At 40.5% G+C, this 55,501-nt stretch carries 56 protein-coding genes, 1 tRNA gene and 1 pseudogene; 10 read left to right on the forward strand and 48 right to left on the reverse strand.

The genetic code is table 11. The features are described from left to right. Positions 1-162 precede the first annotated feature (162 nt). The 6 genes from PAN07_RS13990 to pbp2a all read right to left on the reverse strand — a co-directional run bounded on the left by PAN07_RS13990 (position 163) and on the right by pbp2a (position 4,100). Positions 163-234, reverse strand: a tRNA-Glu gene (locus PAN07_RS13990). Between the two features lie 89 nt (positions 235-323). After that, on the reverse strand, positions 324-803 hold the full coding sequence (locus PAN07_RS13995) for a sigma-70 family RNA polymerase sigma factor (RefSeq protein WP_269798155.1): 480 nt from the start codon (positions 801-803) through the stop codon (positions 324-326). A 120-nt stretch (positions 804-923) separates the two neighbouring features. After that, positions 924-1,460: a transcription termination/antitermination protein NusG gene (nusG, locus tag PAN07_RS14000; RefSeq protein ID WP_269798156.1), complete on the reverse strand. Its 537-nt coding sequence runs from the start codon at positions 1,458-1,460 to the stop codon at positions 924-926. Between the two features lie 53 nt (positions 1,461-1,513). Continuing rightward, entirely contained in the window at positions 1,514-1,690 is a 177-nt protein-coding gene (gene secE / locus PAN07_RS14005) for a preprotein translocase subunit SecE (protein ID WP_001210991.1), read from the reverse strand. A 9-nt stretch (positions 1,691-1,699) separates the two neighbouring features. Next, a complete protein-coding gene (rpmG, locus tag PAN07_RS14010; protein WP_001809375.1) occupies positions 1,700-1,852 on the reverse strand; it encodes a 50S ribosomal protein L33 in 153 nt (50 codons plus the stop codon). A 52-nt stretch (positions 1,853-1,904) separates the two neighbouring features. After that, on the reverse strand, positions 1,905-4,100 hold the full coding sequence (pbp2a, locus tag PAN07_RS14015; protein ID WP_269798157.1) for a penicillin-binding protein PBP2A: 2,196 nt from the start codon (positions 4,098-4,100) through the stop codon (positions 1,905-1,907). Positions 4,101-4,186: 86 nt separating this feature from the next. Here pbp2a and PAN07_RS14020 point away from each other — a divergent pair, with 86 nt between their 5' ends. Further along, entirely contained in the window at positions 4,187-5,062 is an 876-nt protein-coding gene (locus PAN07_RS14020; RefSeq protein WP_346658465.1) for an RluA family pseudouridine synthase, read from the forward strand. Positions 5,063-5,130: 68 nt separating this feature from the next. Here the strand turns inward: PAN07_RS14020 and gap are convergent, their stop codons facing one another. The 23 genes from gap to pbp1b all read right to left on the reverse strand — a co-directional run bounded on the left by gap (position 5,131) and on the right by pbp1b (position 27,048). After that, complete coding sequence (gene gap, locus PAN07_RS14025; protein ID WP_000260662.1) at positions 5,131-6,141, reverse strand: type I glyceraldehyde-3-phosphate dehydrogenase; 1,011 nt, start codon at positions 6,139-6,141, stop codon at positions 5,131-5,133. A 318-nt stretch (positions 6,142-6,459) separates the two neighbouring features. Continuing rightward, positions 6,460-9,111, reverse strand: coding sequence for a bifunctional acetaldehyde-CoA/alcohol dehydrogenase (adhE, locus tag PAN07_RS14030; protein WP_084950460.1), 2,652 nt, complete (start codon positions 9,109-9,111; stop codon positions 6,460-6,462). A gap of 299 nt (positions 9,112-9,410) precedes the next feature. Then, a complete protein-coding gene (locus PAN07_RS14035) occupies positions 9,411-9,821 on the reverse strand; it encodes an MORN repeat-containing protein (protein WP_261446945.1) in 411 nt (136 codons plus the stop codon). After that, positions 9,808-10,251 carry a low molecular weight protein-tyrosine-phosphatase gene (locus tag PAN07_RS14040; protein WP_269798158.1) on the reverse strand — a complete coding sequence of 148 codons (444 nt, stop codon included), beginning with the start codon at positions 10,249-10,251 and terminating at the stop codon, positions 9,808-9,810. The genes PAN07_RS14035 and PAN07_RS14040 overlap by 14 nt, the downstream gene beginning before the upstream one ends. A 46-nt stretch (positions 10,252-10,297) precedes the next feature. Further along, positions 10,298-10,597 carry a preprotein translocase subunit YajC gene (yajC, locus tag PAN07_RS14045; protein ID WP_001069289.1) on the reverse strand — a complete coding sequence of 100 codons (300 nt, stop codon included), beginning with the start codon at positions 10,595-10,597 and terminating at the stop codon, positions 10,298-10,300. A 117-nt stretch (positions 10,598-10,714) separates the two neighbouring features. Beyond that, entirely contained in the window at positions 10,715-12,691 is a 1,977-nt protein-coding gene (gene tkt / locus PAN07_RS14050) for a transketolase (protein ID WP_269798159.1), read from the reverse strand. 116 nt (positions 12,692-12,807) lie between these two features. Then, positions 12,808-13,431, reverse strand: a complete 624-nt coding sequence (locus tag PAN07_RS14055; RefSeq protein ID WP_269798160.1) for an HI_0552 family protein — start codon at positions 13,429-13,431, stop codon at positions 12,808-12,810. Between the two features lie 50 nt (positions 13,432-13,481). Continuing rightward, the gene (gene jag / locus PAN07_RS14060) at positions 13,482-14,471 is read right to left on the reverse strand and encodes an RNA-binding cell elongation regulator Jag/EloR (protein ID WP_269798161.1); all 990 of its coding nucleotides are present in this window, start codon (positions 14,469-14,471) and stop codon (positions 13,482-13,484) included. A 17-nt stretch (positions 14,472-14,488) separates the two neighbouring features. Continuing rightward, the gene (locus tag PAN07_RS14065) at positions 14,489-15,313 is read right to left on the reverse strand and encodes a membrane protein insertase YidC (RefSeq protein ID WP_346658466.1); all 825 of its coding nucleotides are present in this window, start codon (positions 15,311-15,313) and stop codon (positions 14,489-14,491) included. Continuing rightward, positions 15,288-15,659, reverse strand: coding sequence for a ribonuclease P protein component (rnpA, locus tag PAN07_RS14070; protein ID WP_201058651.1), 372 nt, complete (start codon positions 15,657-15,659; stop codon positions 15,288-15,290). Before rnpA ends, PAN07_RS14065 begins: the two co-directional genes overlap by 26 nt. 149 nt (positions 15,660-15,808) lie before the next feature. Further along, positions 15,809-16,999, reverse strand: coding sequence for an acetate kinase (locus PAN07_RS14075; RefSeq protein ID WP_084862298.1), 1,191 nt, complete (start codon positions 16,997-16,999; stop codon positions 15,809-15,811). A gap of 49 nt (positions 17,000-17,048) precedes the next feature. Then, on the reverse strand, positions 17,049-18,002 hold the full coding sequence (locus PAN07_RS14080) for a class I SAM-dependent methyltransferase (protein WP_269798163.1): 954 nt from the start codon (positions 18,000-18,002) through the stop codon (positions 17,049-17,051). A 60-nt stretch (positions 18,003-18,062) separates the two neighbouring features. Continuing rightward, positions 18,063-18,650: a class I SAM-dependent methyltransferase gene (locus PAN07_RS14085; protein ID WP_269798164.1), complete on the reverse strand. Its 588-nt coding sequence runs from the start codon at positions 18,648-18,650 to the stop codon at positions 18,063-18,065. A gap of 32 nt (positions 18,651-18,682) precedes the next feature. Then, complete coding sequence (gene comGG, locus PAN07_RS14090) at positions 18,683-19,096, reverse strand: competence type IV pilus minor pilin ComGG (RefSeq protein ID WP_261048850.1); 414 nt, start codon at positions 19,094-19,096, stop codon at positions 18,683-18,685. Next, complete coding sequence (comGF, locus tag PAN07_RS14095) at positions 19,074-19,535, reverse strand: competence type IV pilus minor pilin ComGF (RefSeq protein ID WP_269798165.1); 462 nt, start codon at positions 19,533-19,535, stop codon at positions 19,074-19,076. Before comGF ends, comGG begins: the two co-directional genes overlap by 23 nt. After that, positions 19,498-19,800 carry a competence type IV pilus minor pilin ComGE gene (gene comGE, locus PAN07_RS14100; protein ID WP_049486616.1) on the reverse strand — a complete coding sequence of 101 codons (303 nt, stop codon included), beginning with the start codon at positions 19,798-19,800 and terminating at the stop codon, positions 19,498-19,500. The genes comGF and comGE overlap by 38 nt, the downstream gene beginning before the upstream one ends. Beyond that, positions 19,763-20,167, reverse strand: a complete 405-nt coding sequence (comGD, locus tag PAN07_RS14105; RefSeq protein ID WP_265465551.1) for a competence type IV pilus minor pilin ComGD — start codon at positions 20,165-20,167, stop codon at positions 19,763-19,765. The genes comGE and comGD overlap by 38 nt, the downstream gene beginning before the upstream one ends. Further along, positions 20,160-20,486, reverse strand: a complete 327-nt coding sequence (gene comGC, locus PAN07_RS14110) for a comG operon protein ComGC (protein ID WP_201058645.1) — start codon at positions 20,484-20,486, stop codon at positions 20,160-20,162. Before comGC ends, comGD begins: the two co-directional genes overlap by 8 nt. 1 nt (position 20,487) lies before the next feature. Then, positions 20,488-21,504, reverse strand: coding sequence for a competence type IV pilus assembly protein ComGB (comGB, locus tag PAN07_RS14115; protein ID WP_084862213.1), 1,017 nt, complete (start codon positions 21,502-21,504; stop codon positions 20,488-20,490). Then, entirely contained in the window at positions 21,452-22,393 is a 942-nt protein-coding gene (gene comGA / locus PAN07_RS14120; RefSeq protein WP_084862211.1) for a competence type IV pilus ATPase ComGA, read from the reverse strand. Before comGA ends, comGB begins: the two co-directional genes overlap by 53 nt. 77 nt (positions 22,394-22,470) lie before the next feature. After that, positions 22,471-22,836 carry a DUF1033 family protein gene (locus PAN07_RS14125; protein ID WP_000286413.1) on the reverse strand — a complete coding sequence of 122 codons (366 nt, stop codon included), beginning with the start codon at positions 22,834-22,836 and terminating at the stop codon, positions 22,471-22,473. Positions 22,837-22,985: 149 nt separating this feature from the next. After that, entirely contained in the window at positions 22,986-24,044 is a 1,059-nt protein-coding gene (locus PAN07_RS14130; protein WP_084862209.1) for a zinc-dependent alcohol dehydrogenase family protein, read from the reverse strand. A gap of 505 nt (positions 24,045-24,549) precedes the next feature. Next, a complete protein-coding gene (gene pbp1b / locus PAN07_RS14135) occupies positions 24,550-27,048 on the reverse strand; it encodes a penicillin-binding protein PBP1B (RefSeq protein WP_269798166.1) in 2,499 nt (832 codons plus the stop codon). 141 nt (positions 27,049-27,189) lie between these two features. Here pbp1b and tyrS point away from each other — a divergent pair, with 141 nt between their 5' ends. Continuing rightward, complete coding sequence (gene tyrS, locus PAN07_RS14140) at positions 27,190-28,446, forward strand: tyrosine--tRNA ligase (RefSeq protein WP_033685316.1); 1,257 nt, start codon at positions 27,190-27,192, stop codon at positions 28,444-28,446. A gap of 75 nt (positions 28,447-28,521) precedes the next feature. On the opposite strand, the gene PAN07_RS14145 is transcribed toward tyrS, so the two are convergent. Both PAN07_RS14145 and PAN07_RS14150 read right to left on the reverse strand, forming a co-directional pair. Then, the gene (locus PAN07_RS14145) at positions 28,522-30,585 is read right to left on the reverse strand and encodes a heavy metal translocating P-type ATPase (protein WP_084950473.1); all 2,064 of its coding nucleotides are present in this window, start codon (positions 30,583-30,585) and stop codon (positions 28,522-28,524) included. Between the two features lies 1 nt (position 30,586). Then, positions 30,587-30,865, reverse strand: coding sequence for a DUF6110 family protein (locus PAN07_RS14150; RefSeq protein WP_000910909.1), 279 nt, complete (start codon positions 30,863-30,865; stop codon positions 30,587-30,589). Between the two features lie 257 nt (positions 30,866-31,122). Between PAN07_RS14150 and PAN07_RS14155 the strand changes: the two are divergent. Next, a pseudogene (locus PAN07_RS14155) lies at positions 31,123-31,970 on the forward strand (putative RNA methyltransferase). Between the two features lie 105 nt (positions 31,971-32,075). Here the strand turns inward: PAN07_RS14155 and PAN07_RS14160 are convergent. The 3 genes from PAN07_RS14160 to malQ all read right to left on the reverse strand — a co-directional run bounded on the left by PAN07_RS14160 (position 32,076) and on the right by malQ (position 36,329). After that, entirely contained in the window at positions 32,076-32,282 is a 207-nt protein-coding gene (locus PAN07_RS14160) for a hypothetical protein (protein ID WP_000265676.1), read from the reverse strand. 245 nt (positions 32,283-32,527) lie between these two features. Further along, a complete protein-coding gene (gene glgP, locus PAN07_RS14165; RefSeq protein WP_084950475.1) occupies positions 32,528-34,786 on the reverse strand; it encodes a glycogen/starch/alpha-glucan family phosphorylase in 2,259 nt (752 codons plus the stop codon). Between the two features lie 25 nt (positions 34,787-34,811). Continuing rightward, positions 34,812-36,329: a 4-alpha-glucanotransferase gene (gene malQ, locus PAN07_RS14170; RefSeq protein ID WP_000747274.1), complete on the reverse strand. Its 1,518-nt coding sequence runs from the start codon at positions 36,327-36,329 to the stop codon at positions 34,812-34,814. 478 nt (positions 36,330-36,807) lie between these two features. On the opposite strand from malQ, the gene PAN07_RS14175 reads away from it, so the two are divergent. The 5 genes from PAN07_RS14175 to PAN07_RS14195 all read left to right on the forward strand — a co-directional run bounded on the left by PAN07_RS14175 (position 36,808) and on the right by PAN07_RS14195 (position 42,265). Beyond that, on the forward strand, positions 36,808-38,079 hold the full coding sequence (locus PAN07_RS14175; RefSeq protein WP_004259122.1) for an extracellular solute-binding protein: 1,272 nt from the start codon (positions 36,808-36,810) through the stop codon (positions 38,077-38,079). A gap of 110 nt (positions 38,080-38,189) precedes the next feature. Further along, positions 38,190-39,482 (forward strand): sugar ABC transporter permease, encoded by a 1,293-nt coding sequence (locus PAN07_RS14180; protein WP_185757741.1) that lies wholly within the window; start codon positions 38,190-38,192, stop codon positions 39,480-39,482. Position 39,483: 1 nt separating this feature from the next. Then, a complete protein-coding gene (locus PAN07_RS14185) occupies positions 39,484-40,326 on the forward strand; it encodes a sugar ABC transporter permease (RefSeq protein ID WP_033675775.1) in 843 nt (280 codons plus the stop codon). A gap of 142 nt (positions 40,327-40,468) precedes the next feature. Continuing rightward, positions 40,469-41,269, forward strand: a complete 801-nt coding sequence (locus PAN07_RS14190) for a DUF1189 domain-containing protein (protein WP_261077695.1) — start codon at positions 40,469-40,471, stop codon at positions 41,267-41,269. Positions 41,270-41,278: 9 nt separating this feature from the next. Beyond that, a complete protein-coding gene (locus tag PAN07_RS14195) occupies positions 41,279-42,265 on the forward strand; it encodes a LacI family DNA-binding transcriptional regulator (RefSeq protein ID WP_261077696.1) in 987 nt (328 codons plus the stop codon). A gap of 28 nt (positions 42,266-42,293) precedes the next feature. On the opposite strand, the gene PAN07_RS14200 is transcribed toward PAN07_RS14195, so the two are convergent. From PAN07_RS14200 to PAN07_RS14260, 13 genes are all read right to left on the reverse strand, one after another. After that, the gene (locus tag PAN07_RS14200) at positions 42,294-43,235 is read right to left on the reverse strand and encodes a YitT family protein (protein WP_000806276.1); all 942 of its coding nucleotides are present in this window, start codon (positions 43,233-43,235) and stop codon (positions 42,294-42,296) included. Continuing rightward, positions 43,213-44,976, reverse strand: a complete 1,764-nt coding sequence (gene aspS, locus PAN07_RS14205) for an aspartate--tRNA ligase (protein ID WP_269798167.1) — start codon at positions 44,974-44,976, stop codon at positions 43,213-43,215. The genes PAN07_RS14200 and aspS overlap by 23 nt, the downstream gene beginning before the upstream one ends. Positions 44,977-45,130: 154 nt before the next feature. After that, positions 45,131-45,361, reverse strand: coding sequence for a hypothetical protein (locus tag PAN07_RS14210; RefSeq protein WP_000832185.1), 231 nt, complete (start codon positions 45,359-45,361; stop codon positions 45,131-45,133). Positions 45,362-45,378: 17 nt separating this feature from the next. Further along, the gene (locus tag PAN07_RS14215) at positions 45,379-46,017 is read right to left on the reverse strand and encodes a type II CAAX endopeptidase family protein (protein WP_023947603.1); all 639 of its coding nucleotides are present in this window, start codon (positions 46,015-46,017) and stop codon (positions 45,379-45,381) included. Between the two features lie 9 nt (positions 46,018-46,026). Then, positions 46,027-46,725 (reverse strand): ABC transporter permease, encoded by a 699-nt coding sequence (locus tag PAN07_RS14220; protein WP_023947601.1) that lies wholly within the window; start codon positions 46,723-46,725, stop codon positions 46,027-46,029. Beyond that, on the reverse strand, positions 46,718-47,542 hold the full coding sequence (locus tag PAN07_RS14225; RefSeq protein WP_023947599.1) for an ABC transporter ATP-binding protein: 825 nt from the start codon (positions 47,540-47,542) through the stop codon (positions 46,718-46,720). Before PAN07_RS14225 ends, PAN07_RS14220 begins: the two co-directional genes overlap by 8 nt. Positions 47,543-47,552: 10 nt before the next feature. Beyond that, positions 47,553-48,293, reverse strand: coding sequence for a DUF3169 family protein (locus PAN07_RS14230; RefSeq protein WP_070526255.1), 741 nt, complete (start codon positions 48,291-48,293; stop codon positions 47,553-47,555). Positions 48,294-48,295: 2 nt separating this feature from the next. Continuing rightward, a complete protein-coding gene (locus PAN07_RS14235) occupies positions 48,296-48,493 on the reverse strand; it encodes a hypothetical protein (protein WP_033682914.1) in 198 nt (65 codons plus the stop codon). Beyond that, on the reverse strand, positions 48,480-48,668 hold the full coding sequence (locus PAN07_RS14240) for a hypothetical protein (RefSeq protein ID WP_070526253.1): 189 nt from the start codon (positions 48,666-48,668) through the stop codon (positions 48,480-48,482). Before PAN07_RS14240 ends, PAN07_RS14235 begins: the two co-directional genes overlap by 14 nt. Then, a complete protein-coding gene (locus PAN07_RS14245) occupies positions 48,668-48,871 on the reverse strand; it encodes a helix-turn-helix transcriptional regulator (protein WP_031237122.1) in 204 nt (67 codons plus the stop codon). The genes PAN07_RS14240 and PAN07_RS14245 overlap by 1 nt, the downstream gene beginning before the upstream one ends. A gap of 143 nt (positions 48,872-49,014) precedes the next feature. Then, positions 49,015-50,295 carry a histidine--tRNA ligase gene (gene hisS, locus PAN07_RS14250; protein ID WP_172924717.1) on the reverse strand — a complete coding sequence of 427 codons (1,281 nt, stop codon included), beginning with the start codon at positions 50,293-50,295 and terminating at the stop codon, positions 49,015-49,017. Positions 50,296-50,372: 77 nt separating this feature from the next. Continuing rightward, on the reverse strand, positions 50,373-51,620 hold the full coding sequence (locus PAN07_RS14255) for a transporter (protein ID WP_084862186.1): 1,248 nt from the start codon (positions 51,618-51,620) through the stop codon (positions 50,373-50,375). A 306-nt stretch (positions 51,621-51,926) separates the two neighbouring features. Then, complete coding sequence (locus PAN07_RS14260; protein WP_247933625.1) at positions 51,927-52,778, reverse strand: Rgg/GadR/MutR family transcriptional regulator; 852 nt, start codon at positions 52,776-52,778, stop codon at positions 51,927-51,929. 124 nt (positions 52,779-52,902) lie between these two features. Between PAN07_RS14260 and PAN07_RS14265 the strand changes: the two genes are divergently transcribed. Further along, entirely contained in the window at positions 52,903-53,244 is a 342-nt protein-coding gene (locus PAN07_RS14265) for a metal-sulfur cluster assembly factor (protein ID WP_261116996.1), read from the forward strand. 211 nt (positions 53,245-53,455) lie between these two features. On the opposite strand, the gene ilvD is transcribed toward PAN07_RS14265, so the two are convergent. Next, the gene (gene ilvD / locus PAN07_RS14270; RefSeq protein WP_247933160.1) at positions 53,456-55,159 is read right to left on the reverse strand and encodes a dihydroxy-acid dehydratase; all 1,704 of its coding nucleotides are present in this window, start codon (positions 55,157-55,159) and stop codon (positions 53,456-53,458) included. A gap of 230 nt (positions 55,160-55,389) precedes the next feature. On the opposite strand from ilvD, the gene rpmF reads away from it, so the two are divergent. Then, positions 55,390-55,501 (forward strand): 50S ribosomal protein L32 (rpmF, locus tag PAN07_RS14275; protein ID WP_269798169.1); only part of this gene is annotated, 112 nt, incomplete at its 3' end.

The raw sequence follows: 55,501 nt of genomic DNA on the forward strand, positions 1-55,501 counted from the left end.
TGCCCTGCACATTGGTTCGTCTTGTTCAGTTTTCAAAGGTCTTTGTCACTTGCTTCTCTCAAGTGACAACTATATTAGTATATCACAGCCGCTTTCGCTTGTCAACACTTTTTTGAAACTTTTTTAACTTTTTTCATCAAGTGCTTCAACCACAATATACCATAGTCCGTACGGGATTCGAACCCGTGTTACCGCCGTGAAAAGGCGGTGTCTTAACCCCTTGACCAACGGACCTGAGTTATTTTCAACTCTTACTATTATACTGGCTTTTCAAACTTTGTCAACACTTTTTTAAAACTTTTTTCATTTTTTTACATAGCTTCTTACCGAGTACGGATATCAAACTCCTTAAACACAATACGTAAGTCTCTTAGGACTCTTTGACGACCTTGGAAGCGTTCATTTCTTAAGACGAGTTCTAACTCTTCTTGTTTCTCTTTGCTTTGTTTGTTTCTATAATTTTTTAGTGTTTCATGAAAGAGATAATAATCATCTAGCCACAGACCGCCCTCACTGATACGATGACTGATCTCACCCACTTCTTCATAGGGTTCTTTATCATATCTTCGTTTTTGACTTTCCTGCTTACGGATATAGTCTAGGATCCGATTCCGAAACTTTGTCTTAAAATATTTCCTTAAACGAGGAATATCTTCTGCCAGCTCTTCTTCTCTACTGATCAGTTCATGTAAGCAAATCATTCCCTCTTGGTCCCAATCCGATAACTCCCATAAATGCAAGTAATATTCTTTTCTACTCTTATATACAATTCCCTGGACTTCTTTATACAATTCTTTAAACATAACGTCCCCCTTTCTAGATACAGTTTAACAGATTCAGAAACACTTTTGTCCCATTTCCCCCATTCTGTTCCCTACACCGTCTAAACTGCACAAAAAAGAGAGGACATGCCTCTCTTTGGGTTATAATTCTGCAATTTGGTTTAGGTTTACTTCTGCAACTGTGTCATTACCAAACATAGAGATAATCATCTTCACTTTATTGTTATCAATCTCTGTAATTTTACCAGTATAATCTGCAAAAGCACCATCAATGATACGTACAGTTTGACCAACTTCAACATCGATATCAAACTCTTGTACAGTTTGTCCCATTGATACTAAGATATCACGGATTTCTTGTTCTAATAAAGGTGTTGGTTTTGATCTATTTCCGTGTGATCCAACAAATCCTGTAACGTTAGGAGTATTACGAACGACAAACCATGCTTCATCTGTCATAACCATTTCTACAAGTACATACCCTGGAAAGCGATTCTCTTCTACTTCTTTTCTCTTTCCATTTTTTTCGACATGCACTGTTTGTGTTGGTATCTCAACACGTAGAATATTGTCCAACATATTATATGTTTGGGCACGCTGCAATAGATTTTCTTTTACTTTATTTTCATAACCAGAATAAGTTTGAAGCACAAACCATCCTTTATCAAAACTATCCATGATATTTCCTTTCATAATAGAAGATCTCTAGTGTAAATAACTCCACTAGCCTTCTAAAAAATGTTAATAAATCGAATCAAACCTGAAACAATCAACTGGTCAAAAATATAAATAATCACAACAAAGAAAGCAGTGTATTCCATGATAGAACGAAAATCTCTCCAGCTTTCCTTGCGAGTTGGCCATGTTGTGTCTTTAAGAAGTCTAAAAATATCTCCAATAAAACGCATCGCTCTCTCCTATCTCGTTTCTCTGTGTGTAGTGTACTTACCACAATGTTTACAAAATTTATTTACTTCTAGTCGTGTTGGCTTGGGGTTTCCGCTGATCTTGATTGAATAGTTTCTCGAACCACAAACCGCACAAGCTAGGCTTGCTTTTTTTAGTGCCATAACGCCTCCATCTTATCTATTATAACAAGAAAGCCAGGCTTTGACAAGCATCTTAACGAAATAGATTGACTACCGAATCCCATATCGTTTGAGCTTTTTCCTTAATTTTAGCATCCGAGATGGCACGGCTAGCCTCATCTACCAGATTTTGTGCACGACTTCTAATATCAGAAAGGCTATTATCCGCCTGATTTTCTTCATTACTCTGTACTTGATTTCTTGTATTGGCTGGTGCAATTCCATTTTGCTTATAAGCATTTTCAACTGTAAAGGTACTTCCTGGCGTATAAGGTAAAATGGTATTTGCAATGTTTCTAAAGACATGGGCTGCACCGTTTGAAGTAGATCCTGCTAGATAGTGGCTCTCATCAGTGGTAGGGAAACCAAGCCAGTGACTAATCACTACATCCGGAGTATAACCAATCACCCACTGGTCACTTGTGTATTCCGGATTAAAAACAGCTTCAGTTGTACCAGTTTTTCCTGCCATGACATAATCTGCAGGAGATGAACTAATACCTGTTCCGTTTGTAAATGTTCCCAACATCATACTGGTCATCTTGTCAGCTACAGACTTATCAATCACCCGTTTTTGTGAATTTTTATGGCTCGCAATAACCTGACCACTAGCATTTTCAATTCTACTAATAAAATGAGCTTCCGGCATTAATCCTTCATTTGCAAAGGCAGCATATGCTTGAGCCATTTGAAGAGGGTTGGTTTCAACACCGCTTCCCAAGGCGACACCAAGAACACGATCGACTTTTTCCATGTTGAGTCCGAATTTCTCGCCCGCCTCAAAAGCCTTATCAACGCCCAAATCATTAACAGTGGCAACAGCAGGTAGATTAAGCGATTCTGCCAGGGCTTGATACATAGGAACTTCTGGACTCGTTTTGATCCCTGCATAGTTATCAACCTTATAGCTGTCATACTGCATGGTATGGTTATCCAACTGCTTATTCAAAGCCCAGCCAGCTTCAACTGCAGGCGTATAAACAACTAAAGGCTTAATTGTAGAACCAGGGCTACGTTTTGATTGAGTTGCATAGTTGAAATTCCGGAATCCAGTTTTATCATTGCCAGCAACCTGACCGACAACTCCACGAACTCCACCTGTTTTCGGTTCGAGAGCTACACTTCCTGATTGAGCAAATGTTCCATCCTCTGCCCTCGGAAATAGCGATGTATTTTCATAGACAACCTGCATATTTGCTTGATAGTTTTGGTCCAGCTCTGTATAAATACGGTAGCCATTATTGACAATTTCTTCCTCTGTTAGATTATACTTGGAAACGGCTTCGTTAACCACCGCATCAAAGTAAGAAGGATAGCGGTAATCTGAGATTTTTCCTTCATATTTATCGTGCAATTGCGAAGTCATATCAACTTCTGCAGCTTCGGTTTCTTGATTTTTATCAATGTAACCCGCTGCAAGCATATTTTGCAAGACAGTATCACGACGATTGGTAGAATCTTCTACAGATTTCAAGGGGTTATACAGTTCCGGTCCTTTGAGCATCCCTGCCAGAGTCGCAGCTTGATCCAGACTCACTTCTGATGCAGAAACTCCAAAGTATTTCTTACTGGCATCTTCTACACCCCACACACCATTTCCAAAATAAGCGTTGTTAAGGTACATGGTTAGAATTTGATCCTTACTATATTTTTTTGTTAATTCTAAGGCAAGGAAAAATTCTTTCGCTTTTCTCTCAACAGTTTGATCCTGTGACAAATAGGCATTCTTAGCCAGCTGTTGGGTAATAGTAGAGCCACCACCTGAACGTCCAGCAGTGACAATAGCCAAGAAGAAACGACCATAGTTAATCCCGTCATTTTTATAGAAAGAACGGTCTTCTGTCGCAATAACAGCATTCTGCAAGTTTTTACTGATGTCAGTCAATTCAACGTAGGTTCCTTTTTGGCCAGACAAGGCACCAGCCTCCTTTTCTTCACGGTCAAAAATGAGAGTTCGAGTTTTCAAGGCATTTTGCAAATCATTGACATTGGTTGACTTGGCTACAGCAAACAAATAGGTTCCAACTAGCAAGCTTGCACTCAAACCTAGTATAAGGACAATCTTTGTTAGATGATAGCGACGCCAGAATTTTCGAATTGGACCTACTTGGGCTAATTTTTTTCGATCACTACGAGAGCGACGTAAGCTAGTAGAATCAGAGTCCTCTAGTTCACTTGTTTCTTTTTTAAAAAGAGAAAGAAATTTCTCGAATAATTTATCTAATTTCATGCGTTTATTTTATCATCTTCATCATAGGAAGACAAGAATTTAGCTATTTCCTATCAAAATAGGTCTTTTTTTGTTACAATATCTGTATGAAATTCACATTTACATTACCAGACTCTCTACCTCAAATGACGGTAAAGCAATTACTTGAGGAACAACTCCTCATCCCTAGAAAAATCCGTCATTTTTTGAGAATCAAGAAACACATTTTGATTAATCAGCGAGAAGTCCACTGGAACGAAATCGTAAATCCTGGAGATATTTGCCAGTTAACGTTTGACAAGGAAGATTATCCCGAAAAAGAAATTCCTTGGGGCAATCCTAACCTCGTTCAGAAAGTTTATCAAGATCAACACTTGATTATTGTAAACAAACCCGAGGGGATGAAAACGCATGGTAATCAGCCAAACGAAATCGCCCTTCTTAACCATGTCAGTGCCTATGTTGGCCAAACCTGCTATGTCGTTCATCGTCTGGACATGGAAACCAGTGGCTTGGTTCTCTTTGCCAAAAATCCTTTTATCCTGCCCATTCTCAATCGCTTACTGGAGAAAAAAGAGATTTCTAGGGAATATTGGGCACAGGTCGACGGACATATCAACAGCAAAGAACTTGTTTTCAAAGACAAAATTGGACGTGATCGCCATGATCGCAGAAAGCGAATAGTTGATACAAAAAATGGACAATATGCTGAAACACATGTAAGCAGATTAAAGCAATTTCCAAACAAAACTTCCTTGGTTCGTTGCAAACTAAAGACAGGGCGAACACATCAAATTCGTGTGCACCTTTCGCATCATAATTTCCCTATTTTAGGTGACCCTCTCTATAATAGCAAATCAAAGACGAGTCGGCTTATGCTCCACGCCTTTCGACTGTCCTTTACCCATCCGCTTACATTAGAGAAATTAAGCTTCACTGCCCTTTCAGATACTTTTGAAAAAGAATTAAAAAAGAATGGATGATTCCGTCATCCATTTTTCCATATAAGAAAAGCAAGACCAAGAGGCCTTGCTTTTTATCGACTCATGAATTATTTAGCGATTTTTGCGAAGTATTCAAGAGTACGAACAAGTTGTGCAGTGTATGACATTTCGTTGTCGTACCATGATACAACTTTAACCAATTGTTTACCGTCAACGTCAAGAACTTTAGTTTGAGTTGCGTCAAACAATGAACCGTAAGACATACCTAGGATATCTGAAGATACGATTGGATCTTCAGTGTATCCGTATGATTCGTTTGAAGCTGCTTTCATAGCTGCGTTCACTTCGTCAACAGTAACGTTCTTTTCAAGAACTGCTACCAACTCAGTTACAGAACCTGCTGGAACAGGAACACGTTGAGCAGCTCCGTCCAATTTACCGTTCAATTCTGGGATTACAAGACCGATAGCTTTTGCAGCACCAGTTGAGTTAGGAACGATGTTTACAGCACCAGCGCGAGCACGGCGAAGGTCACCACCACGGTGTGGTCCGTCAAGAATCATTTGGTCACCAGTGTAAGCGTGGATAGTAGTCATCAATCCTTCTACAACACCAAAGTTGTCTTGAAGAGCTTTAGCCATTGGAGCCAAGCAGTTTGTAGTACATGAAGCACCTGAGATAACTGTTTCAGTACCGTCAAGAACGTCGTGGTTAGTGTTGAATACAACTGTTTTAACGTCGTTTCCACCAGGAGCAGTGATAACAACTTTTTTAGCTCCACCAGCGTGCAAGTGTTTTTCAGCAGCTGCTTTCTTAGCAAAGAAACCAGTAGCTTCAAGAACGATTTCTACACCGTCGTTAGCCCAGTCGATTTGTTCTGGATCACGTTCAGCAGAAACTTTGATGAATTTACCGTTAACTTCAAATCCACCTTCTTTAACTTCAACAGTACCATCGAAACGACCTTGAGTTGTGTCGTATTTCAACAAGTGTGCAAGCATAACTGGATCTGTAAGGTCGTTGATACGAGTAACTTCAACACCTTCTACGTTTTGGATACGACGGAAAGCAAGACGACCGATACGTCCGAAACCGTTAATACCAACTTTAACTACCATTAGTGATTTCCTCCTTATGAAAATCATGAAATTTTTATTGTGAAAAGAGTAACTTGAATCACTACAAATCACCTTTCAACAAACCTATTATATAACTATTTAAGTTTAATTGCAAGTACGGGCGTTGTTTTTTGTCTACACATCACTTATTTTTCTTTCCCCTTTGAAAGCCTATACTGCTGTCTTTCTTTGTCTACCTAGTCATTTACCGGTTTCCTTTTAAAAAGAAAAGTGAAAATAGAAAAGCTAAAAATTATTTTCAATCTTCCAATTTTACAAAAAAGAGACAGGAAATTCCTGCCTCTAGGCTGATAACGATTATTTACGGCGTCCTGGTCTTTCTTTGTAGCCATAGTAAGAATCTTCGATGATTTCTTGCATATGGTCAACCATTGGAAGACGTGGGTTGGCAGGTGAACATTGGTCTTCATAAGCAAGGAAGGCCAATTCACGAGAATGTTCTTTCCATTCTTTTTCATCGATTCCTTGTGCTTTGAAGTTCATTTGGATACCTACGCGCTCACCAAGTTCGTAAACAGCTTTTGCGTAAGATTCAACCCCTTCCTCTGGTGTAGAAGCTGGAAGCCCAAGCATACGAGCAATATCTTGGTATTTTTCATCTGCACGGTAGTAGTTGTACTTAGGCCATGTTGCTGTCTTAGCTGGACGTGTACCGTTGTAGCGGATGACATATGGAAGCAAGATAGCATTAGTACGTCCGTGGATTGTGTGGAATTGCGCACCAATCTTATGGGCCATTGAGTGAGAAATACCTAGGAAGGCATTGGCAAAGGCCATACCAGCGATTGTTGAAGCGTTATGCATTTTCTCACGTGAGTGGAAGTCTGCATTCTTAACTGAGCTTTCAAGGTTTTCGAATACAAGTTTGATGGCTTGAAGTGCAAGACCATCAGTGTAGTCGCTAGCCATTTGTGATACGTAAGCTTCAGTCGCGTGAGTCAATACGTCCATACCAGTGTCCGCAGCAACAAATCCAGGAACTGTCAATACCAAAGCAGGGTCTACGATTGCCACAGTTGGTGTCAATGAGTAGTCAGCGATTGGGTATTTACGGTTGTTTGCTTTATCAGAGATAACGGCAAATGGTGTTACTTCAGATCCTGTACCAGATGTAGTTGGAATCGCGATGAATTTAGTCTTCTTACCAAGCAATGGGAATTTGAAGGCACGTTTACGGATATCCATGAATTTTTGAACAAGGTCACGGAAGTCCACTTCTGGTTGTTCGTAGAAGAGCCACATTACTTTAGCGGCATCCATTGGAGATCCACCACCGAGAGCGATGATTGTATCTGGTTTGAAGGCACGCATAATCTCAGTACCACGTTCAACCGTAGTGATATCTGGGTCTGGTTCTACATCAGCAAAGATTTGGTAAACCACCTTATTGCGACGAAGGTCAAGTTGTTCGATGATACGATCAAGGAAACCAAGCTCTACCATGGCATGGTCAGTAACGATCATGACACGTTCAACGTCACGACATTTTTGAAGGTATTGAATTGAATCACGTTCAAAGTATGTTTTTGAAGGAAGTTTCATCCATTGCATGTTATTTCTCCGTCTTCCGACTTTTTTGATATTCAAAAGGTTAATGGCACTAACGTTATCACCAACTGAGTTGCGTCCGTAAGAACCACATCCGAGTGTCAATGATGGTAAGAAGGCATTGTAAACGTCCCCGATACCACCGAAAGTAGAAGGTGAGTTACAGATAACACGAATAGCTTTAACAGCTTTACCAAATTCTTTAGTCAATTCTTCATCAGCTGTATGGATGGCTGCTGAGTGTCCAAGACCGTTAAATTCAACCATTTGACGAGCTTTGGCAATACCATCTTCACGGCTTTCAGATTTCAAAACTGCGATAACTGGTGACAATTTTTCACGAGTCAATGGCTCATTTTCACCAACTTCTTTACATTCTGCAGCCAAAATGTTTGTTCCTTCTGGAACTGTAAATCCTGCTTGTTCTGCAATCCAAGTTGCTGGTTTACCAACGATATCAGCGTTCAATTTCGCACCAGCACAGTTTTTGCTGTTTGCTTTCACACCAAAGCAGAATTCTTCAAGAAGTGCTTTTTCTTTTTTGTTTACAAAGTAAGTGTGATAAGATTTGAACTCTGCTACAAATTCATCGTAAATTTCTTTATCAATGATAACCGCTTGTTCAGATGCACAGACCATACCGTTATCAAATGATTTAGACATAACGATATCGTGTGCTGCTTGACGGATGTTTGCTGATTTTTCAACATAAGCTGGAACGTTTCCGGCACCTACCCCAAGAGCTGGTTTACCACATGAGTATGCGGCTTTAACCATGGCATTACCACCTGTTGCAAGGATTGTCGCAACACCTTCGTGGTTCATAAGGGCACTAGTTGCTTCCATAGATGGTTCAGTGATCCACTGTACGCAGTTTTCAGGAGCTCCTGCTTTAATCGCAGCATCACGAACGATTTGAGCTGCGTGAGCTGATGATTCTTGAGCTGATGGGTGGAAGGCAAAAACGATTGGATTACGTGTCTTCAATGAAATCAATGATTTGAAGATTGCTGTTGATGTTGGGTTTGTTGTTGGAGTGATACCACAGACAACACCAACTGGTTCAGCAATAAGAGTCAAACCTGTTACATCGTCTTCTTCGATAACGCCAACTGTCTTAGTGTGGCGCATGTTGTTTACTACGTGTTCACAAGCAAACAAGTTCTTAGTTGCTTTATCTTCAAATACACCACGTCCTGTTTCTTCAAAGGCATGTAAAGCCAATTCTCCGTGGGCATCCAAAGCTGCCACTGACGCTTTAGCTACGATGTAGTCGACCTGTTCTTGGTCGAGTTTACGCATTTCCTCAAGAGCAACTAAAGCTTTTTGCACCAAGCCATCGACATGCTTTTCAGCAGCGAGTTTCTTTTCTTCTGGTGTCACAGTTTTTTTATCAGCCATATTTTCCTCCATAGCTTTCAAGGATTGATATCCTTTGTTAATTTTTTCACAAGTTTATTATAACGCATTATTTCAACTTTGTAAACAGTTTCATAAACATTTCACAAAGAATTTTTTATTGTTTGTGAATTTTTTATCATTTTCTTTACTTATCAAGTTTTTTTGTTAGAGTTTGTGAAATCAATTTCAAATATTTTTTATTTCACAAGCTTGATTGGAAGAGGAGCTTGGAAAGAGATAGATTTTCTAGTAAGCGCTTACTTTTAGATGCTAACAATACCTCCTTTGATAAGGAGGCTTTATTTTTGTTGAAAAACGCCTTGTTTAAAAGTCCCTTCATAAACGACTCCTTGTTCTGTTGTTAGCTTTCCTTTTCCTTCAGCCTGACCATTTATAAAATCACCTTCGTAGGTCCAGCCTTCTTTAGATTGAAAGGTACCTTTTCCGTTGAAGGCTCCATTGTTGAAGCCACCTGTATATTGATCTCCATTTTGGAAGGTGATGGTACCTTGTCCATTCATTTTACCACGGACAAGACTGCCATCGTAAACAATCGTTCCATTATCAAGCTTTAGAACACCTTTTCCGGGAATATTTAGAAAAAAAACGAGTACGGCACAGAAAACAATCATAACTACTGCCAAAAGCTCTAAACGTGGACGAGTCAGATAGACACGATACTTTTCGTAAACATTCTTAAGATTTTCCACCTTCACTCTCCTTTTCTAAACGTTCTAACCAAGCTTGACAACCTTCTTGAACACGCTGATAGGTTTCCTCAAAATCTCCTGTATACCAAGGATCTGGAACACTTTCAGATGCGAATGAGTAAATCTTATCTTGACAATCTACTGGACACATCTGACGTAAGTCAGAAACATTTGAAGCATCCATGCCGATAATATAATCAAAGACTTCAAAATCTTCCTTACTAATCTGAAGCGATGTTTTGGCTTTGTCGTAAGGAATCTCATACTGTTGAAAAATCCCTTGAGTTCCCTTATGAATCGGATTGCCATGTTCCCAAGAGGAAGTCGCTCGACTTTGGATTTCGTAGTTATCTGTCATTGATTTCATAACAAACTCGGCCATAGGACTGCGGCAAATATTCCCTAGACAGACAAAGACTAGTTTTTTCATCCCATTTCCTTTCTTTTATAGAAAAACGGGAGTTCGTGATCCCGTCTTATTTTTCAATTGCGCCTTCTAGTGAAGCAGTTTCTTTCAGCGGTAATACGGTCTTGATAGCAGCTAGTTCAAAAGTCAAGTAAACTCCATCTACATCAAGAACAATCGTTCTCTTCTCAGTATCTACTTCATCGACTGTTCCGTAAAGTCCACCGATTGTAATCACTTCATAACCTTTTTGTAGTTTATTTAAGCTTTCCATACGTTTTTGTGCTTGTTTCTTTTGAGAGCGTTGCATAAAGAACATCAAGCCCAACATCGCTACAAGCATAATTAAAAATGTATAATTTGGATTCATTTTCTTCTCCTTTGTCTTTTACATAGGACTACTATATCAAATTTCAGCTACTTTTACAAGATTGTACCTTGCTTTTCTAGTAAGAAAAAACCAGAGCTCGCGCTCTGATTCTTATGATTATTTCAAGTCTTGAACGACTTTTACAAGATTTTCTACAGTAAAGCCATATTCTGCCAATACTTTTGGTGCCGGGGCAGAGGCTCCGAAGGTATCAATACCTAGAACGGCACCATCGAGACCAACATATTTGTACCAGTTTTGAGTTGCACCCATTTCGACTGCAACACGTCGGCGAACTGCATTTGGGAGAATTTCTTCCTTGTAAGCTGCATCTTGTTTATCAAAGACATCTGTAGATGGCATGCTGACTACGCGGACTTTTGCGCCTTGACTAGCCAATTCTTTGGCAGCTGAGACAGCAAGATTGACCTCTGAACCTGTCGCAATCAAGATCGTATCAAAGTCTGCTGCATTTTCATAGACAACATAGGCACCTTTTGCAACCTTGCCAAAGTCTGTTCCCTCTTCGACAGTCAAGTTTTGACGTGTCAAGACAAGGGCAGTTGGTGTTTTCTCACTTGTCACTGCAAGGTACCAAGCTGCTTGAGTTTCACGCGCATCTGCTGGGCGGAAAACATTTAGATTTGGCATAGCACGAAGACCTGCTAAGTGCTCAACTGGTTCATGCGTTGGACCATCTTCCCCGACTGCAATAGAATCGTGGGTAAAGACATAAGTCACAGGAAGCCCTTGCAAGGCTGACAAGCGGACAGCTGCCTTCACATAATCAGAGAAGACGAAGAAGGTTCCACCGTATACACGAAGTCCACCGTGAAGAGCCATCCCGTTCAAGATCGTTCCCATTGCAAATTCACGAACACCAAACTGAATGTTACGGTTCAAGCGATTGGCATCGTCTTGAAGTCCATCAGTCTTGATATAAGTCATGTTTGAGTGAGCAAGGTCAGCTGATCCACCTAGGAAGGTTGGCAATTTAGCAGCTACAACGTTCAAGGCATCCTGGCTTGAATTACGAGTTGCTTGAGAGAAGCCATTTTCTAAGGCTGGGAAGTCTGCTGGAGTCACTTCAACTGGATCACGCCCATCGATGATGGCTTCGACTTCTGCAGCCAGTTCTGGATGAGCCTCTTTATAGTCAGCAACTAATTTAGTCCAAGCTTGATAAGCTGATGCGCCACGATCTGCAACATTTTCTTTGAAATCAGCATAAACTTGTTCTGGAATTTCAAATGGTTCGTAGTCCCAACCAAGGGCTTGACGAGTTGCTACAGTTTCATCTGCTCCAAGAGGAGCACCGTGTACGGCATTAGTTCCCTGTTTATTTGGAGAACCGTATCCAATAACAGTCTTCACTTCAATCAAAGATGGTTTACCTGAAGCTTTTGCTGTTTCGATAGCTGCATGGATTGCTTCCAAGTCTGTTCCATCTTCAACCAAGGCAGTATGCCAACCGTAGGCATTGTAACGGTCACGAACACTTTCTGTAAAGGAATCTTTTGTCTCACCATCCAAGTTGATGTCATTTGAATCATAAAGAACAACCAACTTGTCTAGTTTTTGCAAACCTGCGTATGAAGCTGCCTCGCTTGAGACACCTTCCATCAAGTCTCCATCTCCACAGATAACGTAAGTATAGTGGTCAAAGATATTGTAGCCTTCACGGTTATACTTAGCTGCCAAGAAACGTTCTGCCTGGGCAAAACCAGTGGCAGTTGAAATACCTTGCCCTAGAGGACCTGTTGTAGCATCAATCCCTGCTGTATGACCAAATTCTGGGTGACCTGGTGTTTTTGAACCCCACTGACGGAAGCTCTTAATCTCATCCATGCTGACATCTTCAAAACCAGAAAGGTGAAGAAGGGCATAAAGAAGCATTGAACCATGACCTGCTGAAAGAATAAAGCGGTCGCGGTTGATCCAGTTTGGTTTAGCTGGATTGATACGAAGTTGTTTTGTAAAGAGGCTGTAAGCCATCGGAGCCGCTCCCATAACCACACCTGGGTGACCTGAGTTGGCTTTATTAATGGCGTCAATACCTAGGAAACGAATTGCATTAACAGATAGATTTGACATAGAATTTCCTTTCTATTTGAGGTGATTATTGTATCACACATTCTATTTTACTATTATATGAAAAAATACATAGAATAGCAATTAAACAATTCGACGCGATATAAGTCTCCTATTTTCTACTCTCTTGTCGCCTGATAATAGGGAAGTAAGCGTTCGTAAGCTTCTTCTAATTTTTCTAAAATCACTTCTAATGATTGATTTTCAATAAAAGAAACATCTGCTTTAACTAAAACTTTTCGGACTTCCTGATTGCATAGTTTATTTCTTAAAATTTGACGGTTCTCCTCACTAGCCTCCCACCTTTGACTTTGACCATCACAGTAGGATAGATAATAAGTTCCTGCTACCACCGGAACTTCTAATACCTTGGCTTGCTTGCCTAGAGTTTGCTCATCTTTCTTGCGTTCGATGAAACTGACTTCTAGTGAGACTCCAAAATCAGAAGGATTCCCGTACAAACGTAAGGCTAGCATAGGCTCTGTCACTTTCCCCTCACGCTGTATATAAGCCCAGAAGTGTGGTCGCAAGCGCTGCGCTTGGTTCATCCACTGGCTAGTCTGTTGGAGTTGCCATTCCGGATGACTTGCTTGAAAGGTTTTGGCCAGTTCTGTGAAAGCCTTTCGAGCCTCTTGACCTTTATGGCGTAATTCCAGCATCTTCTCTCGTTCTTCCCCAGCTTTATCTGGATTACGATACTGCAAACCTGCAAAGTCTAGATAGTCTCTTATCTTATTCAACATCCGTTTAACCTCCTCTAGTTAGCAAAAAATCAGGATAAACCTGATTTTACTTATTCTGTATCTACAACGACATAGCGATTTGGCTCATCACCTTCAGAGTAACTAGTCACGCCATCCATACGTGAAATAATACGGTGGATAATCTTGCGTTCACTATTTGACATCGGATCTGTTTGATGACTACGTCCTTCTTCTAAAACACGAGTCGCCAATTTTTGAGCATAGGTCTGCAAGACTTCTGCACGGTGTTCAACATAATCATTGACATTAATAGTAATGTAGAAGGTTCTTGAATAGCGGTTATAAAGATAATTTTGAGCCAATAGTTGCAAGGCCTTCAAAACTTTACCATGGTAACCGATAATACGACCTGGCTCATTGGTATCAATTTGTAGATTGATGCTACGACGGTTATAATCATTTGAAATCGTCGCCTCAACGTCCATATCATCAATAATCGTTTGAACATAAGTCGTTACTTCCGTAGCTACTTGTTCAATATCAAAGCTTGGTTCCACCTTTAAGCCCAAATCTTCTAATTCTTGACTTTCAGTTTGTTCAGCTTGATTCTCGACAATAGGAGTTTCTACTTCTTCTCCGAAACCAGCTTCTTCAAGCTGTAATTCATTTAAAATCTCAATATGCCCAGTTTCTTCTAAAATGGTGTTAGCATGTTTTTCATTTTTCAAGATTTCAGCCTTGACTTCATCAGAAACCCCTTGGCCTTCTTCTTCAATCTTTTTAATTGCTTCTACAACATGTCCCAAATCAACGGTTGCTTCACTGACTGTTTTGACCGGTTCATTTTGTTCATTAATTTCTTTGGGAACACCCTTGACAGCCTGCTGATTAGCTTTAATGACCGTTGTTTCACTAATAGCCTCAATATCAACTTGAGCTGGTTTTTTACCAAACAAACCAAGAAATCCATTTTTTTCACGAGAAATGACTTTGATATGAGCCTTCAGTCTTGGGATATCTAATTCTTTCAATCCTTTCTGGATTGCTTCTTCAACAGTTGAACCTGTAAATACTACCATTACCAGATTCCTCCTTATTATTTCGTTTTCTGAGCCTTTTTCTTGGCTTTTCTTTTTCTATTTTCCAAATCTTTCTGTGCCTGTACTACAGCCTCGCGCTCTGCGATAATCTTGAATGGATTATTCAAGAAATAGGTTTGCAAGACTTGATAAGCATTGGACACTGCCCAGTAGAGAGCGACTCCGCTCGGAGCATAAACCCCAAAGACAAAGATTAAGACTGGAATCCCGTACATCATCGCAGTCGTAGCCCCATTTCGCTCAGACAAGGCTTTATTAGATAACCAAGTACTTAAAAAAGTGAATACAGCTGCTAAAATCGGAAGCACAAGTGTTGTATCCACACCACCAAGGTTAATCCATAAGAAATGACCTGTCTTCAAAAAGTCAACCCTTGATAGGGCTTGGAACAAGGCCAAGATGAGCGGCATCTGAATCAAAATCGGCCAAAGAGAATCTGATTGTCTGACACCCATTTCTTTAAAGACTTTACGCATTTCCTGTTCTAGCTTGGTTCTGCTTTCCATATCTCGACCAGGATACTGTTCTCGCAGCGCCTTAATGCGTGGTTGAGCTTCCTGCATTTTTCTGGATGCCACCATTTGCACTTGAAAGACTGGCAAGAGCACTGTACGAATCAAGATTGTAAAGAGAATAATCCCCACTCCGATACTGATATCAAACGATAAAAAGCGAATGATTTCCGCAAAGAAGTAAACAAATTTACTCCAAAAATCAGTCGAATCTGCTGTAATATCACTAGTTGTCCCATTTGTCGCACAGGCTGTCATGATAAATAGAGATAAACCTAGCAAACTAGTCAACTGTAGTTTCTTTTTCACTCCCATTTCCTTCCTGGTAAATCTTTGATAATTTTAATACGTGGAGTAGATTTTTCTCCATCTCTGCGTATTCCAAGGTTTCGACCCCTTTTCGAGCAATGACAACAAAGTCGACATCTTCTACCAGACTCCCTTTTGCATTCTGGATAATATGTCGGATTCGTCGCTTAATCTGATTTCTAGTGACGGCATTCCCCAGCTTTTTGCTAACTGATAGACCTACTCGAAAATGGTTTTTCTGGTTTTCTAGTTGGTAGACAACAAATTTGCGATTGGCAAAGCTTGTCCCCTTCTTGAAAATCGCCTTAAAATCTTTCTCTCTTTTTACACGAAAGTTTTTCTTCAAAACTCAACTCCATCTATTAAATTACTACTATTATACCATATTTTTCAAAAAAGCCAATCATAGCAAGGTTTTGGACAATCTCATCAGAAAAAGAAGCTGGAAAAATCACTTTTCCAACTCCTTGTACGGAATATTTTTTCTGATTTTAGTTATTTTTTCAAGCGTTCAACATCACGAGCAATGACTAATTCTTCATCTGTTGGAATAACCAAAACACGAATTTTCGCTGCCTCTGTTGAGATGTCTCCTGTCACACCGAAGACGTTCTTTTCATCATCAACATCACAACCAAACCAAGAAATTCCTGAGATAACATCCTTACGTACAGCAGCTGCATTTTCTCCGATACCTGCTGTGAAGATAATGGCATCTGCTCCATTTAGGACTGCAAGGTATTGACCGATATGTTTTTGAATGCGATCAACATACATTTCATAGGCCAAAGTGGCATCGTGGTCCCCTTCTTCCATAGCAGCAATTACATCACGCATATCACTAGATTTACCTGAAACACCCATAAGCCCTGATTCACGATTAAGGACGCGGCTAATGTCTTCAGGTGTGTTAAAGTCCTCTGTATATTGCATTAAGTAAGGAATGATAGCTGGGTCAACATCCCCTGTACGAGTTCCCATCATCACACCACCAAGTGGAGTGAAGCCCATTGAAGTATCGACAGATTGGCCACCTTTAACAGCTGTAATAGATGCACCATTACCGATGTGGCAAGTAATCAATTTCAAGTCTTCTAATGGACGTCCCAAGAGTTTTGCAGCTTCTCCTGCTACAAACTGGTGGCTTGTACCGTGGGCACCGTATTTACGAACCTTGTTTTCTGTGTAATATTTTGTTGGTAGAGGGTAGCGATAAGCTTTCTCTGGCATACTTGTGTGGAATGAAGTATCAAAAACAACTACACTGGTAATGTCTGGCAACAATTCCTTGAAGGCACGAACACCTGCTGCATTGGCTGGATTGTGGAGAGGAGCCAACAAGCTCAACTCTTCAACTTTTTCTAATACATCACCTTCAACAACTGTTGATTCTTTGAAATATTCTCCACCTGCCACAACACGATGTCCAACACCTGTAATCTCATCATAAGCCTTGATAATATCGAAACGAATCAAGTCATCCAATAAAATTTTAACGGCTTGTGTATGGTTTTCGATATCCAAAATTTGTTGTTCAGAACGGCCGTCAAATTTTACAGTTGAAATTGAATCTTTCAAACCGATACGTTCAATCAAACCTTTCGCCAATACTTTTTCTTCTGGCATTAAATATAATTGCCATTTTAAACTTGAACTTCCTGCATTGATTGCAATTGTTTTTGTCATAACATGATACCCCTTTTAAGCGTTTTCATCTATTATAACAAAATCTATTTTATATTTCAGTACCTTGAGTCCATTTTTGAAAATTTTCTTTAAATTTCATTAAAACACTTGCATCTTGCAAGCTAGCAAGTGGATAAACAAAAGGCTCTACTGCTATTTCACTTTTCTTCTGTAGGATAAAAATAGTCTTAGATTGTTTAGCACTAGCAAAGAGATTTTCAGGCAGACTAATCATGGCAACCAGACTGGCCTCTTCTTTCAACCAGCCTTTCAACAAATCACTTTGAGGACTGGTCAACAGATCACTCGGAGCTAGAAAAATAGCATATCCATCTGACTTGAGATACTTAAGTCCTTGTTCCATGAGCAAGTGATGGGCGTAAGTATGTTCTTGACTAGAAGCAACTTGATGGCGCGACGCAACGGCATCATCAGGATAATATCCGACAGGTAAGTCGCTGATGACCACGTCACTTTCTTTGAGCATTTGTGGACGAACGGCATCTCCTTGGACAAAACCAGCCTGCAAACCAATTACATCTGCCATGCTAGCTGCCAAATCAATCAGCAAATCATCCACTTCCATTCCCAAGTAATCCACCTTTTTATCAAGCGAGGTCAAGAAAGTAGCGCCTAGAATTCCCATCCCAGAACCCATTTCGAGGATAGTAATTTCCTCCTCTTTAAACAACTCTTCCACAATAAACACCAAAAGTAAAGCAATGGCATCTGGTGTAAACTGGTGATTGGCCTGTAGGGGCTCTGTCTGCCCAGCCTTCATCAAGAGAAACTGGTAGGTCTTGAGCCATTCTTCTTTGCGAAGCGCTAAGCGTTTAAGGGCCTGATTGTTTTCCTTGACCTGGTTTAGCTCCGTCTCACCATCCAGATAAATGCTGTTTTGCTCCACCAGGGCGTCATAAAAGTTGGTCGCCAAATCACTTTGAATGACTTGGACATTCTCTAGTAAATAGGTATAAGCTTGTTCAATTTTTTCAAAATCCATATTCCTATCTTATCAAATTTCCCTTCTTTTTTCCATCCTTATAGAAAAATCACTCCCTGACTAGGCGAGTGATTTTTGGGCTACTGTTAAAAAGAGTTCTGAGTAATTTCCTTGAAACAGGTCTTCAGCGCTATAGAGGATCTGACTATGCACAGATGAAAAACCAAACTGGGCTAGCCTGTTTTCCAGTTCAACCAATTCAAATCCATGGTGGTTAGCTTCTGTCTTGGTAAAATCAGCAATGAGGAGTTGTCCATCTTCCTTCAAATGTTGATGAAACAGTGAGAGAGCCGCATCCAAATCAGGCATATGATGAAGAACACGACAAACAACAATGAGATCAAACTCTTGCTCTAAGGGATTTTTCAGTAAATCTTGCTCCAAAAACTGGATATTCTTGATGTCTTGCTGCTCCGCTTTCAAACGAGCTTGCTCCAGCATTTTCTCCGAAATATCCACCAATGTTACAGACTTGGCCTGCTTGGATAGGGGCAAGGTTAACAGACCCGTCCCTCCACCGAAATCCAAAATTTCTTTGTCTGATAGAAGATCAATCTGTTTCTCGACCGCTTGACAAACCAAGTTTGCAAGGAAAATATTTTTAGGGGAATCGAAAGTTTCTGCTTTGTGGTTAAAATCATGTTTCATATTTTTAGTTTAGCACAAAGTAGCTTGATTGGCTAGGAATTCTCTTTCTTTTCAACCTTCTCTTCTAATTTTTTCTTCTCTGCTTGATTACTTGAATCAGTCACTACTTTTTCCTTTTTATCCGTTTTCTCTTCTTTGATTTTGACTGAAGGAAACAGAAACTCATATTGGCTCTTAGGCGTACGAACCCTTGTCACCAAGCTTGTTTTCTTATTTTGATAACTCACCTGACCCAGATTAAAGGCCTGTTCCCCACTTTCTTGCTCAACCTTATCTTTCGTTCGTTTGGCCATAGCAAAAGCAACCAACTTTTCTTTATTTAAAGCATAGTCTTGATAGTGGGCGACTTGTCGATTCAAGTAAAATTGTAACAAAAGACTAAAGAAAGCAGCCACGGTGACTGCATAGAGGAGAACACCAGCCTTAACTTTTTTCTTTTTCCACACGATAGATGAACTCCCTTTCTAAGCCTTTTTGGAACTGGAAACGAAAACGAACCACTTGATTTTCCTCTGTAATCTGAGCTGATTTGAGTCCATAAACCATAGGCTGATAACCTCGTCCACTGGCATCGGTTTTTCGAAAATCGTCCGATTTAGACTTTCCAATAGAGATATCCTTACCATCCTGCTTCATATAGATACGATTGCCTTCTACTTTTTCAAACTGCGAACGGTCTAATTCTGCCTCTAGCTGATCCACAAACAAGAGCCACTCTTTTTGCTCGCTTTGTTGCTGGTAGCGAACTTCTGAAATGAGGAGCTGACTCATGGCTTGAAAGAGGAGCAAACTTCCACTGATGACAATGAGGGCAATCAGGGATTCTAACAAGGTGAAAGCCTTGATTTTATGGCTCTTTGATAGCCAACAACTGTTCTGAACCATGGTAGACCTCCAATCCTTTTTCACTAGAAAACACCTGAATCTCAACTCCGTTGATCTTTACCTGATTTTGACCTGTCTGCAAGGCCATCTTAGCTACACGCACAACTTCTTCTTTCTGCAAGATTTTTGCTTCTTCTTGCCTATTTTTCTGAATTTGGCCCAAAAGGAGGGTCGCAATGCTGGCAAAGATAGCTAGAGCGACTACGGCTTCCAGTAAAATCACTGCCCTAATTTTTTGTTTCCTTAATGCGTTTAATTTTTCCATTTCCTAGATATAATTGATAACGAATCGCTCCTTTACTGGTCTGAAATTCAACCTTAGCTAGGGACGAATTGCCCCCAGCTCGGTCAAATGTAATACTTTGGCCTGATGGTGCCTGAATTCCTTTAGGAACTGTCAACTTTTGACTGCCATTACTGATCGTCTGCCCATCTAAGTTTAGACTAGTCTTTTGCTGACTGGCTACACTGCGTTTTTGGGTTTCCCGGTAGAGTTCTTCAAACTCCATAAAGAAAATCTGCTCCTCTACCGCCGCAAAAGTGGACTGAACAGAGCCGGACAAGCCCAAGGCAAGGATACTCACAAGTCCCAAAACTAAGAGACTTTCAAACATGGTAAAGGCCTTAATCATTGACTTTACGATTGGCTCCTCCGTTTTTATCATGGTATTCTTTATAAGCCTTAGCCTGTTCTTCTGTGATTCGCCCATCTGCTTGTAACTTACTTAGGCTAGCATCTTCATTCTTATCTAAGCTATAAAGCTCTGCCTGGCTTTCCACTACCTTAACAACAGCAGCTTTTCCTTTGTCGTTTACTGCTTCTTTTTGCTTGGTCAGATTAGGTACAAAGAGCAAGAGAAGAACGCTGATGATGAGCAAGACCACCAACATCTCCACAAGTGTAAAAGCTTTAACCTTAGCTTTTTTCAAGAATGTCATCATTTTTTTCATTTTAAAAATTCACCTCCATATTTTGATACATGGGCATGAGCATTGCCGCATAAAGTAAAACGATAAGCAGAGCCACAAAGATAAAAACCAGTGGCTGCACCAGATTCATGGTGCGGTTGACTCGGGTAAAAAAAGCTTCCCAAGTTTTTTCAGAATAGATTTCCAACTCACTACCCAGCTTGGACTTGACTTCCCCGTACTCGATAATGAGACTCAACTCCTTCTTAAAGAAAGGATAGGTTGCTATGGTTTGAGAAAATTCGCGGCCATTTTGCAGGGCTTGAGCCAGATCTTGACCGATTTCTTTAAAGAGCCGAGAACCTTGTTCCTGCATGATCTGAAAAATCTGCGTCAGCTCCATTCCCTGCGAAATCATATTCCCCCACTCACGCGCATAATAAGCTGTCAAATAGGTCTGCACAAAGATTCCAAGAAAGGGAAGGCATGCTAAGATAGAAAAGACGCGCATCTTAGAACTTCTTTTATAAAAAGTTAGCGCTAAAAGAGTAAGTAGAAAAACAAACACTACCATGCCTAGAAAGATTTGTGGCAGATTGCCGATAATTTGCGTGGCAATATTGCTACTATCCAGTTGTGGTAGTAGGTAGTTCCGTAGCCCCAGCATGATTAAGAGAAGAAAACCCAGCAAAATCAAAGGATAGTTTGCTACTTCAATTAATTTTTTCTTGACCTTGGCTAGATTGTCTAGATACTCTTCTATCTTTCCCAAACTCAGGTGGAGATTTCCATGGACTTCCGCTAGGGATAACTGAGTGACAATGGCACTTGAAAATCCCAAACTTTCCATCATTTCTGAGAATGATTTCCCCTGAGACAAGCCCGTGCGCATCTGAGTCACACACTGCTTGTCTAACAAAGCACTCCTATCTAAAAAGGAGATGGTCTCCACCAAATGAAAACCGCTGGAAAAGAGATTGTTAAACAGGGTGATGATATTTTTTTGCTTAGCTGTAGCTAATTTTTTCCGTTTCAGCCTGAAGACTTGTGATATGTCCATCTTTAAGAAGCTGGTCAATCTGTTCATTCCAGCTAGTTGACTGGTGTTCTTGATAGTCTTTGTTTGCAAAGTCAACGATTCCTCCTCCCCCGATTAATCTCTGGTAGCAGACTCCTTGCAGAACGACTGCTAATTCCTCCTCACTCACACCCAACTCCAGCAAGCGCTCATAAACACCTCGGATACTCTTGGCATGAATGGTTGAAAAGACTGTCGCCCCTGTCAAACTGGCTCTGACCACTGCACGCGCCGTTTCGCTGTCTCGAATTTCTCCGATAATCAAGAGATCTGGTCGATGACGTAGGGAAAGTTTGATGAGATTTTCATAGGTTAGTCCGATCGCTTCATTCAACTGTAATTGGAGCATGTCGTCCTGCTTGATTTCTACAGGATCTTCGATGGACATGACTTGCTGTCCTTTAAAGAGAGACTTGGCCAATTCATGCATCAGGGTCGTCTTGCCACTTCCGACTGGACCAGCAAAAAGATAGAGTCCCCGTTGCCTGTACTGCTTGCCCAATTCATCAATATCCTGAAACCAAAAATGCAAGTCCTGCTTCTCATCATGCAGCAAGCGAATGACTAAACTCTCATGCCCTCTATAATCGCCTACTGTAGATAAACGTAGGGACGCCATCTTCTGGTCATATTCATAATCACAGGAACCAAGTTGACTACGTCGCTTTTCTCCCACATTCATACCCGCCACAAACTTAAAGTGACTAATAACGGCCGCAAACTTTTCAAAATCATAGCTACCAATTTTACAGCGCTCGTCTCCTACCCTCATATGAAGCTCATAAACGTCTAACTTAGGAACAAAATAAATATCCTGCGCCCCTTTTTTCCGAGCCGAACGAATGATTTCTTGTGCAATTTCTTGAACCATACTTACCTCCTCACCTATACTATTCGCAAAGATTTGGGAAAAATAAAAAAAGCAACTCCAAAAAAGTTACTTTTTCTCTATTTTAATTTCATACGGCAAGAACGGTGCCTTTCCTTACCTGTTTGTTTTTCATAGCCTGGGCGTAGTTTTTCATCTGGAATAACCTGCTCATCCTGCAAAAGAGCCAAAGAATGGTATTGTTGTAAATACTCGTCACATTCATCACACCAGCGTTGGTCTTCTGGATCCCAAAAAATGGTCATCAAGTCACTTCTACTTTTATAAAGAGGAGATTCTTGTTCCAATCTAAACCAGCAAGTTTTGTAGTATTTGAGAGCATCATAATACTGGTCAAATTTTCTACTTGCTACAATATCTTCTTCCCAACCTTCTAAGAACCACCACGGTTCAAAATCTCCGTACATTTCTATAACACGATACATATTCATTCATTCCTTTGTACCGTATATTATAACCAATTCCGCCAGACAAGAAAAGAAATATGCTCATTTCTTAATTTCCAGATAAAAAATCCAGCCATCTTATGATGACTGAATTTCTATTTGCTTATGTTCCAAAATCTTTTTACTACCTAGGCTTCAGAAATATCGTTTTCAATAATGACTTTGATTGCATGGTGGTCTGCTGCCTTACTGAAGACTTCATAGGCTTTTTCAATTTCACTTAATTTGAAATAGTGAGTTACCAATTTTTCTGGTTCAATCTTATGACTTTCAAGAGCTTTCAACAATTGTGGAGTTGTATTTGTAGATACCAAACCAGTTGTTACATTGATGTTGCGAATCCAAAGTTTGTCCAAATCGAATTCAACTGGTTTACCATGTACACCACAGTTAGCAACTGTTCCGTCTATACCGATAATTTTTTGACAGAAATCAAATGTTGCAGGAATACCAACAGCTTCGATAGCAACATCTACACCACGACCATCTGTCAAATCATAAATTTCTTTAATCGCTTTTTCAGGGTCTGAAGAATTAACCTTATGAGTCGCACCAAATGATAAAGCAGTTTCCAAGCGGTTATCGTCTAAGTCCACCATAATCAATTTGGCTGGTGAGTAGAATTGGGCTGTCAAAAGAGCAGCCAATCCAACTGGACCTGAACCAATAATGGCTACGCTGCAACCAGGTTCTACTTTCCCTTTCAAGACACCAATTTCATATCCAGTAGGTAGAATGTCTGATAGCATAACCAAGGCTTCATCTGACAAGTTTTCTGGAGTGTGGTAAAGAGTGTTATCTGCATGAGGGACACGTAAATATTCAGCCTGCATACCATCAATCAAGTGACCGAAAATCCAACCCCCTTCGTCTTCACAATGGGCATAAATTCCTTTTTTACAGTAGTAGCATTTACCACAGGCACAGACACAAGAAATCAAGACCTTGTCGCCTTTTTTGAAGTTCGAAACTCCTTCTCCAACTTCTTCAACAATCCCAATCCCTTCGTGACCAAGAATGGTACCACTTTGGCAAGCGGGAACATCCCCTTTGATAATATGGAGGTCTGTTCCACAAATAGTGGTTTTTACGATACGCACAATAGCGTCTGTTGGCTTGCGAACAACTGGTTTGTCTACATCAACAAAAGAAGCAAGTCCTGGTTTAACATAAGTATAGGCTTTCATAAAGCATTCCTCCGTTTTTTTATTTGTACTATTTACAATATAATTGTAAGCCTTTTCATTTGTTTCTTCAAGTATTTTTGTGATTTTTTTAACTTTTTTATTTACCAGTAAAGTAATATAGATAAAAAAGCAGAAGCTAGTCTGCTTTCATCCTTAACAAAGAGAAATTTCACTACTCCAGAAGAACTTTCGATTAACATAAAACGACTAAACAGAGACGATATTACTGATAGATGGAGAATATTCTTCTGTATCATTGAAACACTAGGACATCCAAAACAATTGCACTTTCAGTAAATTTCTATACTAAAATTACAAATAATCTCTGCAATATTATCTAGGCTGCAAAACTCACTTGATAATTTACATTTTACCAACAATTTTGACAATAGCTTTTGTCTTTAAGAGCATAAAAACGGCCTTGCTTCTCACTTAACGAGATTCAAGACCGTTATTTAAGATTTTTATTTTACACTTGAAAAAGAGAGGTTTCCATTTTATAGTTCTATCTTCTGCTATTTGATTGTGTAGATGATGAACTTGATGTACTGTTAGAACTACTACTTGAGCTTGGTGTAGATGATGAACTTGATGTACTGTTAGAACTACTACTTGAGCTTGGTGTAGATGAGAAGCTACCAATAATACTTGACCAAGCGTTTTGGTAATCTGCTTCACTTCCTCCAATAGCAAAGTGATAGCTTGTCGTTGGAGCTCCTGCCTTGTTAGCCCAATAGCTCGTTACAGTAGGACCTGAAAGATCAACTGTTTTTCCATTAACGGATACTTTCCCTGGCTTCTGTCCTGTAGATCTGAGGACCTGAGATTGGGTCACACTAGAATCAAGATTAAAGCGTTCATTACCCCAAACACCAGGCTCAGCCTGTTGGATAGCATTGACCAAGTAAGCCATATATTTGGCATTTCGATAATGCCCAGCCCCCTTAGCCATCGGGCGGTTATCATCATGCCCTAGCCAACCACCTAGAGTCAATCTTGGTGTCGAAAGCATGAGCCACATATTTTCATCTTCATTGGTTGTACCAGTCTTACCAATCCAGTCTGCACGAGCTAAACTTGAATTGATAGAAGCCAAATCCGTTTGGAAACTTGAAGTGATCCGAGATGAAATCACCTCACGAAGCAAACTCTGCATAATCGTTGCTGTTGCCTTCGAATACACTTGAACTGGTTTGTCTTGGAATTCATAGATTACTCTACCATCAGATGATTCAATCTTAGAAATCACATGTTTCTGATGGTAGACACCGTTATTGGCAATTGTTTGATAACCATTGGTATGCTGGGCAACTGTGACTTCAATCCCACCACCCATAGGCAGGCTCTCGATACCGTACTCTGGAATCTCGTAACCCATTTTTTCCATATAGCTCTTAACATCGACACCTTTTTCACGAAGCATGCGATAAGTCCAATAGGCTGGAATATTCCATGAATAGTTTAAAGCATCACCCAAATTGACCATATCTGTGCCTTTACTACTACCATGCACAATCGGACTACCATTTGCAAAATTTGTAGGATAATTTGACAATATGCTAGCACTTCCCATCAAACCTTGGTCAATGGCAATTCCGTAGGCCAATAAAGGCTTGGTTGTAGAGGCTGGCGAACGCTTGGTGTCGAAGGCGTGATTGTTTTGGTTAGTCTGGTAATTACGACCACCAACAAAACCTAGAACAGCCCCCGTTTTATTGTCCATCAAAACATTCCCTACTTCAGGCTGCCCAGTCGAATCATCTACCAAACGACCGTAGTTAGAAACTGCATTTTGCATGGCAGTATGGATTTTTTTATTGATTGTTGTCGTGATTTTATAGCCACCGTTACTTAGTTCCTGCTCAGCTCGCTCATGATAGGCCTTTTGAATCGCTTCCTTTTTCAACTCTTGGCTAGAAACATTGTCCTGCTGAACTAAATAATCATACATACGGTCTGTCGCTTCAGACATAGCTGTAAAGTAGAGATAATCTCTCGAAACAGCATTGACAGTTCCTGATGGCAAGAAATCTTGTTTGAGATTATAATCCTTGTACTGGTCGTATTCTTCCTGAGTCAAGGCACCCGTACGGTACATATTATAGAGAACATCCTTAGCTCGTTTCAAACCAAGCTCTAAGTCTTCATCACTCTTTAACTCTCCAGTATTTTCATAAGGTGAATAAGTAATCGGACTCTGTGGCAAACCTGCTAGGAAGGCAGCTTGGGGAATACTCAACTTGTTGGCATCGATACCGAAAATCCCTTCAGCAGCTTGCTGGGCACCTGCAATATTCTGCCCTTTATGATTTCGACCAAAGGGAGCAACGTTGAGATAGGTGGTCAATATTTCATCCTTACTCATGTTGCGTTCCAAGGCAAGGGCATCAACAATTTCTGTAGCCTTACGAGCCAAAGTCGGAGCATCTCCAACCACTTGTTGTTTGATTAACTGTTGGGTCAAGGTCGAGCCCCCGCTAGATGAGCCCAAACCTGCAAAGGTTCCCAAAGTCGCCCGAATCACAGCTTTTGGCACAACCCCATTATGTTCAAGAAAATGTTCGTCCTCAGTTGCAACGATAGCCTTTTTGAGATTGTCCGATATTTCCTCAGATGAGACAGAAGTTCTCAGTAAATCACTCTCGATAGAAGCAATGACACTCCCATCTGCGTAAACAATTTCTGAGATGGAAGAAATATTTTTAACCTGCTTGACCAAGTCCTCCGATTGGGGAACCTTGGCCTTGTCAAACAAAGCAACTCCATAACCAAGAGCTACACCAGCACCAAAAAGCCCACCGATAAAGCCTAGAATAAAGAGAGTATTCAAAATTCCCTTGATAACAACTAAAATGCTACCTAGGATAGCCAGAACTTTCCCACCTGTCCCATCCGACTGCTTCTCTTCTGAGACTTTCTCTGATTTTTTATGATTTATTTTTGATTTTACTAGCTGGAAAAATTCCAGCATTTTTTGTTTTAATTCATTTAATTGATTTTGCATGGATTTCCTCACTGTAACTATTATACCATAAAAGGTAAACTTTCAATAAAATAGCCACTTTCTTCCCTATTCTACTAGGCTATTGCCCAAGTTTGTGATACAATAGGTAGAAACAATATTTTTAAAAAGGAGAAAAGACACATGCACATTTTTGATGAGCTAAAAGAGCGTGGTTTGATTTTTCAAACGACTGATGAAGAAGCTTTGCGTAGAGCCCTAGAAGAAGGTCAAGTTTCTTATTATACTGGCTACGATCCAACTGCTGACAGCCTTCACCTAGGCCATCTTGTCGCAATCTTGACAAGTCGTCGCTTGCAACTAGCAGGTCACAAACCTTATGCGCTCGTTGGCGGTGCTACAGGTCTCATTGGAGATCCGTCCTTCAAAGATGCTGAACGTAGTCTCCAAACAAAAGACACAGTAGATGGCTGGGTCAAGTCTATCCAAGGACAACTTTCTCGTTTTCTTGACTTTGAAAATGGCGAAAACAAGGCTGTCATGGTCAACAACTACGACTGGTTTGGCAGCATCAGCTTCATTGACTTCCTCCGTGATATCGGAAAATACTTCACTGTCAACTACATGATGAGCAAGGAGTCTGTGAAAAAACGGATTGAAACAGGGATTTCTTACACTGAGTTTGCCTACCAAATCATGCAAGGTTACGATTTCTTCGTCCTTAACCAAGACTACAACGTTACCCTTCAAATCGGTGGTTCTGACCAGTGGGGAAATATGACAGCTGGTACCGAATTGCTTCGTCGTAAGGCTGACAAGACTGGCCACGTTATCACTGTTCCATTGATCACAGATGCAACTGGTAAGAAATTTGGTAAATCAGAAGGAAACGCAGTCTGGCTCAATCCTGAAAAGACTTCCCCATACGAAATGTACCAATTCTGGATGAACGTTATGGACGCTGACGCTGTTCGCTTCTTGAAAATCTTTACTTTCTTGTCACTTGATGAGATTGAAGATATCCGCAAGCAGTTTGAAGCAGCTCCACACGAACGCTTGGCTCAAAAAGTCTTGGCTCGTGAAGTCGTAACACTTGTTCACGGCGAAGAAGCTTACAAAGAAGCCCTCAACATCACTGAGCAACTCTTTGCAGGAAACATCAAAAACCTTTCTGTCAAAGAGCTCAAACAAGGACTTCGTGGAGTACCAAACTACCAAGTACAAGCAGACGAAAACCACAATATCGTGGAACTCCTCGTGGCATCTGGTGTGGTCAACTCAAAACGCCAAGCCCGTGAAGACGTCCAAAACGGAGCTATCTACGTCAACGGTGACCGCATCCAAGACCTTGACTATGTCTTGAGTGACGCTGATAAGTTAGAGAACGAACTGACTGTTATCCGTCGCGGCAAGAAGAAATATTTTGTATTGACTTACTAAACTGTTCAACATTTACCTATAAAAAAGGAGTTAACCTCGAGAAAGGTAACTCCTTTTTGTTGTTGATAACCACATCTATCTAGCCTTAATAGACAGGCTACGCAGGACTATGCGCAAGGTTGTTAGATTATGTAAGATAGAGAGATTTGAAGGACTGAGCCAATTAAATAAGCCAAAGCCAATCAAACTACTATTTACTACAACGGTATCTTGAATATTCTTCTTGATGAGTGTTTGCAAAGATGATGATAGCCAATCCAACTCTTGGAAGAAATCCAAACGATTATCTAACAATAAGATATCGCTCATCTGCTTAGAAATATCTGCACTCTCATTCATCACCACACCGATATCTGATAGGGTTAGAGCAGCTGAGTCATTCAAGCCATCTCCAACCATCAAAATAGTGTGACCTGCTTTCTGCAGTTCCTCTACTAGCTCAAATTTCCCATCAGGTTTCAAGTCTGTATAGACCTGATCAAAGGGCAAATCTTTGACTAATTCCTCTGTTCTAACCAAGGTGTCCCCTGTTGCCAGAATCAATTTTTTCCCTTGTGCCTTAAGTTTCTCCAAGGCTGCTTTTGCTTCTTTTCTCAACGGAGTATGAATACAGAACATTCCAATCAATTCATTCTGATAAGCCAAGAATAAGAGATTATAGTGACTCTTGTACTCTTCAATTAAAGCATTTTGTTCTGAACTGATATGAATTTGCTCATCCTGCATCAAAACATAATTCCCAATAAGAACTGGTTGCCCATCTATATGAGATTTGATCCCCTTGCTTGCGATATATTGGAGTTTCCCATGCATTTCCTCATGTTCAATTCCCTCTATCTCAGCTTGCTTGACGATAGCATTAGCAATAGGATGATAAATGTGTTCCTCAAGACAGGCACTGATTCTGAGAATATCTTCCTCACTATAGTCCCCAAAAGGTAACACCTTTTCAACTATAGGATAGCTAGTTGTGATTGTTCCCGTCTTATCAAACAAGAAAGTATCAACTTCCAGATATTTCTCCAGAACATCCCCATCCTTAATCACCATTTCACGGTTCAACCCCTCCTTGATAGCTGTCAAATAAGCTACAGGAGTAGAGATTTTCAAAGCGCAGGAGAAATCGACCAATAGGAAAGAAATAGCCTTAGAAAAAGAACCTGTTAATAGGTAAGTCAGACCAGCCCCCAAGAAATTATATTTGACGACCTTATCCGCCATCTTGATGAAATAGCGTTGTTTCGTTTTCTTGTTTTCTTCAGATTTCTTCATCAACTCAATCAGCTGTAAAATCCGGCTGTTCATCTGATTATCGGTTACACGAATGCGTAACTCTCCAGTTTCCAATACTGTATTTGCACAAACCAAATCAGACTCTCTTTTTTCAACTGGAAAACTCTCTCCTGTCAAGGAACTTTCGTTGACCATACCTAAACCTGAAACTACTTGTCCATCAAACAGAATTTCATTTCCTTGAGATAGGACCAAGACATCTCCTATTTGAACATCGGAACTCTTGATACTAACAACCGTATCCCCCTGTACTAGAAATACATCGCTCTCTTTTGCAAGAAGGCTTTGTTCTAAATCTGTTGCAGTTTTTTTCAAGGACCACTGATCTAAATGATTCCCCAAATCAAGCATAAACATGATATTGCTAGCTGTCTTGGATTGGTTCATAAACAAGGACAATAAAATCGCCGAACAGTCCAAGACCTCCATCGTTAGTTCCTTACGCGCTAGTGTTTGATAGGCTTCTCTAATATAGCCAAAAGCCTGATAACAAGTCCATATATAGCGAATAGGAGACGGTACAAAACTACGAAAAAGTATACGCTTAATCGCTGCACCTGAAACAATAGAATAAGCACTCTCTTCTCTACGAATGGGAAGAGTCATCAACTCAGAAACTTTCCCTTTATCAATTCTTTTTAAAAAGGCTTCTGCATTATCTAATACAGAAAAGCCTTCTTTTATGCGTAGAGTAAAGTGCTGTTGATCCATGTAAAACTGGATAGACTCAATCCCCTTTTCATCTCTCGCCAAGGAACGAAGATAGTCTTGAATATCCAAGGTGAGTGAAAAAGAAGATGATAGTCGGATATGTTGGTATCCTCTATGTAGCACTTTAAAAGACATATTATTCCCCTATAAGGCTATCTAATTGCTCTTCTTTTTTCTCTTGCTCGTACAAATATTTGGCATCTTGCAAGACATCGTCTCCATGTTGCTTCACAACAGAAACAGATGCATCTAGCTCGTCTTTTAACTTATAAGCCTTAGCCAAAGCTTTAGAATAACCTTTTTTAGCTTCCTTACTTGCCAAGATTTTCAAACCAAGGGTACCAAATGCGACACCACCCAAAAAGAGTGATGATTTTTTCGCAACTTTTGCGACGGTTAATACTTCTTTTAACATACTTATTTCCTCCTTATCATTATTATATAGCAATTTAGATATAAAAGCAATGTCATTTCATAAATTGGAGAATTATACTCAATGAAAATCAAAGAGCAAACTAGGAAACTAGCCGCAGGCTGTACTTGAGTACGGCAAGGCGACGTTGACGTGGTTTGAATTTGATTTTCGAAGAGTATTAGTTTTATTTCTACTGAATCTCCCATCTACTTATTCCTAAAGTTGCTTTCATTTGCCTCTTTTGATACACTTAAACTATGAATACAAATCTCAAACCCAAACTTCAGCGTTTTGCTTCTGCGACTACCTTTGCCTGTCCTATCTGTCAAGAAAATCTGACTCTGGTAGAGAGTAGTCTCAAATGTAGCAATCGCCATTCTTTTGACTTGGCGAAATTCGGCTATGTCAATCTAGCCCCTCAAATCAAGCAATCTGCTAACTATGACAAGGAAAATTTTCAAAACCGTCAACAAATCCTAGAAGCCGGCTTTTATCAAGCTATTCTAGAGGCCGTCTCTGATTTACTTTCAAACTCAAAAAATGCCAAAACAATTTTAGATATCGCTGTGGTGAAGGATTCTATTCTCGCAAACTCCAAGAAAGGCATCCTGACAAAACCTTCTATGCCTTTGATATTTCCAAAGATTCCGTCCAAATCGCTGCCAAGAGCGAACCCAACTGGGCAGTCAATTGGTTCGTTGGCGACCTAGCTCGTCTTCCTATAAAAGACGCCAGCATGGATATCTTACTTGATATCTTTTCCCCTGCCAATTACGGAGAATTTCGTCGCGTTTTATCCAAAGACGGTATCTTGATAAAGGTCATTCCAACTAAAAATCACCTCAAGGAAATCCGTCAGAAGGTACAAGACCAGCTGACAAACAAGGACTATTCCAACCAAGATATCAAAAATCATTTCCAAGAACACTTTACCATCCTATCTAGTCAAACTGCCTCTCTGACTAAAACTATCACAGCAGAGCAGCTCCAAGCCCTACTCAGTATGACTCCTCTCCTCTTTCACATTGACCAGAGCAAGATTGACTGGAGCCAACTGACAGAGATTACCATTGAGGCTAAGATTCTGGTTGGGAAAGTACTCTAATTGACACAAAAAACCGCATTTCAAGAAAATCTGCGGTTTTAAATTTCAATTTTTAAACTATCTATCCCAAAAGTCTAAAACATTTAAAGCTTTTAGCTTCTCCATTTATTTTCGATTCGAAATAAAAAACTTATCAATAAATAGCAAGTGAAATAAGGCAAGTGTAATTCCCGATAAGCACCCATGATAAGAGATTTCTTGATGGGTAAGGGGGTAAAGATTACTATTACCCGCCAAGAGGCATGTTAAAATAACAAATAGAATCCAAAATAAATCCGTCCATTTATATTTTGAAAAATATTTTTTCCACATAAGAACACCTTCTTTCCTATAATCATATTATAACACTTTATGTAAGCGGATACAAGAGATATAAGGTAATCAACTACAAAGAAATATAAGGCTGAAGACAGTGAAAACCAGCATTTCTAAGCCTTCACTGCATCTAGAATTTCTCTATTTTTAGACAGAATTAACCAAAATCCACGGCATTCAAAAAAGCGAATTTCAATCGAAATTCGCTTTATAGGAAAGTGTATTAGTATAAATCTTGTAACTTAGTTCAAGTGCCAGATTTCTTCGTTATACTGAGCGATTGTACGGTCAGATGAGAAGAATCCTGCTTTAGAAATGTTTACGATAACTTTATCCAACCATGCGTCACGGTCTTCGTAGTCAGCCAACATTTGCTCTTTCACTTTGATGTAGTCTTCCAAGTCAAGAAGAGTCATGAACCAGTCTTTGTTGATCAATTCATTGTAAAGACGTTCCAAGCGCTCTTTGTTTCCAGCTGCAAGAACTGCATCGCTAACGATGAAGTCAACCAATGGTTTGATAGCTTCACGAGCGTAGAATTCGCTTGATTTGTAAGCTGCTTTTTCGTAAAGGTCGATAACAGTTTCTGAATCTTCACCAAAGATGTAGATATTTTCGTCTCCAACCAACTCAGCGATTTCCACGTTAGCACCGTCCATAGTACCAAGAGTCAAAGCTCCGTTCAACATGAATTTCATGTTACCAGTACCTGAAGCTTCTTTAGAAGCAAGTGAGATTTGTTCTGAGATATCACATGCTGGGATAAGGAAGCTTGCTGCAGTAACGTTATAGTTTTCAACCATAACTACTTGCAAGTGTGGAGCTACTGCTGGATCGTTAGCAATAACTTCTGACATGCAAAGGATCAAGTGGATGATGTCTTGAGCGATTGTGTAGGCTGGAGCTGCTTTACCACCAAAGAAGATTGTGATTGGGCGAGCAGGGATGTTACCAGCTTTGATGTCAAGGTATTTGTGGATCACGTACAAAGCGTTCATTTGTTGGCGTTTGTACTCGTGAAGACGTTTGATTTGGATATCAAAGATAGAGTTTGTATTGATTTCCACACCTTGGTGTTCTTTCAAGTGACGAGCCAATTTACGTTTGTTGTGAGCCTTGATGCTTTCCAATTTTTCTTTGACAGCTGCTTTGTCTTCATAAGACAAGAGTTTTTCAAGCTCATCTGCTTCATGGTGCCAACCTTCTCCAATAATCTCATCCAAGTAGTGAGATAGTCTTGGGTTAGCATGCATGAGCCAACGACGGAAAGTGATACCGTTTGTTTTGTTGTTGAATTTTTCTGGGTAAAGGTCGTAGAAGGCTTTCAATTCAGAGTTCTTCAAGATTTCAGTGTGGAGCGCTGCTACCCCGTTAACGCTGTATCCGTAGTGGATATCCATGTGAGCCATGTGAACACGTCCGCTCTCATCGATGATTTGAACAGCTGGATCTTTGTATTCTGCTTTCACGCGACGATCCAATTCTTCGATGATTGGTACCAAGTGAGGAACCACTTCTTGCAAGAATTCAAGAGGCCATTTTTCAAGAGCTTCAGCAAGGATTGTGTGGTTAGTGTAGGCAGTCATGTTACGAACGATTGAGATTGCTTCGTCAAGTTCAATACCACGTGCAGTCAAAAGACGGATCAATTCAGGAATAACCATTGATGGGTGAGTATCGTTGATTTGTACAACCGCGTAGTCAGCAAGGTCATGCAAGTTGCTTCCTTTTTCGATTGCTTCGTCGATGATCAATTGCGCACCGTTTGAAACCATGAAGTATTGTTGGAAGATACGGAGCAATTCACCTTGACGGTCACTATCATCTGGGTAAAGGAAAAGAGTCAAGTTGTGAGCGATGTCCGTCTTGTCAAAGTTGATACCGTCTTTAATGATTGAAGAGTCAACTGAATCCAAGTCAAACAAACGCAAGCGGTTCTTAGTTTCTGTCTTGTAACCAGGTACATCGATATCGTAAAGAGTTGATGTCAATGTGAAGTGAGCAAATGGCACTTGGTAGCTACGGCTTGAGCGAACCAACCAGTTTTGCTCTGTCAGCCATGCGTTTGGAATTGTTTCTTGTTGGTTATTTTTAAGAACTTGTTGGAAAAGACCGTAGTGGTAGTTAAGACCAACACCGTCACCGTTCAAACCAAGAGTAGCAATTGAGTCGATAAAGCAGGCAGCCAAACGTCCCAAACCACCATTACCAAGAGATGGTTCCAATTCAACTTCTTCAACTTCGATCAAGTCTTTACCTGCAGCTGCAAGTTCTTTTTTAACATCGTCGTAAAGACCAAGGTTGATCAAGTTGTTTGACAAAAGTTTACCAATCAAGAACTCAGCTGAGATGTAGTAAACTTTTTTCTTACCAGTGTTAACTGGCTTTTGACTACTTGCAAGCTTGCTGTAGTTAAGAAGAGCCAGATAAAGCTCTTCATTGCTACATTCTGCAATGGTTTTATTGTAACGATTTTGTACAAATTCTTGTAGTGATAACATGTTTAAGGTGTCTCCTGATATTGTATTATTTCTTTAATTCCACCAAATTTTCATTGATTCGGCGATAGATTGTTGTCAAGTCAAGCAAGCCTTCCTCGACAGCTGGTGTCAATTGATCTTCAGTCATACGCCAAGACCAGTTTCCACCAAGAGTAGATGGGAAGTTCATACGAGCTGCCTCATCCAATTCTAGCAAATCTTGCATAGTTGCAATTGCCATGAAGCTAACTGATGAAAAGACTGTACGAAGCATAGCATGTGGCACTGTTTCGTATTCTTTACGGTTAGTGTAGCGAGCCATGTATTCACGAGTCGCATCATCGATCTCGTTACGGTACCAACCAAGGACCGTATTGTTATCGTGTGTTCCTGTGTACATAACTGAGTTAGCAGGTGCCAAGTGTGGGCTATCGATGCTTTCGTCTTCTGGGTTGAAGGCAAATTGAAGAATCTTCATTCCTGGGAAGCCCGTACGTTCACGCAATTCGATAACTTCGTCTGTCATGAAACCAAGATCTTCTGCGATGATGTTTAACTCACCAAGTTCTTCCTTAACGGCTGCAAAAAGCTTGTAGCCAGGACCTTTCACCCACTCACCAGGTGCTGCTGTATCAGAACCAGCAGGGATTTCCCAGTAAGATTCGAAACCACGGAAGTGGTCGATACGAACGATATCGTAGATTTTGAAGCTTTCACGCAAGCGTTCAATCCACCATTTGTAACCATCTTTGTCCATTGCTTCCCAGTCATAGATTGGGTTACCCCAAAGCTGACCAGTTGCAGAAAACTCATCTGGTGGGCATCCTGCGATGCAAGTTGCTTTACCGTTGACATCTGTCTTGAAGAGATGTGGATTTGCCCACATATCGCTTGAATCTTCCGCTACGTAGATTGGCATGTCCCCAACGATTTCGATGTGGTTGTCGTTAGCGTAAGCTTTCAATTTCAACCATTGTTGGAAGAAGAAGTATTGAGTCACACGGTGGTAAACCAACTTGTCTGCCAATTGCTCACGGTAGCTTTCAAGTGCTGAAGCTTTACGAGCACGAGCATCTGCATCTGGCCATTCAGTCCAAGCAAGATTGTCAAAATGCTCTTTGATAGCCATATACTCTGCAAAGAGTTCAAGCCATGATTGGTTGTCTTGAGCAAATTTCTCAAAATCTTTAACATCTCCTACTTCCAAGAAACGTTTTACCGCTTTTTCTAAAAGAGGACGACGTGCATAGTAGATTTTAGCATAGTCAACTTCAGACGCATCGCTACCAAAGTCAACCCCTTCAAGGTCACTTGCTTGCAACAAGCCTTGCTCTACCAAGATATCCAAATCGATAAAATGAGTATTTCCTGCAAAAGCTGAGAAAGATTGGTAAGGAGAATCTCCGTAACTAGTTGTTCCTAGTGGAAGGATTTGCCAGTAACGTTGTTTTGTGCGAACCAAGAAATCAACGAAGTCGTAAGCACTTTTACCAAATGATCCGATTCCGTATGCCCCTGGAAGAGAAGAAATGTGCATCAACACACCACTTTGACGTTTTTTCATAATAAGCACCTCATGTGTTTATAGTTAGATATTACATTTTTATGAACGCAAACGTTTGCGCTATTACTAGTATAGCTTATTTTCTTGATAAATGCAAGCGGTTTTAGATAACTTTTTTTATTATTTTTTAAAAAATTTTTCTTCTTACTCGTATATATATTCTTTCAGGAAACAAACAAAATAGGAATAAGGGTTTCACTTATCTCATTAAGCAAAAATAAAGCGAGTATCCTCTCTGGTTTCCATTTGTAAATTAGGCAATCGTTTTCTCAACTTTTTTTAAATTTAAAACAAAACGGATTTTTGGGATTTTCTACTATTATATGACGATGAAGCGTTTACTTTTTTCACAATTTTTTAAAAAATTTTTACAAAAAACACTTGCAACCGCTTTCCGATTGTGCTATACTAGTCCCATAAAGGAAAACGTTTGCGTTTCCTCATTATAAAATTTGTTATTCTTTAGGAGGAATACACTATGTCATCTAAATTCATGAAGAGCGCTGCTGTGCTTGGAACTGTTACACTTGCTAGCTTGCTTTTGGTAGCTTGCGGAAGCAAAACTGCTGATAAGCCTGCTGATTCTGGTTCATCTGAAGCCAAAGAACTCACTTTCTACGTTGAAGACCAATATAAAGCCTTTGCTGAATCAGCTGCAAAAGCTTACGAAAAAGAAGCTGGCGTAAAAGTTACCATCAAAACAGGAGACCAAATGGGTGGGCTTGACAAACTTTCTCTTGACAACCAATCAGGTCAAGCTGCTGACGTTATGATGGCTCCATACGACCGTGTAGGTAGCCTTGGTACTGACGGACAACTTTCAGAAGTTAAATTGAGCGACGGCGCTAAAACAGATGATAAAACTAAATCTCTTGTAACAGCTGCTGATGGTAAAGTTTACGGTGCTCCTGCTGTTATCGAGTCACTTGTTATGTACTACAACAAAGACTTGGTAAAAGAAGCTCCAAAAACTTTTGCTGACTTAGAAAACCTTGCTAAAGATAGCAAATATGCCTTCGCTGGAGAAGATGGAAAAACTTCTGCTTTCCTAGCTGACTGGACAAACTTCTACTATGCATATGGACTTCTTGCTGGTAACGGTGCTTACGTATTCGGACAAAACGGTAAAGACGCCAAAGATATCGGTCTTGCAAACGACGGTTCTATCGCAGGTATCAACTACGCTAAATCTTGGTATGAAAAATGGCCTAAAGGTATGCAAGATACTGAAGGTGCTGGCAACTTAATCCAAACTCAATTCCAAGAAGGTAAAACAGCTGCTATCATCGACGGACCTTGGAAAGCTCAAGCCTTTAAAGATGCTAAAGTAAACTACGGTGTTGCAACTATCCCAACTCTTCCAAATGGAAAAGAATATGCTGCATTCGGTGGTGGTAAAGCTTGGATCATCCCATCAAGCACTAAGAACCTTGAAGGCGCTCAAAAATTTGTAGACTTCCTTGTTTCAACTGAAGAACAAAAAGCCTTCTACGATACAACTAACGAAATCCCAGCTAACACTGAAGCTCGTACATATGCTGAAGGTAAAAATGATGAGTTGACAACAGCTGTTATCAAACAGTTCAAGAACGCTCAACCAATGCCAAACATCTCTCAAATGTCTGCAGTTTGGGATCCAGCGAAAACTATGCTCTTTGATGCTGTAAGTGGTAAGAAAGATGCGAAAACAGCTGCTAACGACGCTGTAACATTGATCAAAGAAACAATCAAACAAAAATTTGGTGAATAAAAAATTTGTTCAAGGGGGGTGGAAATCAAATCCCCCTTTGAATTTATCAATCAAAAACATATATAGTTTAGGTTTTAATTAGAAACCAGTATCCTATGAAAGGAGTTATTATGGAAAAGCAACAACCTAGTAAAGCAGCTCTGCTGTCTATCATTCCTGGGTTAGGACAGATTTACAATAAACAAAAAGCCAAAGGTTTTATCTTCCTTGGTGTAACCATCGTATTCGTCCTTTACTTCCTAGCACTTGCAGCCCCTGAATTGAGTAATCTCATCACTCTTGGTGACAAACCAGGTCGTGACAATTCCCTCTTTATGCTGATTCGTGGTGCCTTCCATTTAATCTTTGTAGTTGTTTATGTACTCTTTTATTTCGCAAATATCAAAGATGCACATACAACTGCCAAACACATTAACAATGGCATACCAGTAGCACTTACCTTTAAAGAAATGGTCAAAGGAATCTATGAAAATGGCTTCCCTTACCTCTTGATCATTCCATCTTATGTTGCCATGACTTTTGCGATCATCTTCCCAGTTATCGTAACCTTGATGATCGCCTTTACCAACTACGACTTCCAACACTTGCCACCAAACAAATTGTTGGACTGGGTTGGTTTGACCAACTTTACGAACATCTGGAGTTTGAGTACCTTCCGTTCTGCCTTTGGTGCCGTTCTTTCTTGGACTATCATCTGGGCTTTGGCTGCCTCAACTTTACAGATCGTCATCGGTATCTTCACAGCTATCATTGCTAACCAACCATTTATCAAAGGAAAACGTATCTTTGGTGTTATTTTCCTTCTTCCTTGGGCTGTTCCAGCCTTCATCACTATCTTGACATTCTCAAATATGTTTAACGATAGTGTCGGAGCCATCAACACTCAAGTATTGCCAATCTTAGCTAAATTCCTTCCTTTCCTTGATGGTACTCTTATTCCTTGGAAAACAGACCCAACTTGGACTAAGATTGCCTTGATTATGATGCAGGGTTGGCTTGGATTCCCATACATCTACGTTTTGACTTTAGGTATCTTACAATCTATCCCTAACGACCTTTACGAAGCAGCTTATATTGACGGTGCCAATGCTTGGCAAAAATTCCGTAACATCACTTTCCCAATGATCTTGGCTGTTGCGGCACCTACTTTGATTAGCCAATATACCTTCAACTTTAACAACTTCTCTATCATGTACCTCTTCAATGGTGGAGGTCCTGGTAGTGTCGGAGGGGGAGCTGGTTCAACTGATATCTTGATCTCATGGATCTACCGTTTGACAACAGGTACATCTCCTCAATACTCAATGGCGGCAGCTGTTACCTTGATTATCTCTATCATTGTCATCTCAATCTCTATGATCGCATTCAAGAAACTACACGCATTTGATATGGAGGACGTCTAAGATGAATAACTCAATTAAACTCAAACGTAGACTGACTCAAACCCTTACTTACCTCTACTTAATTGGCCTATCAATCGTGATTATCTATCCACTTTTGATTACCATCATGTCAGCCTTTAAAGCAGGTAACGTCGCGGCCTTTAAACTCGATACTAACATCGACTTCAATTTTGATAACTTTAAAGGACTCTTTACTGAAACCCTATACGGTACTTGGTATCTCAACACTTTGATTATCGCCTTAATTACTATGGCTGTTCAAACAAGTATTATCGTACTTGCTGGTTATGCTTACAGCCGTTACAACTTCTTGGCTCGTAAACAAAGTTTGGTCTTCTTCTTGATTATCCAAATGGTGCCAACCATGGCCGCTTTGACAGCCTTCTTCGTTATGGCACTTATGTTGAACGCCCTTAACCACAGCTGGTTCCTCATCTTCCTCTACGTTGGTGGTGGTATCCCGATGAATGCTTGGCTCATGAAAGGCTACTTCGATACAGTGCCAATGTCTCTAGACGAATCTGCAAAACTAGACGGTGCAGGACACTTCCGCCGCTTCTGGCAAATTGTTCTTCCACTTGTTCGCCCAATGGTTGCCGTACAAGCTCTCTGGGCCTTCATGGGACCTTTTGGAGACTATATCCTTTCTAGTTTCTTGCTTCGTGAGAAAGAATACTTTACTGTTGCCGTAGGTCTCCAAACCTTCGTTAGCAATGTGAAAAACTTGAAGATTGCCTACTTCTCAGCAGGTGCTATCCTCATTGCCCTTCCAATCTGTATTCTCTTCTTCTTCCTACAAAAGAACTTTGTTTCAGGACTTACAAGTGGTGGCGACAAGGGATAATTTATCCCCGCCACCCTTTTTCATTTTAAAACTTGTTACTGTAAAACTATCCTTGTAGCAAGCAATTTATCTCCTAGACTTGAAATAAAGCACATTTCTCTATATAATACTCATATAGAAAACACCTTTTAGAAAGATACCTATGCTTCCATATCCATTTTCCTATTTTTCAAGTATTTGGGGATTTCGTAAGCCCCTGTCCAAACGTTTCGGACTCAACTGGTTCCAACTTCTCTTTACCAGTATCTTCCTTATCAGCTTATCTATGGTACCCATTGCCATCCAAAACAGCTCACAGGAGACTTATCCGCTAGAAACCTTTATCGATAATGTCTATGAACCATTGACAGATAAGGTTGTCCAGGATCTCTCCGAACATGCTGCAATTGTTGATGGTAAATTTACTTATACAGGAACAGCTAGTCAAGCCCCTTCTCTTTTAATCGGTCCAAGTCAAAGCAAGGAATTACCTAAGGACTTGCAACTGCATTTCGATACGAATGAGCTCGTCATCAGCAAGGAAAGTAAAGAGCTGACCCGTATCTCTTACCGAGCGATTGAGACTGAGAGTTTCAAAAGTAAAGACAGCTTGACCCAAGCCATTTCTAAAGACTGGTATCAGCAAAATCGTGTCTATATCAGTCTCTTCCTAGTTCTCGGTGCGAGTTTCCTCTTTGGTTTGAATTTCTTTATTGTCTCTCTAGGAGCGAGTCTTCTCCTTTATATCACTAAGAAATCACGCCTCTTTTCATTTAGGACCTTTAAAGAGTGCTACCATTTTATCTTGAACTGTTTAGGATTACCAACTCTGATTACACTTATTTTGGGCTTATTTGGCCAAAATATGACAACCCTGATTACTGTACAAAACATTCTTTTTGTTCTGTATCTGGTCACTATCTTTTATAAAACGCATTTCCGTGATCCAGATTACCATAAATAGGAGATTTTTATGCCCGTTACGATTAAAGACGTGGCCAAGGCTGCTGGTGTTTCGCCTTCAACCGTAACCCGTGTTATTCAAAACAAATCAACCATTAGCGACGAAACAAAAAAACGCGTTCGCAAGGCTATGAAGGAGCTCAATTACCACCCCAACCTCAACGCTCGTAGCTTGGTAAGCAGTTATACCCAAGTGATCGGCTTGGTCCTTCCTGACGACTCAGACGCCTTCTATCAAAATCCTTTCTTCCCATCTGTCCTCCGTGGTATCGCCCAAGTCGCTTCTGAAAATCACTATGCTATTCAGATTGCAACAGGTAAAGACGAAAAAGAGCGACTTAAAGCGATTTCACAGATGGTTTACGGTAAACGTGTGGATGGTTTGATTTTCCTTTATGCCGAAGAGGAAGATCCCTTGGTCAAACTGGTCGCTGATGAGCAGTTTCCCTTCCTCATCCTAGGAAAATCCATTTCACCCTTCATCCCTCTTGTAGATAATGACAATGTCCAAGCTGGTTTTGATGCAACCGAATATTTTATCAAAAAAGGCTGCAAACGAATAGCCTTCATTGGAGGAACTAAGCGACTCTTCGTAACACAAGACCGTTTAACAGGATATGAGTCCGCACTCAAGCAATACAAACTGCCTCTCGATACTAATCTGACTTGCTTTGCTACTGAATTTCTTGAAGATAATGGTTATCGCTTTAGTAGACTTCTCTTCAAACACGATTCAAATATTGACGCTATTATTACCATTGATAGTCTCCTTGCTGCAGGGGTCTGTGATTACATCGCAAAACACCAACTGGATGTCCCTGTCCTCAGCTTCGACTCAGTCAATCCTAAGCTCAACTTGGCAGCCTATGTCGATATCAATAGTTTGGAGCTTGGTCGAACATCATTTGAAACGATCCTCCAGATTATCAGCGATGCTAAAAGCAATAAACAAATTTGTTACCGTCAGTTGATTGCCCACAAAATTATCGAAAAATAAAAACCAGCTCGCGCTGGTTTTTTGGTTACTAATTTTCTGTTTCAACGAATCGTCCCAGAATATGAACATTCTCCGATACAGAGACAAAGGCACCTGGATCCACCTGTTTCATAATCTGTTTAAATTCATTAAACTCTGCTCGTGTAATGACAGTAATTAAAACTGCCTTTCTCTCGTGATTATAGGTTCCTTCTGCATCGTGGATCATGGTTGCTCCGCGGTGCAATTTTTTATGGATTTTTTCAATTACCTTGTCTGGATGATTGGTCACAATCATGGCCTGCATGCGTTTTTGCTTGGTAAAGACAGCGTCTGTCACACGGCTAGAGACAAAGATGGTAATCATAGAGTAGAGAGCGTATTTCCAACCAAAGGTCAAACCTGCTATCAGCATGATGGTCCCATTGACCAAGAAAGAAATACTACCAACATTCTTACCTGTTTTCTTGCGAATGGTCAGGCTGACGATATCCGTTCCACCACTGGAGATATTGTTGCGAAGAGCAAAACCAATCCCCAAGCCCATGACAACACCCCCAAAAAGGGCATTGATAATGGGATCCTCCGTCAAGGTCGCCACAGGGACGAACTGGATAAAGAAAGAACTCATGGATACCGTGATAAAGGTAAAGACTGTGAACTTATGCCCAATCTGATACCAAGCCAAGACCATCAAAGGAAAATTAATGGCATAGAAAGTCAGCGAAATCGGAATGTGAAAACCAAACCAGTGATTACTCAAGGCAGAGATAATCTGTGCCAGACCTGTCGCACCACTCGAATATACATGCCCTGGTTGGAAAAAGAAATTGACCGCTACTGCTGATAAAAAACCATAGACCAGAGAGGCCGAAATCTTCTCGTCATACTTCTCACGAGAGATGCTTTGTAAGACACGTAAAATTTTTATCTGATGAGCAAAGCGGCGCAGATAATAGCGCCACCGCTTAATTCGTTTTGCTTGTTTCATCTTCTTCTACTTGTAAGCTGAGTTCCTCTAGTTGTTTGAGAGCTACTGTTGAAGGAGCTTGTGTCATTGGGTCAGTTGCCTTGTTGTTCTTAGGGAAGGCAATAACTTCACGAATATTTTCTTCTCCTGCTAAGAGCATGACAAAGCGGTCAAGCCCGATAGCCAAGCCACCGTGTGGTGGGAAACCATAGTCCATGGCTTCAAGAAGGAAGCCAAACTGGTCATTTGCTTCTTCTGCTGAGAAACCAAGAGCCTTGAACATGCGTTCTTGAAGGTCTTTTTGGTTGATACGAAGGCTACCACCACCAAGCTCATAACCGTTCAAGACGATATCGTAAGCAATGGCACGAACCTTAGCCAAATCGCCTTCTAATTCATGAGTAGTCTCTTCCTGTGGAAGAGTAAACGGATGGTGGGCGCTCATGTAGCGACCTTCTTCTTCAGACCATTCAAACATTGGCCAGTCAACCACCCAAAGGAAGTTGAATTTATCGTTATCAATCAAGCCAAGCTCTTTGGCAATACGTCCACGAAGGGCACCGAGTGTTGCATTAGCTACCTCAAGCGTATCTGCCACAAAGAGAACCAAGTCCTTATCTTCAAGAGCAAGCGCTGTTGTCAATTCTGCTTGGATGTCCGTCAAGAACTTAGCAACTGGTCCGTTTAATTCTCCATCAACTACCTTGACCCAAGCAAGACCTTTGGCACCATACTGCTTGGCTACTTCAGTCATCTTGTCGATGTCTTTACGTGAATAGTTGTCCGCAGCGCTTTTGACCACAATTGCTTTTACAGCAGGTGCTTCTGAAAAGACTTTAAAGTCTACACCTTTGACCACTTCTGTCAAATCCTGAAGCAACATGTCAAAACGGGTATCTGGCTTGTCAGAACCGTAAAGAGCCATAGCGTCATCATACTTCATACGTGGGAAAGGCAGAGTGACTTCAATGCCTTTTGTTTCCTTCATGACACGCGCAATCAATCCTTCTGTGATATCTTGGATTTCTTGCTCAGTAAGGAAAGATGTTTCCAAGTCGACCTGAGTGAACTCAGGCTGGCGGTCACCACGCAAGTCCTCGTCACGGAAACATTTAACGATTTGATAGTAACGGTCAAAACCAGCATTCATCAAGAGCTGTTTCGTGATTTGTGGACTTTGAGGAAGGGCGTAGAAATGCCCTCTATTTACACGAGATGGCACCAAGTAGTCACGCGCCCCTTCAGGAGTTGACTTAGAAAGGAATGGTGTCTCCACGTCAATAAACTCCAACTCATCCAAGTAGTTGCGGATAGAGTGGGTCACCTTGGCACGAAGTTTAAGATTTTCCAACATTTCTGGACGACGAAGGTCAAGGTAACGGTAACGCAAACGTGTATCGTCATTGGCCTCAATGCCATCCTTAATCTCAAATGGGGTTGTTTTAGCTGTATTCAGTACTGTCAGAGCTGTCACGTTTAGCTCGACTGCACCAGTTGGCAACTTATCATTGGCTTGCTCACGCGCAGCGACCTGTCCAGTCACCTCGATAACAAATTCGCTACGAAGGCTTTCAGCTGTTGCCATGACCTCTGCAGATACTTTTTCAGGGTTGATAACCAACTGCATAATTCCTTCACGGTCACGAAGATCGATAAAGATCAAACCACCAAGGTCACGACGACGGCCAACCCATCCTTTCAAGGTTATTTCTTGTCCGATGTGTTCCTCACGAACACGACCAGCATACATACTACGTTTCATTGTTTCTCTCCTCTTTTATTCTGTTACTATTTTACCATAAAAGCGCAGGCTCTTCATGAAAATCATCAGAAAAGTTTGCCAGTCTTTAAAAATCAAGTGAAGACTCTAAAAATTGACGCCCATACAAAAATCCGATGAAGTTCATCGGACTCTTTTATTTTGAATTGTTGCCTGCTTTACGCTTTTCAGCAATTTCGGCTGCCTTTCGAGGCAAGACAATTTCCGTTGTGTAAGCTGTCCCAAAGCGCAAGACACCTGCAATAGGGGCAAAGACGACTGCTAGATAGTTATAGAAGAAATCGCCCTTAAAGGCATAAGCTAGCGCTCCAATGATGAAAAATAGAACGACTGCTTGAATCACTGCTAATAAAATTACTCGTTTCATGTGACCTCCTGACTCTATTATAGCATGAGAATCATCAAAAAGCTGACTAAATTATTCAAAGCGTGGAGAGAAATACTGTAGACCAGACCTTTTCTACTAATATAGGCCAAGCCCAAGCTAAAACCAAGACTAGCATAAACTAAAAATTGTTGAACATCACCTGGGAAATGAATCAAGGCAAACAAAACACTAGATACCAGAAGAAACAGAACCTGTTTGCTCTTGTCCTGCTTAGGAAAGAGATAGCGTGCCAACATCCCTCTAAAGATAAGTTCTTCTGTCAAAGGAGCAAAAATAACGACAGCAAAGAAGGAGAAGAGTGGTTGAGACAAGGTCAAGTCTGTCGCTATTTGCTGATTTACTGAAGGATCATCGGGCAGGAAGAATTGAACGACAAGAGCTAAGAACCAAACCAAGGCAGGAAGCCAAATAAATCGGTTGAAGTCACTCTTCTCAATATGAACAGGAGCTTTCTGATACCATTTGTAAATGCCGTACACGTATACTCCAGCCAAGGCCACATAGAGCAAGGTAACAGCATAGGGGGAAGCACCTAAGGCAAGCGAAGCAGTCGCGAGCCCCTGAATGAAGCTATAGATAAAGAAAAAGGATAGAAGGGCTAGAAGAAACCAGCCGAGGTTTTTAAGTAATTTCATAAAGGTCTCCTATCTTGCTTTATAGCTGTTTTTCAATACAAAGAGGTCTGCTATTCCTAACACAAGTACCCAAGCAAGTAACATGCCGATATTAGAAAAAGATATTTCCCCACCTTTTTTATTTAAAAGATTTACAATTGGACCAATAAAAGAGTAATCCAACACTTTCTGAACCGTATCATTTTGAAGAGCAATTATAGGTAAAAAAGAAACAATTAACACAGGGAAGATACTATAAACTTGCGCTTTAGATTGAGTATCTGACACCGCACCGATTAGAAGGTTGAGAAAAATAATACTAATAGTTGCTAGGAGCAAATAGATAACGTAGGCAAATAAATAACCAGATACATCTACTTTAAGATAGATGGGAAGTACAGTCATAGCAACCAACATTATCAGAATAGGGAGAACAAGCATACTGAAAGTATATTCTGTTGCTGTCACACCACTTAGGATGAGTGATTTAAGATTTCGTTTTTCCTTATCTTCTGCCATCATAATCGATACCATATAACCACTTCCCATGCTCAAGACCATCGTCAAGCTAGAAGATAGTAAAAATAGGCTCAATTGTCCATTCTTATTTAAAAATTCATTATATAAAACAGCAATACCAAAAGGAATCAATAAAGTCGCTAACAAAGTTGAATTGCTAATAAGAACTTGCACTCTTAACCATAGTAGGGCATTTAATTTTCTAAACATCTAACTTTTCTCCTGTCAATCTGATAAAGATTTCTTCTAGTGTCGGCTCACAAGAGTGAACCACCATCAAATCTGTCGTGTCTAATTGTGGTAATTCTTCAAATGGAACTATCTGTTCTCGTCCATCATTATAAACCACACGTACTTTCTTATCCACATGGTACTTCTGGATGATATCTTGCGGACTTCCATACTCTATTAGGTTACCCTTATTCAAAAGAGATAAGCGATCACAAAGCAGAGTTGCTTCATTCATATCATGCGTGGTCAGAAAGATAGTTGTCCCCGCCTGCTTTAATTCTTGAAGTAGGGTATGAATCATCTTAGATGTTGTAGGGTCTAAGCCACTGGTTGGCTCATCTAGAAAGAGAATCTTAGGAGCATTAAGAAGGGCACGAGCCAAGAACATTCGTTGTTTCATTCCTGTAGATAGTTTTTCTGCGATAATATCTTTAGCATCTGCCAATCCAACCTGTTGGAGCACCTGATTTACTCTATCTGACTTAAGACCATATAACTTAGCATAGATGAGAAGATTTTTGTAAAGACTCATCTTTTCATAAAAACCACTGCCATCACTAACAATACCAATTTGTTCCAAATCATTGGAGGTTAAATCTTGAGAGTTCTTGCCTAACAAAACTGTTTTACCTTGATCTGCAGCCAACTGTCCTGTTAAGACATTGATCATGGTTGTTTTACCTGAGCCAGAAGGGCCAAGAAAACCAAAGATTTCACCCTCCTTAATCTCAAAAGAAATCTGATGAAGAGCTTTTTTGCTCCCAAAACTTTTGCTTACATTTTCAACACGAATCATAGAAACTCCTTTATTTGAAATAACGTTTTACCATAGGTAACTGCATCACATTGATATAAATATGGATTGCTCCTACAAGCAAGAAGGCTAGTAACTGAATCTCTCCTGTCAGTAAGGAAAAGAGAGCAATCAGAAAGTACAAAGCTGGCAAGACATAGTTATTTAATTGGAATAAAATCAGAAAACTCTGTTCCAAATTAGCCTTGCGCTCCCCTTCATCATAAGAATCGAAATGGTCCAAGATATCCTTTGGTGTAGAGAAAAATACTAAATCAAACTGACGAACAATCGCAATGGTCTTAAAAAGATATTTTTGAGCATTTAAAACTAACACTAATCCCAAAAAGGAAAGGGATAAGGTTATATGGCTTATATCGAGTACAATTACTTCACTTCCTGAAATGAAGAGAGCCAATAAAATCGCTACGCTTGCACTATTAAAAGCAATAGTTCCAAACTCGAGATTCCGATACATCTGCACATAATAGGTTTCATTCAGATCATCATCCATTTCCTCTTGATACAAGGAGTGAAATTTTCTGCTTTTCTTTAAGAAATTGAATGTCAAAAAAATGCTAATGAAACCTAACACTAAACAAATAGCTGATATCCATGGTATCAAGACTTTTACATCTAACATAATTTCGTGGGATTCGGTAGCAGCCTTAAACATCCCTACAAAACCGCCCAAGAAACCTCCCAAGACAACAGACATTAAAAACAACAATCCACGTTTCCTTTTCTTTTCCATATTCATTCTCCTTTTTCACTTGCTAGATTGTTTGCTTTCTTTTCAATCCAGTCAACGACTGGGATAAGAGCAAAGTAGGCCCAAATAAATTGGTCGCTGTAATAGAGATCAAACCATCCTAGATTTGTTCCAATTAGTAGACACACGCTAACTAATAGAGCTATAGCAACTACATAATAGATTACTTTATACTTGTTCATCATTTTTCTCCTTTTTCTTCAACCGATTGAAAATGGACAAGAGGACTAAGTTAATCCAAAACAAATACTTACTTTCAACAAAATAGAACCACCCCAGTAATGTTCCAATCATAGCAAAGGCATTCACAATAAGGGCAAGAACACTCATATAATAAACCACTTTATACATGTTCATCACTCGTCCTCCTCCAAGCGAAATACCGATTCGACTGTTTCGTTGAAAATTTGAGATATTTTCAGGGCAATGATAATGGACGGGGTGTACTCATCCCGTTCTAGTAGGCTAATGGTCTGCCTGGAAACCCCTGCTAGTTTGGCTAGGTCGGTTTGATTGAGACCATCGCGAGCCCGAAGCTCTTTTAGACGATTTTTAAGCATTCCTTTCTCCTTTTCTCTTAACTTGCTTATATTGTAACACATCTTTTTCTTTTTGACAAGCATATTTGTCAAAAAGTTTATGATTTTTGTCATTTTGCAAAAGAAAAAGGTCAGGAGTAAAATCCTGACCAGTTTATCTACTATTAAAAGCCTAATTTTTCAAAGATTTCTGAGAAGTTTTGGCTGATAGCATCAAGTGATACTTGCACTTCTTCTCGAGTTTGGTTGTTCTTGACCGTTACTTGTCCGCTTTCGACTTCGCTCTCTCCTAGGGTGATGAGGGTCTTAGCCGCAAAGACATCAGCTGACTTGAACTGAGCTTTGAGTTTACGGTTGAGGTAATCACGCTCTGCTTTGAAACCTTGTTGGCGAAGAGCTTGTACTAATTCCAAGGCCTTGACATTTGCTCCATCACCCAAGACTGCTATATAGACATCTAGGGCGTTTTCGATAGGGAGGGCCACACCTTGCTTTTCAAGAATGAGAAGCAGGCGCTCTACACCAAGTCCAAAACCAAATCCAGCAGTTTCAGGGCCTCCAAAGTAAGAAACCAAACCATCGTAACGACCACCCGCACAGACTGTCAGGTCATTGCCCTCAATCTCAGTAATAAACTCGAAAATAGTGTGATTGTAGTAGTCCAGACCACGCACCATATTGGTATCGATGATATAGTCTACTCCAAGATTTTCCAACATCTGACGCACAGCATCAAAATGAGCTTGACTTTCTTCATCAAGGAAGTCCAAGATAGAAGGTGCATTCTCTACTGCTACCTTGTCTTCTTTTTCTTTAGAGTCCAAGACACGAAGAGGATTTTCCTCCAAACGACGTTGGCTATCCTTAGACAAGGTCTCCTTGAGCGGTGTCAAATAGTCAATCAAGGCTTGACGGTAGGCCGCACGACTCTCAGGATTTCCAAGAGTGTTGAGGTGCAATTTGACACCTTGGATGCCGATTTCTTTCAGGAAATGAGCTGCCATAGCAATGGTTTCCACATCAGTAGCTGGATTGCTAGATCCAAAACACTCAACACCAATCTGGTGGAACTGGCGCAAACGCCCTGCCTGTGGACGCTCATAGCGGAACATAGGGCCCATGTAGTAGAACTTACTTGGCTTTTGTACTTCTGGGGCGAAGAGTTTATTTTCCACGTAGGAACGGACAACGGGCGCTGTTCCTTCTGGACGGAGAGTAATATGGCGATCACCCTTGTCATAAAAGTCATACATTTCCTTGGTTACGATATCCGTTGTATCTCCGACAGAACGGCTGATAACCTCGTAATGCTCAAAAATAGGCGTGCGCACTTCTGCATAGTTGTAGCGCTTGAAAATCTCACGGGCAAAGCCCTCAACGTACTGCCATTTGGCAGATTCAGCAGGTAAAATATCCTGCGTTCCTTTTGGTTTTTGTAATTTCATAGGGAATCCTCTTTAAACTTAATAGTCTTATTTTACCATAAATAGAGGGATTAAAACAGTGAGAAAAAATTTAGGATTTAGATATCATTTTTGAGATTAATAACTGTCAAAAGAATAGCCAGGAAGGAAAGACCAACAAATAGCATCCAAGTCAACTGTATATTCCATACGGCTACTAGTGAGAAACAAGCTGTTCCCACAGGTATGGATAAGGTAAACAAGAGACCTAAAAAATTACTGGTACGAGCTAGAACTTCTGGAGCTAGATTTTTCATGAGCATGGCACTAATCTTTGGTTGAACTTTACCAGACATATACAGAGTTAAAAATAGAAATAGCAAACCAAGCACGACTTGATTGAATACATTAGCCAGACCAACTAGACTAAGTCCTACGGTCACCCACATCATCAATCTAGGCAAGGACTGCTTCCCAAAATAATCATTGCCCGTAAGGCTACTGATGATGACTGCTACTAAAGCACCGACTTGACTGATAAATAACGCCTCTGTGTAAGAAAAATTCAAGAGAGAGTGGCTCAAAAAGAAGATATTGTAGATGCCCCCTAAGGAACCACCCAAGGCATTGATAAGCAAGACAGCAAAGATCATGAATCCAAAGTTTTTCTGTCCACCTTTAAGAAAAACAAGGCGTAAATTTCGGTAAATTGTTAGGAACTGGTCTTTGATAGAAAGCTTCTCATTTTTTAGTGATTCACCATCAGCAGATGACATTGACAGGCTCAATTTACTTTTTCCTAAAAAGAGAACAGAGGCTGATACTAGGAAGAAACAGGCATTGATTCCCGCAACAAGGGAAAAATTGTTGACCGATAAACCTAAGAGCCATACTCCAAAAGCTTGACCACCAATAGCTGAAATATAGGTGATGAACTGGGAAAAAGAATAAGCTTCCATCAGATCATCTTCAGCTACTTTTTCCTTAATGAGAGGCATGCGCAAACCACCAGCAAAATCACTGATAACATCACTAATGACATTGATCAAACACAGGCTAGAAAAGGCAAAGAGAGTAGCTTGCTGAACAACTAGGGCTGCTAGAAAAAATAAAACCGCCTGAAACAAACCGCTATAGACCATCCATTTGACCTTGTCCCTCGTGTAATCTGCCCGAATCCCTACAAAAACTGTAAAGAGCGTGGGAATGATCATGACAATATTCGCCATAGCAACAGCAAAGGAGGCTTGTGACAAGGTCGATGCATAGACGATAAAGACCAGATTGAAAATCGAAGCACCAAAAGCATTGAAGAATCGTGACAAAGTCAAGAGTCGATAAGCTTGATTTCTAAACAATAGTTTCATAGATAATCTCCCTTCTTGTTAGAATACTCAATGAAAATCAAAGAGCAAACTAGGAAGCTAGCCGAAGGCTGTACTTGAGTACGGCAAGGTGAAGCTGACGTGGTTTGAATTTGATTTTCGAAGAGTATAAGTTCTTATGTGAAGTATGACTACAGTATAGCACTTAGAAATCTTAGAGGAAAACTTTTGAATATATGCAACAAACGAAATGAGCAAAAAGAAACGATAGAATTTCTCCAGTGACACGAGAGAGCTCAACAATTCTATCGCTTAAAATTTTAAATTATTTTCTTGGTTTGCAGATATTCAACAATCGTTCGTATTTCTATAATATTCGGCAGATTTGTTACAGCCAAGCATCTCAAAAATACGGACAGCGTCTTCCATCTTTTTCTGGCCTTCCTTGACCCTACCTTGCTTGCTATCAAGGAGACCTTCCGCCCACAAATAGACAATTCGGAAATAGGTCTCATTTTCCTCGTAGAAATGCTCTTCGATAACACGTTTAAAATAAGAGGCATTGGTAAATTCTTCATACTCAATACTAGCTAAAAAGCCATTCAATAGTATAGTGTGAAACAGGTTTCGATTGCCAGACATTTCCATTAGAAAATCAGATTTACGTACCATTTCTCGTACATATCTAATGAAAAGAGAAACAGATAGAAATGGTGAACTGACTGAAAATAAATTGAGTTCATAGATTCCCCAAATCTCGGTAGAAAACAGATAGTCATGAAGGACTTTCCCTTCCTCTGCCGTTAACTCCACCCTTTCATCCATGCTCTTCATATAAGACTTGATAAGAATGGCATTTAAAATATGTTTCTGTTTGTTTTGAGAATGGGCATGCTTTTGATACTCCTTGTAATACAAGTCCTCAAGCGGAGCTATATTCTTTGGATCCAAGACATCTATGATTTCTTTTCTTAACTCAGAATCTGTATCATACTGAAAACCTCTCGCTAGAAAGAGGATTTCCTCCACACTGGCAGATATATTTTCTAGGGCGAATAGAAACTTTTCCACCGAAAGCTCACTCTGACCTGTTTCAAAGCGAGACAACATAGACGGCGAAAATTGTCCCCCAGTTGCTTGTCTCAGCGAGATATTTCTTGACTCTCGTAATTGTCTAAAAACTTTTCCAATCTGCTCCATATCCTTCCCCTTGATTCGGCATTTTCTCTATATTATCATATTTTTTCAGAAAATTCATCAAAAACTTGCCAAATTGTCAGAATTATGAGAAAATAGAGGATATTTATCACGTGGAGGGACTGTAATGAGAGAGGATATCAAAATCAATGACCGCGCTTTAGCCTTGCAAGACCAAATTATCGAAAAACTAGAGAAGGTTTTTGATACAGATGTGGAATTGGATGTTTACAATCTAGGGCTGATTTATGAAATTAATCTAGACGAAACGGGGATCTGTAAGATTGTCATGACCTTCACCGATACTGCCTGCGATTGTGCCGAAAGCCTGCCTATCGAAATCGTTGCAGGTTTGAAACAAATCGAGGGCATCGAAGATGTCAAGGTTGAAGTTACCTGGTCGCCTGCTTGGAAGATTACACGAATCAGTCGCTACGGCCGCATTGCCCTTGGATTGCCACCTCGTTAAGCAGGAAAATTACTTTTGAAGATTAAAAAAAGCAAGCCGAAGTTGGCTTGCTTTTTGATACTCAATGAAAATCAAAGAGCAAACTAGGAAACTAGCCGCAGGTTGCTCAAAGCACTGCTTTGAGGTTGTAAATAGAACTGACGAAGTCAGTAACATATATACGGCAAGGCGACGTTGACGTGGTTTGAAGAGATTTTCGAAGAGTATGAGTTTATTTTTTACCTGACTTGTCCATATTCCAGAAGTCTGTCACGGCTCCGCGTGAAGCAGATGATACGATATGGGCATATTTACCGAGGACACCACGACTGTAAAGTGGTGGCAAGGTTGTTTCTGCCTTACGTTTTTCAAGTTCTTCTTCAGATACAGCCATGGAAATTTCTTTGGTATCTTGGTCAACCGTAACGATATCGCCTGTACGAAGGTAGGCAATTGGTCCACCATCCTGAGCTTCAGGAGCGATATGTCCAACAACCAGACCATAAGTACCACCAGAGAAACGACCATCTGTCAAGAGGGCAACCTTATCTCCCTGACCTTTACCAACAATCATTGATGAAAGTGATAGCATCTCAGGCATACCAGGACCACCCTTAGGCCCAACGAAACGAACAACGACTACATCGCCATCAACGATTTCATCTGTCAGAACGGCCTGAATAGCATCTTCTTCTGAGTCAAAAACCTTAGCCGGTCCAACGTGACGACGCACTTTAACACCTGACACCTTGGCAACCGCGCCATCAGGGGCAAGATTCCCGTTCAAGATGATAAGCGGACCGTCCGCACGTTTTGGATTTTCAAGTGGCATGATAACTTTTTGACCTGGTGTGAGATCTGCAAAGTCAGCTAAGTTCTCAGCAACTGTCTTACCAGTACATGTGATGCGGTCACCATGAAGGAAACCATTTGCCAAGAGATATTTCATAACCGCAGGGACACCACCAACTTCGTAGAGGTCTTGGAAGACATACTGACCAGATGGCTTCAAATCAGCCAAGTGAGGCACACGCTCTTGGATCGTATTGAAGTCCTCAAGTGTCAAGTCAACATTGGCCGCATGGGCAATAGCAAGCAAGTGAAGAGTGGCGTTTGTAGAACCACCGAGAGCCATAGTTACAGTGATAGCATCTTCAAAGGCTTCACGAGTCAAAATATCTGATGGCTTAAGACCAAGTTCCAACATCTTAACAACAGCACGTCCTGCTGCTTCGATATCTTCTTTCTTATCAGCTGATTCAGCTGGGTGAGATGAAGATCCTGGCAAACTCATACCGAGAACTTCGATAGCAGTCGCCATGGTATTAGCAGTGTACATACCACCACAGCCACCAGGGCCAGGGCAGGCATTACATTCGAGACGTTTCACGTCCTCAGCTGTCATATCACCGTGGTTCCATTTTCCGATCCCCTCAAAGACAGAAACCAAGTCAATGTCTTTGCCATCAAGATTTCCCGGTGCAATGGTTCCACCATAGGCAAAAATAGCTGGAATATCCATATTGGCAATGGCAATCATAGAACCAGGCATGTTCTTGTCACAGCCACCAATAGCGACGAAGGCATCTACGTTGTGACCACCCATTGCCGCCTCGATAGAGTCTGCGATGATATCACGAGATGTCAAAGAGAAACGCATACCAGGCGTTCCCATGGCAATCCCGTCCGCTACAGTGATAGTCCCAAACTGCACAGGCCAAGCACCTGCCGATTTGACACCTTCTTTGGCTAATTTCCCAAAGTCATGCAAGTGGATATTACATGGTGTATTTTCCGCCCAAGTCGAAATCACTCCTACAATCGGTGTTTCAAAGTCCTTATCTGTCATACCAGTCGCACGAAGCATGGCACGGTTAGGTGATTTTACCATACTGTCATAAATGCTACTGCGGTGACGTTTATCTAATTCAGTCATTTGTTCCCTCCCATTTCAGTTTTTACTATTATAGCACATTTTAAAAGCAATGAACAGAAGAAAATTCTTGAATTTTCAGAAAATTTCGATTACTTCAGGGGATGACCTTCTAATTTTTTCATCTTTTTTTGTCAAGTAACTTTACTTTACAAAAAAAATGTGTTATTCTAATATGGTTGATGAAAATCAGTAGATTGAATCGAATCTAAATACCTAAAGGAGAAATCAAAATGGCAGTACCTGCACGTCGCACTTCAAAAGCGAAGAAAAACAAACGTCGTACACACTACAAAGTAACAGCTCCATCTGTAAACTTTGACGAAACTACTGGAGATTACTCAC

It is taken from the genome of Streptococcus sp. SM5 (genome assembly GCF_027497975.1).

What these genes read in the sequence shown, in the direction of transcription:
- PAN07_RS13995 (WP_269798155.1), bottom strand. Translation starts at nt 803, where the DNA reads ATGTTTAAAGAATTGTATAAAGAAGTCCAGGGAATTGTATATAAGAGT.
- nusG (WP_269798156.1), bottom strand. Translation starts at nt 1,460, where the DNA reads ATGGATAGTTTTGATAAAGGATGGTTTGTGCTTCAAACTTATTCTGGT.
- secE (WP_001210991.1), bottom strand. Translation starts at nt 1,690, where the DNA reads ATGCGTTTTATTGGAGATATTTTTAGACTTCTTAAAGACACAACATGG.
- rpmG (WP_001809375.1), bottom strand. Translation starts at nt 1,852, where the DNA reads ATGGCACTAAAAAAAGCAAGCCTAGCTTGTGCGGTTTGTGGTTCGAGA.
- pbp2a (WP_269798157.1), bottom strand. Translation starts at nt 4,100, where the DNA reads ATGAAATTAGATAAATTATTCGAGAAATTTCTTTCTCTTTTTAAAAAA.
- PAN07_RS14020 (WP_346658465.1), top strand. Translation starts at nt 4,187, where the DNA reads ATGAAATTCACATTTACATTACCAGACTCTCTACCTCAAATGACGGTA.
- gap (WP_000260662.1), bottom strand. Translation starts at nt 6,141, where the DNA reads ATGGTAGTTAAAGTTGGTATTAACGGTTTCGGACGTATCGGTCGTCTT.
- adhE (WP_084950460.1), bottom strand. Translation starts at nt 9,111, where the DNA reads ATGGCTGATAAAAAAACTGTGACACCAGAAGAAAAGAAACTCGCTGCT.
- PAN07_RS14040 (WP_269798158.1), bottom strand. Translation starts at nt 10,251, where the DNA reads ATGAAAAAACTAGTCTTTGTCTGTCTAGGGAATATTTGCCGCAGTCCT.
- yajC (WP_001069289.1), bottom strand. Translation starts at nt 10,597, where the DNA reads ATGAATCCAAATTATACATTTTTAATTATGCTTGTAGCGATGTTGGGC.
- tkt (WP_269798159.1), bottom strand. Translation starts at nt 12,691, where the DNA reads ATGTCAAATCTATCTGTTAATGCAATTCGTTTCCTAGGTATTGACGCC.
- PAN07_RS14055 (WP_269798160.1), bottom strand. Translation starts at nt 13,431, where the DNA reads ATGTTGAATAAGATAAGAGACTATCTAGACTTTGCAGGTTTGCAGTAT.
- jag (WP_269798161.1), bottom strand. Translation starts at nt 14,471, where the DNA reads ATGGTAGTATTTACAGGTTCAACTGTTGAAGAAGCAATCCAGAAAGGA.
- PAN07_RS14075 (WP_084862298.1), bottom strand. Translation starts at nt 16,999, where the DNA reads ATGACAAAAACAATTGCAATCAATGCAGGAAGTTCAAGTTTAAAATGG.
- PAN07_RS14080 (WP_269798163.1), bottom strand. Translation starts at nt 18,002, where the DNA reads ATGGATTTTGAAAAAATTGAACAAGCTTATACCTATTTACTAGAGAAT.
- PAN07_RS14085 (WP_269798164.1), bottom strand. Translation starts at nt 18,650, where the DNA reads ATGAAACATGATTTTAACCACAAAGCAGAAACTTTCGATTCCCCTAAA.
- comGF (WP_269798165.1), bottom strand. Translation starts at nt 19,535, where the DNA reads ATGGTTCAGAACAGTTGTTGGCTATCAAAGAGCCATAAAATCAAGGCT.
- comGE (WP_049486616.1), bottom strand. Translation starts at nt 19,800, where the DNA reads ATGGAAAAATTAAACGCATTAAGGAAACAAAAAATTAGGGCAGTGATT.
- comGD (WP_265465551.1), bottom strand. Translation starts at nt 20,167, where the DNA reads ATGATTAAGGCCTTTACCATGTTTGAAAGTCTCTTAGTTTTGGGACTT.
- comGC (WP_201058645.1), bottom strand. Translation starts at nt 20,486, where the DNA reads ATGAAAAAAATGATGACATTCTTGAAAAAAGCTAAGGTTAAAGCTTTT.
- comGB (WP_084862213.1), bottom strand. Translation starts at nt 21,504, where the DNA reads ATGGACATATCACAAGTCTTCAGGCTGAAACGGAAAAAATTAGCTACA.
- comGA (WP_084862211.1), bottom strand. Translation starts at nt 22,393, where the DNA reads ATGGTTCAAGAAATTGCACAAGAAATCATTCGTTCGGCTCGGAAAAAA.
- PAN07_RS14125 (WP_000286413.1), bottom strand. Translation starts at nt 22,836, where the DNA reads ATGTATCGTGTTATAGAAATGTACGGAGATTTTGAACCGTGGTGGTTC.
- PAN07_RS14130 (WP_084862209.1), bottom strand. Translation starts at nt 24,044, where the DNA reads ATGAAAGCCTATACTTATGTTAAACCAGGACTTGCTTCTTTTGTTGAT.
- pbp1b (WP_269798166.1), bottom strand. Translation starts at nt 27,048, where the DNA reads ATGCAAAATCAATTAAATGAATTAAAACAAAAAATGCTGGAATTTTTC.
- tyrS (WP_033685316.1), top strand. Translation starts at nt 27,190, where the DNA reads ATGCACATTTTTGATGAGCTAAAAGAGCGTGGTTTGATTTTTCAAACG.
- PAN07_RS14145 (WP_084950473.1), bottom strand. Translation starts at nt 30,585, where the DNA reads ATGTCTTTTAAAGTGCTACATAGAGGATACCAACATATCCGACTATCA.
- PAN07_RS14150 (WP_000910909.1), bottom strand. Translation starts at nt 30,865, where the DNA reads ATGTTAAAAGAAGTATTAACCGTCGCAAAAGTTGCGAAAAAATCATCA.
- PAN07_RS14160 (WP_000265676.1), bottom strand. Translation starts at nt 32,282, where the DNA reads ATGTGGAAAAAATATTTTTCAAAATATAAATGGACGGATTTATTTTGG.
- glgP (WP_084950475.1), bottom strand. Translation starts at nt 34,786, where the DNA reads ATGTTATCACTACAAGAATTTGTACAAAATCGTTACAATAAAACCATT.
- malQ (WP_000747274.1), bottom strand. Translation starts at nt 36,329, where the DNA reads ATGAAAAAACGTCAAAGTGGTGTGTTGATGCACATTTCTTCTCTTCCA.
- PAN07_RS14175 (WP_004259122.1), top strand. Translation starts at nt 36,808, where the DNA reads ATGTCATCTAAATTCATGAAGAGCGCTGCTGTGCTTGGAACTGTTACA.
- PAN07_RS14180 (WP_185757741.1), top strand. Translation starts at nt 38,190, where the DNA reads ATGGAAAAGCAACAACCTAGTAAAGCAGCTCTGCTGTCTATCATTCCT.
- PAN07_RS14185 (WP_033675775.1), top strand. Translation starts at nt 39,484, where the DNA reads ATGAATAACTCAATTAAACTCAAACGTAGACTGACTCAAACCCTTACT.
- PAN07_RS14190 (WP_261077695.1), top strand. Translation starts at nt 40,469, where the DNA reads ATGCTTCCATATCCATTTTCCTATTTTTCAAGTATTTGGGGATTTCGT.
- PAN07_RS14195 (WP_261077696.1), top strand. Translation starts at nt 41,279, where the DNA reads ATGCCCGTTACGATTAAAGACGTGGCCAAGGCTGCTGGTGTTTCGCCT.
- PAN07_RS14200 (WP_000806276.1), bottom strand. Translation starts at nt 43,235, where the DNA reads ATGAAACAAGCAAAACGAATTAAGCGGTGGCGCTATTATCTGCGCCGC.
- aspS (WP_269798167.1), bottom strand. Translation starts at nt 44,976, where the DNA reads ATGAAACGTAGTATGTATGCTGGTCGTGTTCGTGAGGAACACATCGGA.
- PAN07_RS14210 (WP_000832185.1), bottom strand. Translation starts at nt 45,361, where the DNA reads ATGAAACGAGTAATTTTATTAGCAGTGATTCAAGCAGTCGTTCTATTT.
- PAN07_RS14215 (WP_023947603.1), bottom strand. Translation starts at nt 46,017, where the DNA reads ATGAAATTACTTAAAAACCTCGGCTGGTTTCTTCTAGCCCTTCTATCC.
- PAN07_RS14220 (WP_023947601.1), bottom strand. Translation starts at nt 46,725, where the DNA reads ATGTTTAGAAAATTAAATGCCCTACTATGGTTAAGAGTGCAAGTTCTT.
- PAN07_RS14225 (WP_023947599.1), bottom strand. Translation starts at nt 47,542, where the DNA reads ATGATTCGTGTTGAAAATGTAAGCAAAAGTTTTGGGAGCAAAAAAGCT.
- PAN07_RS14230 (WP_070526255.1), bottom strand. Translation starts at nt 48,293, where the DNA reads ATGGAAAAGAAAAGGAAACGTGGATTGTTGTTTTTAATGTCTGTTGTC.
- PAN07_RS14235 (WP_033682914.1), bottom strand. Translation starts at nt 48,493, where the DNA reads ATGAACAAGTATAAAGTAATCTATTATGTAGTTGCTATAGCTCTATTA.
- PAN07_RS14240 (WP_070526253.1), bottom strand. Translation starts at nt 48,668, where the DNA reads ATGAACATGTATAAAGTGGTTTATTATATGAGTGTTCTTGCCCTTATT.
- PAN07_RS14245 (WP_031237122.1), bottom strand. Translation starts at nt 48,871, where the DNA reads ATGCTTAAAAATCGTCTAAAAGAGCTTCGGGCTCGCGATGGTCTCAAT.
- hisS (WP_172924717.1), bottom strand. Translation starts at nt 50,295, where the DNA reads ATGAAATTACAAAAACCAAAAGGAACGCAGGATATTTTACCTGCTGAA.
- PAN07_RS14255 (WP_084862186.1), bottom strand. Translation starts at nt 51,620, where the DNA reads ATGAAACTATTGTTTAGAAATCAAGCTTATCGACTCTTGACTTTGTCA.
- PAN07_RS14260 (WP_247933625.1), bottom strand. Translation starts at nt 52,778, where the DNA reads ATGGAGCAGATTGGAAAAGTTTTTAGACAATTACGAGAGTCAAGAAAT.
- PAN07_RS14265 (WP_261116996.1), top strand. Translation starts at nt 52,903, where the DNA reads ATGAGAGAGGATATCAAAATCAATGACCGCGCTTTAGCCTTGCAAGAC.
- ilvD (WP_247933160.1), bottom strand. Translation starts at nt 55,159, where the DNA reads ATGACTGAATTAGATAAACGTCACCGCAGTAGCATTTATGACAGTATG.